The 57,671-nt window shown below is 37.9% G+C and carries 51 protein-coding genes (1 of these 51 running past the window's edge); 6 read left to right on the top strand and 45 right to left on the bottom strand.

What is annotated here, in order from left to right:
* The 6 genes from BCR25_RS18090 to zapA all read right to left on the bottom strand — a co-directional run.
* Positions 1-209: the 5' portion of a PadR family transcriptional regulator gene (locus tag BCR25_RS18090; RefSeq protein ID WP_069665017.1), read on the bottom strand. The gene continues 100 nt to the left of window position 1, outside the view; the window shows 209 of its 309 coding nt (coding positions 1-209); its start codon is at positions 207-209; its stop codon lies beyond the left edge, outside the window.
* Between the two features lie 174 nt (positions 210-383).
* Entirely contained in the window at positions 384-2,171 is a 1,788-nt protein-coding gene (gene uvrC / locus BCR25_RS18085; protein WP_069665016.1) for an excinuclease ABC subunit UvrC, read from the bottom strand.
* Between the two features lie 248 nt (positions 2,172-2,419).
* Positions 2,420-2,734 (bottom strand): thioredoxin, encoded by a 315-nt coding sequence (trxA, locus tag BCR25_RS18080; protein WP_069665015.1) that lies wholly within the window; start codon positions 2,732-2,734, stop codon positions 2,420-2,422.
* A gap of 88 nt (positions 2,735-2,822) precedes the next feature.
* Positions 2,823-5,189: an endonuclease MutS2 gene (locus BCR25_RS18075; RefSeq protein ID WP_069665014.1), complete on the bottom strand. Its 2,367-nt coding sequence runs from the start codon at positions 5,187-5,189 to the stop codon at positions 2,823-2,825.
* A 128-nt stretch (positions 5,190-5,317) separates the two neighbouring features.
* The gene (locus BCR25_RS18070; protein WP_069665013.1) at positions 5,318-5,866 is read right to left on the bottom strand and encodes a CvpA family protein; all 549 of its coding nucleotides are present in this window, start codon (positions 5,864-5,866) and stop codon (positions 5,318-5,320) included.
* A 17-nt stretch (positions 5,867-5,883) separates the two neighbouring features.
* Complete coding sequence (zapA, locus tag BCR25_RS18065; RefSeq protein WP_069665012.1) at positions 5,884-6,324, bottom strand: cell division protein ZapA; 441 nt, start codon at positions 6,322-6,324, stop codon at positions 5,884-5,886.
* 263 nt (positions 6,325-6,587) lie between these two features.
* On the opposite strand from zapA, the gene BCR25_RS18060 reads away from it, so the two are divergent.
* On the top strand, positions 6,588-7,583 hold the full coding sequence (locus BCR25_RS18060) for a D-2-hydroxyacid dehydrogenase (RefSeq protein WP_069665011.1): 996 nt from the start codon (positions 6,588-6,590) through the stop codon (positions 7,581-7,583).
* 113 nt (positions 7,584-7,696) lie between these two features.
* On the opposite strand, the gene BCR25_RS18055 is transcribed toward BCR25_RS18060, so the two are convergent.
* From BCR25_RS18055 to BCR25_RS17985, 15 genes are all read right to left on the bottom strand, one after another.
* Entirely contained in the window at positions 7,697-12,049 is a 4,353-nt protein-coding gene (locus BCR25_RS18055; protein WP_069665010.1) for a PolC-type DNA polymerase III, read from the bottom strand.
* Positions 12,050-12,373: 324 nt separating this feature from the next.
* Positions 12,374-14,086: a proline--tRNA ligase gene (locus BCR25_RS18050; RefSeq protein ID WP_069665009.1), complete on the bottom strand. Its 1,713-nt coding sequence runs from the start codon at positions 14,084-14,086 to the stop codon at positions 12,374-12,376.
* A 72-nt stretch (positions 14,087-14,158) separates the two neighbouring features.
* Positions 14,159-15,427: an RIP metalloprotease RseP gene (gene rseP, locus BCR25_RS18045; RefSeq protein ID WP_069665008.1), complete on the bottom strand. Its 1,269-nt coding sequence runs from the start codon at positions 15,425-15,427 to the stop codon at positions 14,159-14,161.
* A complete protein-coding gene (locus tag BCR25_RS18040; protein WP_069665007.1) occupies positions 15,424-16,584 on the bottom strand; it encodes a 1-deoxy-D-xylulose-5-phosphate reductoisomerase in 1,161 nt (386 codons plus the stop codon). The genes rseP and BCR25_RS18040 overlap by 4 nt, the downstream gene beginning before the upstream one ends.
* A gap of 58 nt (positions 16,585-16,642) precedes the next feature.
* On the bottom strand, positions 16,643-17,443 hold the full coding sequence (locus BCR25_RS18035; RefSeq protein WP_069665006.1) for a phosphatidate cytidylyltransferase: 801 nt from the start codon (positions 17,441-17,443) through the stop codon (positions 16,643-16,645).
* On the bottom strand, positions 17,440-18,243 hold the full coding sequence (gene uppS / locus BCR25_RS18030) for an undecaprenyl pyrophosphate synthase (protein ID WP_069665005.1): 804 nt from the start codon (positions 18,241-18,243) through the stop codon (positions 17,440-17,442). Before uppS ends, BCR25_RS18035 begins: the two co-directional genes overlap by 4 nt.
* Positions 18,244-18,581: 338 nt before the next feature.
* A complete protein-coding gene (locus tag BCR25_RS18025) occupies positions 18,582-20,153 on the bottom strand; it encodes a PASTA domain-containing protein (RefSeq protein WP_083242750.1) in 1,572 nt (523 codons plus the stop codon).
* Positions 20,146-20,820, bottom strand: coding sequence for an ABC transporter ATP-binding protein (locus BCR25_RS18020; RefSeq protein ID WP_069665004.1), 675 nt, complete (start codon positions 20,818-20,820; stop codon positions 20,146-20,148). The genes BCR25_RS18025 and BCR25_RS18020 overlap by 8 nt, the downstream gene beginning before the upstream one ends.
* 12 nt (positions 20,821-20,832) lie before the next feature.
* Complete coding sequence (locus BCR25_RS18015; protein ID WP_069665003.1) at positions 20,833-22,302, bottom strand: ABC transporter permease; 1,470 nt, start codon at positions 22,300-22,302, stop codon at positions 20,833-20,835.
* Between the two features lie 259 nt (positions 22,303-22,561).
* Complete coding sequence (gene frr / locus BCR25_RS18010) at positions 22,562-23,119, bottom strand: ribosome recycling factor (RefSeq protein ID WP_069665002.1); 558 nt, start codon at positions 23,117-23,119, stop codon at positions 22,562-22,564.
* A gap of 3 nt (positions 23,120-23,122) precedes the next feature.
* Positions 23,123-23,845, bottom strand: coding sequence for a UMP kinase (pyrH, locus tag BCR25_RS18005; protein WP_069665001.1), 723 nt, complete (start codon positions 23,843-23,845; stop codon positions 23,123-23,125).
* 123 nt (positions 23,846-23,968) lie between these two features.
* Entirely contained in the window at positions 23,969-24,850 is an 882-nt protein-coding gene (tsf, locus tag BCR25_RS18000; RefSeq protein ID WP_069665000.1) for a translation elongation factor Ts, read from the bottom strand.
* A 593-nt stretch (positions 24,851-25,443) separates the two neighbouring features.
* Positions 25,444-26,232, bottom strand: coding sequence for a 30S ribosomal protein S2 (rpsB, locus tag BCR25_RS17995; protein ID WP_069664999.1), 789 nt, complete (start codon positions 26,230-26,232; stop codon positions 25,444-25,446).
* A 303-nt stretch (positions 26,233-26,535) separates the two neighbouring features.
* Positions 26,536-27,297 carry a carbonic anhydrase gene (locus BCR25_RS17990; protein WP_069664998.1) on the bottom strand — a complete coding sequence of 254 codons (762 nt, stop codon included), beginning with the start codon at positions 27,295-27,297 and terminating at the stop codon, positions 26,536-26,538.
* A gap of 178 nt (positions 27,298-27,475) precedes the next feature.
* Positions 27,476-28,246: a TrmH family RNA methyltransferase gene (locus BCR25_RS17985; RefSeq protein WP_069664997.1), complete on the bottom strand. Its 771-nt coding sequence runs from the start codon at positions 28,244-28,246 to the stop codon at positions 27,476-27,478.
* Positions 28,247-28,368: 122 nt separating this feature from the next.
* Between BCR25_RS17985 and BCR25_RS17980 the strand changes: the two genes are divergently transcribed.
* Together BCR25_RS17980 and yidC are read left to right on the top strand one after the other, a co-directional pair.
* Positions 28,369-28,644 carry an acylphosphatase gene (locus BCR25_RS17980; protein WP_069664996.1) on the top strand — a complete coding sequence of 92 codons (276 nt, stop codon included), beginning with the start codon at positions 28,369-28,371 and terminating at the stop codon, positions 28,642-28,644.
* 119 nt (positions 28,645-28,763) lie between these two features.
* Positions 28,764-29,693 (top strand): membrane protein insertase YidC, encoded by a 930-nt coding sequence (gene yidC / locus BCR25_RS17975; RefSeq protein WP_069664995.1) that lies wholly within the window; start codon positions 28,764-28,766, stop codon positions 29,691-29,693.
* Between the two features lie 19 nt (positions 29,694-29,712).
* Here the strand turns inward: yidC and BCR25_RS17970 are convergent, their stop codons facing one another.
* The 16 genes from BCR25_RS17970 to BCR25_RS17895 form a co-directional block, all read right to left on the bottom strand.
* Entirely contained in the window at positions 29,713-30,303 is a 591-nt protein-coding gene (locus BCR25_RS17970; protein ID WP_069664994.1) for a TetR/AcrR family transcriptional regulator, read from the bottom strand.
* 63 nt (positions 30,304-30,366) lie between these two features.
* Complete coding sequence (locus BCR25_RS17965) at positions 30,367-31,167, bottom strand: tryptophan-rich sensory protein (RefSeq protein WP_211272523.1); 801 nt, start codon at positions 31,165-31,167, stop codon at positions 30,367-30,369.
* 12 nt (positions 31,168-31,179) lie between these two features.
* A complete protein-coding gene (locus tag BCR25_RS17960) occupies positions 31,180-31,953 on the bottom strand; it encodes a DUF1295 domain-containing protein (RefSeq protein ID WP_069664993.1) in 774 nt (257 codons plus the stop codon).
* Positions 31,950-33,776, bottom strand: coding sequence for a DAK2 domain-containing protein (locus tag BCR25_RS17955; RefSeq protein WP_069664992.1), 1,827 nt, complete (start codon positions 33,774-33,776; stop codon positions 31,950-31,952). The genes BCR25_RS17960 and BCR25_RS17955 overlap by 4 nt, the downstream gene beginning before the upstream one ends.
* A gap of 7 nt (positions 33,777-33,783) precedes the next feature.
* Positions 33,784-34,188: a DUF2177 family protein gene (locus BCR25_RS17950; protein WP_069664991.1), complete on the bottom strand. Its 405-nt coding sequence runs from the start codon at positions 34,186-34,188 to the stop codon at positions 33,784-33,786.
* A 150-nt stretch (positions 34,189-34,338) separates the two neighbouring features.
* Positions 34,339-36,411: a glycine--tRNA ligase subunit beta gene (glyS, locus tag BCR25_RS17945; RefSeq protein WP_069664990.1), complete on the bottom strand. Its 2,073-nt coding sequence runs from the start codon at positions 36,409-36,411 to the stop codon at positions 34,339-34,341.
* Position 36,412: 1 nt separating this feature from the next.
* Positions 36,413-37,321, bottom strand: coding sequence for a glycine--tRNA ligase subunit alpha (glyQ, locus tag BCR25_RS17940; RefSeq protein WP_069664989.1), 909 nt, complete (start codon positions 37,319-37,321; stop codon positions 36,413-36,415).
* Between the two features lie 923 nt (positions 37,322-38,244).
* The gene (gene recO, locus BCR25_RS17935) at positions 38,245-39,054 is read right to left on the bottom strand and encodes a DNA repair protein RecO (RefSeq protein ID WP_069664988.1); all 810 of its coding nucleotides are present in this window, start codon (positions 39,052-39,054) and stop codon (positions 38,245-38,247) included.
* Positions 39,055-39,216: 162 nt separating this feature from the next.
* Complete coding sequence (gene era / locus BCR25_RS17930; protein ID WP_069664987.1) at positions 39,217-40,119, bottom strand: GTPase Era; 903 nt, start codon at positions 40,117-40,119, stop codon at positions 39,217-39,219.
* A 12-nt stretch (positions 40,120-40,131) separates the two neighbouring features.
* Positions 40,132-40,533, bottom strand: coding sequence for a diacylglycerol kinase family protein (locus BCR25_RS17925; protein WP_211272525.1), 402 nt, complete (start codon positions 40,531-40,533; stop codon positions 40,132-40,134).
* Positions 40,517-40,993 carry an rRNA maturation RNase YbeY gene (gene ybeY, locus BCR25_RS17920; protein WP_069664985.1) on the bottom strand — a complete coding sequence of 159 codons (477 nt, stop codon included), beginning with the start codon at positions 40,991-40,993 and terminating at the stop codon, positions 40,517-40,519. The genes BCR25_RS17925 and ybeY overlap by 17 nt, the downstream gene beginning before the upstream one ends.
* Entirely contained in the window at positions 40,993-43,191 is a 2,199-nt protein-coding gene (locus BCR25_RS17915; protein WP_069664984.1) for an HD family phosphohydrolase, read from the bottom strand. Before BCR25_RS17915 ends, ybeY begins: the two co-directional genes overlap by 1 nt.
* A gap of 31 nt (positions 43,192-43,222) precedes the next feature.
* Positions 43,223-44,191: a PhoH family protein gene (locus tag BCR25_RS17910; RefSeq protein ID WP_069664983.1), complete on the bottom strand. Its 969-nt coding sequence runs from the start codon at positions 44,189-44,191 to the stop codon at positions 43,223-43,225.
* Positions 44,192-44,325: 134 nt separating this feature from the next.
* On the bottom strand, positions 44,326-44,775 hold the full coding sequence (locus BCR25_RS17905) for a GatB/YqeY domain-containing protein (protein ID WP_069664982.1): 450 nt from the start codon (positions 44,773-44,775) through the stop codon (positions 44,326-44,328).
* Positions 44,776-44,800: 25 nt separating this feature from the next.
* Positions 44,801-44,977, bottom strand: coding sequence for a 30S ribosomal protein S21 (rpsU, locus tag BCR25_RS17900; RefSeq protein WP_002356740.1), 177 nt, complete (start codon positions 44,975-44,977; stop codon positions 44,801-44,803).
* Between the two features lie 206 nt (positions 44,978-45,183).
* Entirely contained in the window at positions 45,184-45,630 is a 447-nt protein-coding gene (locus BCR25_RS17895; RefSeq protein WP_069664981.1) for a Fur family transcriptional regulator, read from the bottom strand.
* Between the two features lie 80 nt (positions 45,631-45,710).
* Between BCR25_RS17895 and BCR25_RS17890 the strand changes: the two genes are divergently transcribed.
* Positions 45,711-46,565, top strand: coding sequence for a pyruvate, water dikinase regulatory protein (locus BCR25_RS17890; protein WP_069664980.1), 855 nt, complete (start codon positions 45,711-45,713; stop codon positions 46,563-46,565).
* Between the two features lie 199 nt (positions 46,566-46,764).
* Here BCR25_RS17890 and thrB read toward each other — a convergent pair whose 3' ends face one another.
* From thrB to BCR25_RS17850, 8 genes are all read right to left on the bottom strand, one after another.
* On the bottom strand, positions 46,765-47,628 hold the full coding sequence (gene thrB / locus BCR25_RS17885; protein ID WP_069664979.1) for a homoserine kinase: 864 nt from the start codon (positions 47,626-47,628) through the stop codon (positions 46,765-46,767).
* Complete coding sequence (gene thrC / locus BCR25_RS17880; protein WP_069664978.1) at positions 47,625-48,683, bottom strand: threonine synthase; 1,059 nt, start codon at positions 48,681-48,683, stop codon at positions 47,625-47,627. Before thrC ends, thrB begins: the two co-directional genes overlap by 4 nt.
* A 3-nt stretch (positions 48,684-48,686) precedes the next feature.
* Positions 48,687-49,976 carry a homoserine dehydrogenase gene (locus BCR25_RS17875; RefSeq protein ID WP_069664977.1) on the bottom strand — a complete coding sequence of 430 codons (1,290 nt, stop codon included), beginning with the start codon at positions 49,974-49,976 and terminating at the stop codon, positions 48,687-48,689.
* A 133-nt stretch (positions 49,977-50,109) separates the two neighbouring features.
* Positions 50,110-50,394, bottom strand: coding sequence for an ArsR/SmtB family transcription factor (locus tag BCR25_RS17870; RefSeq protein ID WP_069664976.1), 285 nt, complete (start codon positions 50,392-50,394; stop codon positions 50,110-50,112).
* 213 nt (positions 50,395-50,607) lie between these two features.
* Complete coding sequence (proC, locus tag BCR25_RS17865; RefSeq protein WP_069664975.1) at positions 50,608-51,384, bottom strand: pyrroline-5-carboxylate reductase; 777 nt, start codon at positions 51,382-51,384, stop codon at positions 50,608-50,610.
* Positions 51,385-51,458: 74 nt separating this feature from the next.
* On the bottom strand, positions 51,459-53,183 hold the full coding sequence (locus BCR25_RS17860; protein ID WP_069664974.1) for a phospho-sugar mutase: 1,725 nt from the start codon (positions 53,181-53,183) through the stop codon (positions 51,459-51,461).
* 93 nt (positions 53,184-53,276) lie between these two features.
* Entirely contained in the window at positions 53,277-54,002 is a 726-nt protein-coding gene (locus BCR25_RS17855) for a nitroreductase family protein (protein WP_069664973.1), read from the bottom strand.
* Positions 54,003-54,031: 29 nt separating this feature from the next.
* Positions 54,032-55,474: an aminotransferase-like domain-containing protein gene (locus BCR25_RS17850; protein WP_069664972.1), complete on the bottom strand. Its 1,443-nt coding sequence runs from the start codon at positions 55,472-55,474 to the stop codon at positions 54,032-54,034.
* 705 nt (positions 55,475-56,179) lie between these two features.
* On the opposite strand from BCR25_RS17850, the gene thiD reads away from it, so the two are divergent.
* Both thiD and BCR25_RS17840 read left to right on the top strand, forming a co-directional pair.
* Complete coding sequence (gene thiD, locus BCR25_RS17845) at positions 56,180-57,004, top strand: bifunctional hydroxymethylpyrimidine kinase/phosphomethylpyrimidine kinase (RefSeq protein ID WP_069664971.1); 825 nt, start codon at positions 56,180-56,182, stop codon at positions 57,002-57,004.
* 16 nt (positions 57,005-57,020) lie between these two features.
* Entirely contained in the window at positions 57,021-57,569 is a 549-nt protein-coding gene (locus BCR25_RS17840) for an ECF transporter S component (RefSeq protein ID WP_069664970.1), read from the top strand.
* Positions 57,570-57,671 lie beyond the last annotated feature (102 nt).

Raw genomic sequence — 57,671 nt, 5'->3', positions numbered from 1 at the left:
AAATATGTTTTCTTTCGCTCATAACTTTCTTCAAGTGTGATAAGTCCATTATTTTGAAGCTTTTTTAAAATCGTGTACATACTGGCTGGTCCAATCTCCACCTGACCATTCGTTAAAATACTTACTTCTTTCATAATAGCATAGCCGTGCTGCGGCTTTAGTAATGCTAATAAAATTAAATATGTGGAGTCCGTCAATACCTCATCCATGATGTCCTACTCCTTTATATCATTTAGCGATATATCATCTAATGATATAGTACCGTGAGTTGATTCTTCTGTCAATCTATTTCGAACGGTGGTTGTCATGATGCTATAATTGCTGATAATAATGAACACATCAAAAAACTTCAGAATCGTAACACTGATCCTGAAGTTTGTGAGTTATTTATCCGGTTCATTTTCGTGCAAATAATCATAAACATTTTTTGCAACATTTTTCGGCAGTCCAGAGGCAGTCAGCTCTTCAATCGTTGCCGCAGTGATATTCTTTAAAGATTTGAATTGCTTTAACAGCTCTTTTTTACGTTTAGGACCTAATCCTTCGATTTCATCTAAACGGGAAGAGAAGCTATTTTTACTCCGTAATTGCCTATGGAAAGTAATGGCAAAACGGTGAACCTCATCTTGGATTCTTTGTAATAAGAAAAATTCCTGAGAGTTTCTTTCTAAAGGAACGATCTCCAACTCTGGTCCAAATAAAAGCTCACTGGTCTTATGCTTGTCGTTTTTCGCTAAACCAGCAATGGGGATATCTAAGCCAAGCTGATTATCCAATACTTCTTTCGCCGCATCCACTTGTCCTTTCCCGCCATCAATAACAATCAGATCAGGAAAAGGTAGTCCTTCTTTCAGTACACGAGAATACCGTCTGTAAATGACTTCTCTCATCGATGCATAATCATCTGGACCTTTTACCGTTTTGATTTTATATTTTCGATATTCTTTTTTATCTGGCCGTCCGTCAACAAATACAACCATTGCTGAAACAGGATCTGTACCCATGATATTCGAGTTATCAAATGCTTCGATTCGGATTGGGGCAGGTATATTCATTGCATTTCCTAATTTTTCAACAGCGCCAATTGTTCGTTCCTGCTTACGCACGATAAGATCAAATTTTTCCTGTAATGCGACGGTTGCATTTTTTCCTGCGAGTCTAACAAGCTTCTTTTTTTCCCCTCGTTGCGGTTGAAGCACTTTTGTCGAAAGCATTGCTTCCACACTTTCGATATCGATGTTATCTGGAATTAGGACTTCTTTTGGAATAAAGTGTTCATTTTCTTGATAGAATTGACCAATAAAGGTCAAGAAATCCTCTTCTTCTTCATTATAAAATGGAAAAATCGATACATCGCGTTCGATCAGCTTTCCTTGTCGGACAAAAAAGACCTGTACACACATCCAGCCTTTATCAACCGCGTAGCCAAAGACATCCCGATCCACTAAATCTGCATTTGTCATTTTCTGGCGTGTCATCACTGTTTCAATCGCTTTGATCTGATCACGATATTCGGCAGCTTTTTCAAACTCCATCTTTTCAGCGGCTGTATCCATCTTTTTTTGTAGTTCATCTTGAATTACCGGATGACCACCATTCAAAAAGCGTTTGATTTCTCCCACCATTTCTCGATAGGTCGATTTAGGAATATCAAAAACGCAAGGAGCTAAACATTGCCCCATATGATAATATAGGCATACTTCTTTTGGCAAAACGCGACATTTACGTAATGGAAACAAACGGTCGAGCAATCGTTTGGTTTCATTAGCAGCTCCTACGTCTGGATATGGTCCAAAATAAAGCGCCTTATCTTTTACTACTTTACGCGTGATCAATAGTCGCGGATATTCTTCATTAGTGATTTTGATAAAAGGATAACTTTTATCATCTTTTAACATAATATTATATTTAGGATCATTTTTATGAATCAAATTGATTTCCAACAAAAGTGCCTCGATATTTGATTCTGTCACTATATATTCAAAGTCTTCGATTTCACTGACAAGTCGTTCTGTTTTTGTGTCGTGGCTGCCTGTAAAATAAGAGCGAACACGGTTTTTTAAGACTTTTGCTTTCCCTACATAAATGATCGTGCCGTTTTTGTCCTTCATTAAGTAACAGCCGGGCTGGTCAGGAAGCAATGCAAGTTTATTTTTGATTCTTTCGTTCATAGTACTTCCTTTCTCATTCATTGATACCATTTATTATACCATTTTCTTGCTTTTTAAGCTGAAAAAAAGCTGAACAGAATATAATTTTCGCTCATTTGTCACATGTATCTAAGACGTCAAAAAATAGCCGGGATATAACTCTATGAGTCATATCTCAGCTACTTACAATCCGGATAATCAGAGGAAACAGAAATAAGTTTTTCTTAGGTGTTAGAGGTAAATACTTCTATCAGCTCTTCCTTAATTTTTTATAAATATTTCTCGATCATCGCACGTAACTGCTCTTTTGAATGAACGCCGACTGCTTTTTCAACAACTTCTCCATCTTTTTTCAAAAGCAATGTTGGAATGCTCATGATGCCAAATGAAGCTGGAGTTGCAGGATTTTCGTCTACATCCATTTTAGCGATTTTTAGTTCACTCTCATCATATTCTTCACTTAATTGTTCTAAAATTGGTGATTGCATACGGCAAGGACCACACCAAGTCGCCCAAAAGTCGATCAAAACTAGACCGTTGTCTGTTTCTGCTGAAAAATCTTTATCTGTAATTACTTGTGTCATCTGTAAAGCCTCCTAGTTTTCTATCTAAAGTGATTATAACACTTGTTTCTTGCTCCGACTAGTTTTCTGCTTACTAAAGGTAAGTACTCTAGTTGAACTTGACAATCGTGGCTCCGTTGCCACCTTGATTACCTGGCGCAAATTCAAAACTGCTTACGCTACGATGATTTTTAAGAAAATCTGTAATCCCAGTACGCAAAGCACCTGTTCCCTTACCGTGTACGATTGTTACTTGGGGATACCCGGCTAAAATCGCTGCATCTAAATATTGATCTACTTCAGCTAATGCTTCTTCATAGCGTTTCCCACGTAAATCTAATTGATTCGGAACATGGCTGCTTTGTGTTGAGCGTACAGCAGTGACTCTTTGTTTAGGTTCTTTTTCTGGTGCTACAGGGGTCATATCGTTTTCATTAACGGACATCTTCAAGATCCCTAATTGGACTTGCCATTCATGATCACTCGTTTTACGAATCAGTGTTCCACGTTGCCCATAGGTATTAACGATAACTTCATCGCCCGTTTTCAATTGTTTTTGTTCTTTCGCTTTTTTCAATACTTTATTTTTCTCTAAGCGAGTTTCTTCTTGATGAAGTTGAGACAGTTTTGTTTTGGCATCGATCAGCTCATGCTCTTTTACTCCGCCTCGGTTACCGCTAGTCAGCTGCATTTTTCGGATATCTGAAATAATTCCAGCAGCTTGTTCTTCTGCTTGAGTGACGATTTCATTCGCCTTTTTACGCGCCTTAACCATTTCTTTTTCTCGTTCATCAAAGAAATAACCATATGCTTCTTTAAGTTCTTTATACAAACGTTCTGATTCATCAACATAATGACGAACTTCTAAGTATTCAGTTTCAGCCATTTTTCGACGGTTTTCTAAATCAGCAATCATTTCGTTCAGATCTTGACTTTCACCATCCATGATCTGTTTCGCTTGATCGATGATCCCATGATCCAACCCAAGTCGTTTAGATATTTCAAAGGCATTACTTCTCCCCGGAACGCCAATCAACAATCGGTAGGTAGGACTTAATGTATCTACATCGAATTCCATGCTGGCATTGATCGTACCCGAGCGATTATATCCATATACCTTCAATTCTGGATAATGGGTTGTAGCCATCACGTAGGCTCCTTTACTGCCCAATGCATCTAGAATCGAAATAGCTAGTGCTGCCCCTTCTTGCGGATCAGTTCCTGCACCAAGCTCGTCAAAAAGTACAAGACTATGCTCATCGACTTTTTCCAAAACGCTGACGATATTAGTCATGTGAGAAGAAAAAGTACTTAAACTTTGTTCGATCGACTGCTCATCACCAATATCAGCAAATACCTCGTCAAAAATTCCCATACGGCTTTCTTCGCCGACAGGTATCGGCAAGCCAGATTGCCCCATTAGCTGTAATAGACCTAACGTTTTTAATGTGATCGTTTTCCCACCTGTATTCGGTCCAGTAATCACGATTGCTTGATACTCTTTCCCAATCATAATGTCATTAGCAACGGCTTTTTCTTGATCCAGAAGTGGATGTCTTGCCTGTTTGAAATAAATGTCATTTGCTTCACTGATTTCCGGCACAACTGCTTTTATATCTTTTCCAAATCGTGCTTTTGCGTTGGTAAAATCCAACTTGCCAATAACATAAGCGTTGTGTAAAATGTCATTCCGATGAGGAACTAACGTTGCGGACAATTCGGCTAAAATACGTTCAATTTCATTTCGCTCAGCAATTTGATGCTGGCGCAGACGATTATTTGACTCAACGATTTGTTTAGGCTCAATAAAAAATGTTTGTCCTGACGAGCTTTGATCGTGAACAACGCCGCCAAAAACGCTCTTGTATTCTTGTTTTACTGGAATAACATAGCGTTCATTTCTCATCGTAACGATCGCGTCACTTAAGTATTTTGCATGTTTGCCTCTCACGATACCATCTAATTGCTCTCTAATCGTCTGTTCACTTCTACGAATATTGTTGCGAATTACTTTTAATTCCGATGATGCTTCGTCCATCACGCGTCCATCTTCGTCGATCGACTCTTTCAGACGGCGGCTTAATTCTGGCAATACGATCAATTGATCGATCCAATCATACAAACGGAATAATTCGATCTCGCTATCTTGTAGATCATTAAAGAAGCGAATAACTTCTGATGTGGTCGAAAGGACTCTGCCAACATGAGCTAGTTCTAAACCATTTAGATCCGCTCCGATTTCGATTCGTTTCATGTGAGGGCGAATATTTTCCAATTTTGGGATCGGTATCCCGCCTCGCAATCGTTGGATCTTCAAGCTGTCTTCTGTTTCTTCAAGCCATCCCTGAATTGTTGTCCTATCATTTACTGGAACTAGATGCTCCACTTCTTCCAAGCCTTGAGCTGTGACAATATATTGCGCTAATTGCTGTTTGACCTTATCAAACCCTAAAGTTGCTAAGATACGTGTATTCATTGATTTTCACCTTCTATTCTTGTTGTGCTTTTGACTGTTTGTTTTTCTGTAAAATGAATCAGGCAAACGATAACTGATTCAGCATTGAAACAAGTTATGTTTACCTTCTTCTCTAGCTATCCAGATGTTTATTTAATCATTTGTTCGATCCACAAATGATAGATTTGTTTTGAAAAAATCGGCGTATCCTTCACGATAAACTGCGACAGTCCGCTATTTTTAAACTGATTTTGAACCGCATCTATTGGGAGCATTGACACAGTGCTTAGAACTAAGAAAATTCCAACGTAAACGACAAGCAGGTTCAACACTCCGCCAGCTATCCCATTTGCTTGTTTTAGAACAGGTAAAAAGGTCAACGCATGAGCAAAAATCGCTAAAAAGCGTACAACAAGCCAGCCAGCAATCATAATAAGTAGAAAAGCCACTGCTCCATAAAAGGCTTGATCTAAATCAAGTGTCAATTTCTGATTAAAAAAGAGCAGCTTGGTTTCTTCCGTTGGGGAAGGATAAGGAATATATAATTCCAAATGAGCGGCCAAACTTTTATAGTAGGATTTTGCGATAAGATACGTACAAAGATAACCGAATGTATACAAAATTTGCAGAATCAATCCGCGTCTAGAACCAGTATAGTAGCCGATAGCTAATATTAGTAAAATGAGTAATGTTAACATCCCGTCATCCTTTCAGGTTATTGTTCTGTACTTTTATTTTGAATTTGCTTTTTACGATTTTCATTAAGGATTTGTTGTGCTTCCATATGATTATGGATTTCAACATCTTCTTGTCCATTTTTCTTCAATACATCTCTAGCTTCTTCTTCGATTGCTTCAATGCGTTTGATTCGATTTTCAAGTTCAGCTAAGCGAATCGTTTTCTTTTTGTACTCTGCCACTTCTTTTTCTAAATTGATCGTCTTTTCTTGTTTTTTCAACTGATCAGAAATAGCGTTGATCGCTAATAAAACTGACGCTTGTTCATCATTTGTTTGTGGTGAGATATGTTTGATTTCAGCTAATTGTTCATTAACTAATTTTGTTACTAAGTCCATATGTTGTTTGCTTTCTTGACCAATAATCGTATACGTATGATCAGCAATCACTGCTTTATATCTTGTTTTTTCTTTGACCATGGTAGTGTTCCCTCCTGTAATGATCCATCAATTATTATTGTACCATGAAAATCGTTCAATAGTATGCTAAATAAATCCTTTCTTATTATATGCTACTAAAGAGAAAAATTAAAGGTCTAGGCGTATTATTACACTTTTCATTAGATTTTTTTCTTAAAACAACTTCTCGCTAGGAAATTTGGGGTAATTTTCATACAATAACAGAAGTAACGATAATTACATTCTATTTAAAACGTTTCGTTTTAAGAAAGGAAGACATACGAATGAAAATTTTTATTTACGGTATCGGTAAAAAAGAGCAGCCTGTTGCTGAGCAGTGGGCAAACGAGCATGGCATTGATATTGCTTTTACCGATCAGGAATTAAATACACAAACCGTTCACTTGGCAAAAGGTGCCGATGGCATCTCATTTCAGCAAATGACTGCTGTTCATGATGAAGAAATCTATCAAGTTATGGCAGAAAACAATATTCACCTACTTTCTACACGATCAGCTGGAATCGATGGATTAAGTATGAACTATCTAAAAAAGTATCACATCAATGCTTGTAATGTGCCTGTATACAGCCCACGAGCGATTGCAGAACATGCACTGACCTTGACGATGATGCTGTTACGCCAAATTCCTCGCCTACTGCAAAGAGAACAGCAGCAAGATTTTACATTAGATGGTTTGATTGGCAGAGAAATCCATGAATTGACTGTTGGTGTGATCGGCACAGGTCACATAGGTTTGGTTACTGCAGAGCTGTTTAAAGCCTTAGGGGCAACCGTGATCGCTTATGATAAGTATCCTAAAAAAGATATCGAATCGATTCTTACGTATCGAGCTTCTTTAGAAGATGTCGCTCAAGAAGCAGATATTTTAACATTACACACACCTTATTTCCCTGAAAATCATCATTTGATCAATGAAGCCATTTTAAAAAAAATGAAACCAGATGCTCTCTTGATCAATACAGCCAGAGGACCTTTAGTAGATACGCAAGCACTGATACAAGCATTGAAAACAGGAGAAATTGCTGGTGCAGGTTTGGATACGTTAGAAGACGAGATGCTTTTTGTTAATAAAACCAGAGCAGAACAAAAGGAATTAAATCCCTATATCGAAGAATTACTGGCGCTTGATACAGTTGTTGTCAGCCCACATATCGCTTTTTATACATTGCAAGCATCAAAAATCTTAATGGAGAGTTCTTTAAATAGTTTATACACGCTCTACACAACAGGAACAAGTGAAGCGTTGATCCAAGTTTAAGAAATAGGCAAAAAATCGTGTAACAGGTAAACGTATAAAATAAGCTGAAACTCACAATGATTTTCGTGAATTTCAGCTTATTTTTCGCGATAAAGTCTATTTACATTGTTCTTTTATAGCATATCAAACAAGGATAATTGATTTTCATCCGGCAAATCTTTTAGTACGCCATTTTCATTCATATACTCGATCAACGTTTTAGAAACTTTTCCTCTTGAAGCTAAATCTTCTTTGGATAAAAATGGCTCTGATCTTGCCTCTACGATCGATTTAGCCACGTTTAACCCCAAACTTGGAACGGCTCTAAATGGGGCGATCAACGTATCTCCATCGATCACAAAGTTTTCTGCGTCTGATTTATACAAATCGATCATTCCAAATTTAAAGCCACGTTCTAACATTTCGTTGGCAAGCTCTAGAACAGTTAATAAATTCTTTTCTTTCGTGGACGCTTCCAGCCCTTTATCTTGAATCTCTTTCATTCGAGCTTTAACTGCTTCTTTTCCTTGAGACATAGCTACTAAATCAAAATCATCTGCACGTACAGAGAAATAGGCACAATAATAAAGAATTGGGAAATACACTTTAAAGTAAGCAACACGCAACGCCATCAAAACATAGGCAGCCGCATGGGCTTTAGGGAACATGTACTTGATTTTTGAACAAGAATCGATATACCAGTCTGGTACATTATTTTCTTTCATCGCAGTCAAGTATTCTTCACGCAATTCATCTGGAATTTTGTTCCACAATCCCTTACGCACTGTTTCCATGATTTTAAAGGCCATGCCACTATCTAAGCCTGCATGAATCAGATAAACCATGATATCATCACGACAGCCGATTACTTCTGCTAAGTTTGCTTCTCCTCTTCGAATCAATTCCTCTGCATTCCCCAACCACACATCGGTACCATGAGACAGACCAGATATTTGTAGTAACTCGGCAAACGTTGATGGATGTGTTTCTTCCAACATGCCTCGTACAAAACGCGTACCAAACTCTGGAATCCCCAAAGTACCCGTTTTAGAATAAATTTGCTCCGGCGTTACACCAAGTACTTCTGGCCCAGCAAAAATCCGCATCATTTCAGAATCATCCGTTGGAATCGTTTTGGGATCAATGCCTGATAAATCCTGCAGCATACGGATAACGGTAGGATCATCGTGTCCAAGTATGTCGAGTTTCAAAATATTATCATGGATCGAATGGAAATCGAAGTGAGTGGTTTTCCATTCAGCATTTTGATCGTCTGCCGGAAATTGAATCGGTGTAAAATCATACACGTCCATATAATCAGGAATAACGATGATCCCGCCCGGATGCTGGCCTGTCGTCCGTTTAACTCCGGTAGACCCTTTGGCCAATCGATCTACTTCTGCTCCTCTAAAATGCAGATTATGATCACGTTCATAGCCTTTCACAAATCCGTAAGCCGTCTTGTCGGCAACCGTACCGATCGTTCCAGCCCGATAAACATATTCTTCACCAAACAAAACTTTTGTATAGTTGTGGGCTTCTGCTTGATAATCTCCTGAAAAGTTCAGATCGATATCGGGAACTTTATCTCCGTGGAACCCTAAGAAGGTTTCAAACGGAATATCATGCCCATCTTTAAACAAGCGCTGACCACAATTCGGACAATTTTTCTCTGGCATATCAAAACCTGAACCATATGAACCGTCCTCGAAAAATTCAGAGTACTGACAATTGACACAATGATAATGCGGTGCCAATGGATTTACTTCTGTGATCCCAGTCATAGTCGCAACAAAACTAGATCCTACTGATCCACGAGAACCCACTAAGTAACCGTCCTCCATACTCTTATGAACTAATTTCTGAGAAATTAGATAAATAACCGAGAAACCATTACCGATAATACTATCCAACTCTTTTTTCAGACGTTTTTCAACAACATCTGGTAATGGATCACCGTATAATTCTTTTGCCCGAGTATAGCTTAGATCTCGAATCTCATCTTCTGACCCGGGAATTTTTGGCGTATATAGATCATCTTTGACTGGTGTGATTTCCTCACACATATCCGCAATCGCATTTGGATTTTCTACAACTAGCTTACGAGCTGTTTCTTCTCCTAAAAATTGGAAAGCTGTCAGCATTTCGTCTGTTGTTCTAAAATGAACATCTGGTAAACTATGACGATTTAATGGGTTTGCTCCACCCATAGAACCAACCAAAATTTTCCGATAAATACTATCTTCTTCATTTAAATAATGGACATTACCTGTTGCAACAACCGGTTTATCTAATTCATCACCGATTTTCACCAAGTTTGCGATGATTTCTTCTAAATCAGCCTCACTTTTGACCAACTCTTGTTCGATTAAAGGAGCATAGACAGCTTTGGGCATGACTTCAATGTAGTCGTAGAATTTTGCTCTATTCTTCGCTTCTTCTACCCCTTTTTGCATCATTGCTTCAAAAATCTCACCACTAGAACAAGCTGACCCAATGATCAACCCTTCCCGCAATTTATTTAGCTGTGAACGCGGGATTCGCGGAATTCTAAAGAAGTAATTGACATTAGACATCGAAATCAGCTTAAAGAGATTTTTTAGACCGGCTTGTGTTGTGGCTAAAATCGTAGCGTGAAACGGACGTGCCCGTTTATAGGAGTCGCCTTCTCCGATATGCATATTCAATTCATCATGGTAATTCATATTATGATTTTCTTTCGCATCTTTCAAAAAGATCCAGCATAGGTGACCTGTTGATTCAGAATCATAGATCGCCCGGTGATGCTGCTCCAAATTGACACCGAATTTTTTGGATAAAGTATTTAAACGATGGCTTTTAAATGTCGGATGCAGATACCGAGATAATTCCAATGTATCGATGACAGGATTTTCTGCTTCTGGAATATCATATTTCCCATAGCTGGTATTTAAGAAGCCCATATCAAATGAGGCATTGTGGGCAACTAAAATCGTATCTTTTGAGAATTCTCTAAATAATCGCAAAACCTCTTCTTCAGATTTTGAACCACGAACCATTTCATCGGTGATCCCTGTCAAATTGATTGTTGTTTGAGATAATGGATGTCCTGGATCAATAAATTGTTCAAAGGTATCGATGATGTTTCCTTTATGCATTTTAACAGCAGCCAACTCGATGATTGTATCATAAACAGCTGACAATCCAGTCGTTTCCACGTCAAAAACCACATAGGTTGCTTCACTTAATTCTATGTGTGCCTCGTTGTATGCAATCGGCACACCATCATCCACAACATTCGCTTCAACGCCATATAGAATTTTTACGCCAGCTTTTTTCCCAGCACTGTGGGCGTCTGGAAAACCCTGAGCGCCTCCATGGTCTGTAATAGCGATCGCTTTATGTCCCCACTTACCAGCTTGTGCAACAAAGTCTGCCACATTGTTCGTCGCATCCATCGTACTCATATTACTGTGTAAATGCAGTTCTACCCTTTTTTCTCCTTCTGGCGCATAGTCCTTACGCGGCGCATGTTTGACTTCCATCAAATCTTGACAGTTCATGACTAAATCCCGCATAAAGGTATCTTCTTGGATACTTCCACGCACTCGGACCCAGCTATTTTTTTGGATTGCATCAAAAATTTGTTCATCTTTTTCACCATTGGAGAATTTTTTAACAATAAATGATGAGGTATAATCTGTGATCTTCAAAATTAGAATTTTACGTTTAGAGCGCAATTCACGGACTTCTTTATCAAAAATAAAGCCTTCGATCGTCACTCGTCGTTCTTCTTCTAAAATATTGCCCATTGGCATAATCGGTTCATCATTTGGAATATTTCTTCCCAAACGAATCGGACCTTCAAGCGCTGGCCCTTGTTGTTGCTGCTGTTTTTTCTTTTGTTCATGTTTGATCAGCGATTCTGCAGCCTGTTGCTGAAAAGCAGCGTCTTGTTCTTGCTTTCTTTCTTCAAAAAGTTCCAACACACGTTTTGCCTGCTGCTCATCCATTTTAGGTTCGATATGAAACTTTGGAAAACCGTAGTCTAGATAAAGATCCTCGATGATCGGCAAATACTGTTGTTTTAGATAAGGAATCACTGCGTCGTTATCTACAGGTAAAATAATTTTTTTATCTTCGATGATCGGCGTCTGTTTTTTAATGACACGCTGAACTAATGGCGTATCACACTGACTATTCAACAATGCTAATTGCCAATAATCTGTTAACTGATCCGCAGTAAACTCATTTTTATTTGTAGCGATCTTTACTTTGACTCCAGCGATTTGCTGAAAAGAAAGCTCCAATTGCTGCATAAATGATTGATACAGCATAACAGGTAGAATCTCTGTAAAGCCCAAATGGAATTCCCATAAACGACTTTGTTGGTGAACAATGACTTTTTCAATTCTTCCTTGCTGAATAAGTGGATGCTGGCGTTCTTGCTCACTTAATTGCATTTGATCGATTAATTTTTCAAATAACTCTTGTGCTTTTTCTGCCACCAAACCAACCTCCTTTAATTTAAAAACTGAACAAGTTTAACTTCTTTTGAACAACAAAAGAGCCGCATATCTGAATGCGAATACGTCAATTCTCTGAACGTTTACACGTAAAATTAACACTAGTTGTTCTCGTTTAAAGCTATGTTCGAAACATCTAACTGATCTTTTAACTGAATTCCCTGATAAGAAAGAGGCCCTTAGACATTTCTGCCAAGTGCCTCGCCATCATTCAGTATACTATTTTTCTTAGTGAAACACAATCGTTAGAAAATGTATAACGTCTATGAAACCGCAGAATAACGTGATTTCATAGACGCTGTTCCTTTATTCTTTTTCTGGATTCAGTAAGATCGTTAATGTGCTTTCAAGTTCTTCTTTGCGGACTTCTATCATTTCACCTGTTCGCTTGATTTTCACTTCTACTACTCCATCAACTGCCTTTTTACCAACAGTAATGCGAATTGGGCAGCCGATCAGATCAGCATCAGCAAATTTTACTCCTGCACGTTCATTTCGATCATCAACTAGCACTTCGTACCCAGATGCAGACATCATTTCTTCTACTTCTTGTGCCAGTTTTGTTTGATATTCATCTTTTACGTTCATCTGTACTACGTGTAAGTCAAATGGAGCGATTCCTGCTGGCCAGTTAATACCATTTTCATCAATGTTTTGTTCAACGATTGCTGATAAAAGACGACTGACACCAATTCCATAACAGCCCATGATCACATGTTTTTCACGACCGTTTTCGTCCAGCACTGTTGCCCCCATCGACTCGCTATAACGAGTACCAAGTTTAAAGATATGACCGATCTCAATTCCCTTAGTGAACTCTAAAACACCATTTCCGTCTGGAGATGGATCGCCTTCTTGAACAAAGCGTAAATCTTCATAGCTGATTGGTGAAAAATCACGCCCTGGATTTACATTTGTTAAATGATAGCCAGTTTCATTCGCACCCACAATAGCGTTAGCTAAATCTTGGACATGCAGGTCTGCATAGACTTTTACTTCTTCTGGTAACTCGACAGGTCCTACTGAACCAAAATCAGCCCCCAAGAATTTAAGAGCATCTTCATCTGTTGCTTCATTCAAAAAGTCTACGCCCAAGAAGTTCTTTAATTTAACGTCGTTGACTTCGTGGTCACCACGAACTAAAACTAATACTGGTTCTTCATCAGCCATGAATAAAACAGACTTGATGATTCGCTGCGGTTCCACCTCAAAGAATGCGGATACTTGCTCGATCGAACTCACATCTGGCGTTGCCACTTTTTCGACGTCTAATTGTGTTTCATGTGATTTTTTAGGTGTATACAGGCTTGTCGCCATTTCTAAGTTTGCCGCGTAATCGCCTTCTGTTGAGAAACAAATCGTGTCTTCACCAATATCAGAAATTGCCATAAACTCCTTAGAGTCTTTTCCACCCATTGCACCGCCATCACCAATGATCGCACGGAAGTTCAATCCACAACGTTCAAAAATAGCCGAATAGGCTTTTTCGTAATCTCGGTATGATTGATCCAAACTTTCTTCATTTGAATGGAATGAGTAGCCATCTTTCATAATAAATTCCCGGCCTCTTAATAGACCAAATCGCGGACGTTTTTCATCACGATATTTTGTTTGGATCTGATACAGATTAAGCGGTAAGCGTTTATATGAGTTGATTTCATTACGAATTAATTCTGTAAATGTTTCTTCATGGGTTGGTCCAAGAATCAAATCACGCTCATTACGATCTTTCAGACGATATAAATTAGGGCCGTATGTCTCGTATCGTCCTGATTCTTCCCATAGTTCAGCTGGCAGTAATGCCGGCATCAGCATTTCAACTGCATCGATTTTATCAAATTCTTCACGCATGATTTTCTTTAATTTTTCTAATACTCGATTTGCTAAAGGAAGATAAGAGTAGATTCCTGCTGATACTTGACGGATATACCCTGCTCTCAATAACATTTGATGACTTAAAACCTCAGCATCGTTTGGAACCTCTCGTAGTGTGGGAATTAGCATTTTTGACTGTTTCATTAGAACTCTCCTTTGTTTAAACGAATCGATCAATCTCCTCAAATGATTCGCTATAAATTACAGTTTATTTAATTAAAAGAAAAAACGTTGTATATCATTCCAGGTTACTAACACCATCAATACCATGATGAACCCAAACCCAATCAATGTCAGTATACCTTCTTTTTCTTGACTCAAAGGCTTGCCTCTAACGCCTTCAATAATATTCAGTACAATTTTACCGCCATCTAAAGCAGGTATCGGTAATAGATTAATGATCCCTAAATTGACAGATAACATAGCCATCAGCCAAATTACTGTATTCAACCCAGCTTTTGACGCTTCTGAAGACATCTGGAACATCATTACAGGTCCGCCTAATTTATCTAAACTAAACCCAGTGAACAATGATTTCAGTGCTTTAAATATTTGCATAGAACTTTCAAGTGTTGTTTGAATACCACCAACCAGTTTGTCTGTAAAGCCTGTTTTCTTTGGTGGCAAGATTCCGATCATACCGATTTTTTGATCACCAGAAGTTTGACTCTTAGGTGTTACATTAACTTCTCTTGTACTTCCATTAGATTCCACTTTTAATGACAATTTCTTTTCTGGATTCTCTTGAATGATCTTAGTAAAGTCTTCCCAAGTTGAAACGGATGTGCCATTGATTGAAAGAATTTTATCATCAGCTTTTAACTCTGCTTTTTCAGCTGGACTATCTGCTTGGACACCTCCGATTAGGTTTGTGTTTGTATACGATACGCCGCCTTGCATAAATACATACAGAGTAAATAATACAAAAGCCAAAATGAAGTTATTCATTGGCCCCGCAAAATTCGTCAACATCCGCTGCCATAATTTTGCTGATTGAAATTGAACATCGATCGGAGCAATTCTCACTTCGGTTCCATCTTGTTCGATGATCGTTGCATCATGATTTACTTTATACGTAATTTCTTTTGATTCATCACCATTGACATAGCCTTTGATGAATAATTCTTTTTCTAAATCAGCCTCCAACAATTCCATTGGAATACTGTTTGTCAGCTGAACTTTTTTGCTTGTATTGATTTTTACGACTTCTTCCTGTTCATTTAATTCTACAGAAAGAGTCATTCCGGGGGCCAGCTCTGTTTCGTCTTCACCCATGCCGGCCATGCGCACATATCCGCCAATCGGCAAAATCCGAATCGTATAGGCCGTTCCGTCTTTTCCTTGATGAGCAAAAATCTTTGGTCCCATTCCAATCGCAAATTCACGTACTAAAATACCTGAGCGTTTTGCGAAGAAAAAATGTCCGAATTCGTGTACAAGGACTAAAATCCCAAAGACAATTATAAATGTAATGATTGTTTTCATAAATAACCTTCTTCCTCGATCCATCTTTCTACGACAGTTCTTGTTTGTTTATCGATTACGATCACTTCTGCTAAAGTGACTTCGTTCGTTTCGTTGTATGCTTCAACTGCACGTTGAACGAATTGTTCAATTTGCAGATATGAAATTTTTCCATCAATGAATGCTGTCGCTGCGATTTCGTTTGCTGCATTATAAACAGTTGGATATGCTCCACCTTTTTTCCCAACTGTAAAGGCTAATGCTAACATGGGAAAACGTTCGAAATCCATTGGTTCAAAGTTTAGCTGACCAATCTGCGTTAAATCAAACTCTTTTTCATTTTTGATCGGCAAACGCTCTGGATACGTTAATGCATATTGGATTGGCTCCCGCATATCGCTAGGGCCTAATTGAGCCAAATACGCACCATCATTTAAAACAATCATTGAATGGACAATACTTTCCTTATGTAAAACAACTTTTATTCTATCATAATCTACACCAAATAACCAATGTGCCTCAATAACTTCTAAGCCTTTGTTCATCATTGTCGAAGAATCGATCGTGATTTTTTTACCCATCGACCAATTTGGGTGTTGTAGTGCTTGTTCCAAAGTCACTGTTTTTAGGTCTTCTCGTGTTAATTCTCTAAAGCTACCACCTGATGCAGTAATCATCAATTCCTTTAAGTTATTTTTCTGCTGTCCTTCCAAACATTGAAAAATAGCTGAATGCTCACTGTCAACAGGCAACAGTTGAACCTTGTGTTTTGCAGCTGCCGCCATGACCCATTTTCCTGCCATAACCAAGGTCTCTTTATTTGCCAATGCAATATCTTTGCCTGCTTCTATCGCAGCCATTGTTGGTATCAGACCTACACTTCCAGTAACGGCTGTCAAAACAACATCTACAGCATCTAACGTTGCAGCTTGAACTAAACCTGTTTCTCCCACACCAAACGTTACTTTAGGAAATCGCTTAGCAAGGACTTCTCTGATTTCTTCTGAACCGACGCCAACATATTGCGGAGACAATCGTTCGATCAATGCAGCGCCTTCCTCTATATTCGAATGAAATGTTAACGATATAATTTGAAATAACTCTGGATACGCGGTCACAACATCTACCGTATTTGAGCCAATTGAACCTGTTGCACCTAATAATGCTATTTTTTTCATAGTAAAAAGAAAAACCCTGACCAATCAGAGTTTTTCACCTTCCCTTCTTGCTTAGAAATTAAAATAATCCGAATAAATGCATGATTGGAAAAACAAAAAGTAAACTGTCGAAACGATCTAAAATTCCGCCGTGTCCAGGCAAAATCGTTCCTGAGTCTTTCACATCATAATGGCGTTTAATTGATGACTCTACTAGATCACCAAATTGGCCAACGATTGAAAACACAACAGTGATCAACAACATGGTCGGCAGTTGATACACAAACAGTTCTTTATTTGGTGTTAACGTTAGGAATAATAGAGCAACAACTACTGCACTAAGAATTCCGCCTAATGAACCTTCTATTGTCTTATTAGGTGAAACTTCTGGCCATAGTTTTCTTTTTCCAAATCGTTTTCCAATAAAATAGGCACCAATATCTGTCGCCCAAACAACAAATAATGCGTAGAGCAATACGACAAAGCCAGTGTCTCTAGCACTAACAAAATTTTGAAATCCAACTCCAACATATAGGCTGGTAATTACAGGAAAGCCCGCTTGAGAGATCGTATACATATTTTTAGAGGCAACCAGACCTCCCAGCAAAATCATAACGGTTAGGTAAAATAAAATGAAATTATCTGCTTTTTCCGGCAAAAAGAAAAACCAACGATCTTTCGGTAAAACTAAAAGGACTGCACCTAAGGCTGAAAGAACGCCTTCAAAACTAGCGATCTCCAATCCCTTCATTCTAAACAACTCATAAACACCGACAACCGCAAGCACTGCTGCAGCCAATTCGATCACAAAACCTCCGTACCAAATAATTGGAATAAATACCATTAATGCTACGGCAGCCGTAATAACGCGCTGTCTCATTTCTTTTCCTCCTCTGTTTCTTTCAGACCGCCAAAACGGCGATTTCTATTCTGGAATGATGCCAGTGATGTTTCTAATAACTCTTCGTTAAAATCTGGCCATAATGCATCTGTAAAAAACAATTCGCTGTATGCGATTTGCCACAATAAAAAGTTACTGATGCGCTCTTCTCCACTTGTTCGGATCAACAACTCTGGATCTCTTAAGTCTTCCGTCAAAAATCCTGTCATCAAATGTTGTGCAATCGTTTCCTCTGTAATAGATTCTGCGTTGATCTCTTTCTTAGCGGCTTGTTCAGCAATTTCTTTGACTGCTGTTACAATTTCCGCTCTGGAACCATAGTTCAGAGCAAAGTTTAACACCATACCTGTATTTTCTTTGGTTTGCTCAATAGCTCTTTCAACAGCGTCTTGAGTATGTTCAGGTAAAAATTCCTTGTAGCCCATCACGTGAACTTTTACGTTCTCCTTAATTAGCTCTGGAACAAACGTATCAAAGAAATCAACTGGCAACTGCATAAGGAAACTCACTTCATCTATTGGCCGTTTCCAGTTCTCCGTAGAAAAAGCGTACAACGTCAGCACCTTCACACCTAATTTACTCGCATGTTTAGTGATTTTTTTTACGGTATTCATTCCTTCTTTGTGACCAGCAATTCTTGGCAATCGACGATTTTGCGCCCAGCGTCCATTCCCATCCATAATAATAGCCACATGTTTGGGAATCACACCTTCATTGTCAAAAACGAAATCGCTCTCCTGTTGTATGTATTTATTCTTTTGCGGAAAAAAACGTAACATATTTTTCCCTCCATTCCAAAATCTGTCTAGACTATTATAGCAATATCTTTCAGAAAAACCTATGCAAATGAAAAATTTTTCGATATTATTTAACAAATTTCAGCGATTTCTCAATAAAATCGCTGAAATTCAAGGCTTTTCCTAAAAAAAACAAGGATTGGACTATAACTCTTCGAGCTATAACCCAATCTCTAAAATTCGAATAAGTGAAGCTAACTCCATTTTGAGTACAACAATTTGCAATACTATTATGTTTCTTACACTTTTCGTGAATCCTTTTTTATTGCTGTAAAACAGAACGAAAGGCATTTGACGCTGCTCATTCATCTTTTTTCGTTTTAGTCAGATGATTCTGTGTCTTTGTTTGCTTCTGGTTTGAGATTTCCTTTACTGATACCAATTTGAATAACAGAATCGATCGGTACAAATTCATTATAGTTACTCATCTTAACGACTGTTCCCTTCGTCACAGTTGAATCCACATAATACACTTGGTATGAGATATTTGCACCTTTGGATTGGTATTCATCATAAAAAATCTTTTGAAGATCGCCTTCTAATGTGCTGTCACGTAAGTCCTTAATATATGGTTTACCACTTGAATAGACCACTTGAATAACTGGCTTATCGTCTTTTTCAGTAAATTTACGACCACTTTCAACTGATTGGCTGATGAAACGTCCGTAAGGTACAGTATTATTGTAGAGTTGTTTTACTTGGACTTGTAATCCCTCGGCTTTGCCTTCAGCTTCTTCTGCAGTAAATTGTGAAAAGTCTGGAACGATCATTGCTTTTCCAGTTGAAACAGTGATTGTCATTGAATCTCTTTTCGCAACTTTCGGATCTTTGCTAACACTTTGAGAAATCACTTTTCCTGCTTCGATTTTATCCGAATCTGCTTCTTCAGTTTTTAAGGTAATCTCATTTTTCTTAGCCCACTCGGTCGCTTCTTCTTTGGTTTTTCCGGCAAAATCCGGCATTGAAATATTCTTTTCAAACACTTCTTTGCCTTTCGAGAAATAAAGTTTTGCTTTATCTTTACGTTTATACTCCTCAGCTTTCACATCTTTGTTAGTGATTTCAAATTTGACGAAATCACCTGCGGCGACCTTATCACTGTACTCTTCAATAATCGCTAGGTTGTCAGCCTTTTTTTCAGTGATCCATTTTTTTGCATCGTTGATTTTCATCTCTTTAAATTCAGGCAAGGTAATTTGTTCTTCCGGATCGGCACCTAAACTAGCATCGACAACTAGCTCTTTGCCTTTTTTAATTTTTTTATTTTTTACCGTTTGATGAATAACCAGATTGGCTTCTTTATCAAAATCATACTTTTGTTCAACCTGTAGTTTCACTCCGTTTTCAGCTGTCCATTCCCGAACCTCTGAAAGCTCTTTGCCTTCAAAATCAGGGACTTTGACATGCGTCAGTTGATAATAGCCAAAAAACAATAACGCGGCGGCAGCTGCGCTACCCAGTCCAATAAAAATAAATTTTCTTCTACGTTTGTTTTTATATGTCGGATCCGTTTCGACAAATTCATCTGGATTCTTTGATACATTCACTGAAGCAGGTTCAGGAGCAGTCTGCTTAGGAGTGGTCTCTTTTTTCGAGTCAAATTTTTTCTTTTTTGTACGCTTTTTCGTATAGATCAGTCCATCCAACTCTTCTGGCTCTCGCTTCTGCTTTTGTGTCTCCTTCACAGGTCTCACTTGTTGAGCGGTTTCTTGCGGAGCTTCTTGCTTGTTTTTAGGACCAAATGGAACTGCAGGACTCATTTTCTTATCGGTTGGAGCCTTTTCTTCATCCATTTCTGCCGGACTTACTTTTTTCTGTTCTTTTTGTTTATGCTTATTCTCTCGGGTTTTTTCATAGTTTTCCCCGCTAAAATTTGATAAAAAATCACTCATATTTTTTTAACACACCTTTTTTTAGGTAATAAGTCTCATCCGATTGTGCTGCTATATCATTGGAATGAGTTACTACAATCACACATTTATTGTGAACTTTAGCTAGATTTTTAAAGATTTCAACAATTTCTTGTTCCATTCCTTCATCCAAGTTTCCTGTCGGCTCATCTGCTAAGATCACATCTACATTCGTTGACAAAGCTCTCGCAATCGCTACTCGCTGCTGCTCCCCACCAGATAACTGATTTACAAGACGGTCAGCTTTTTCACTTGTGATCCCAATATAATCAAGCAGATTATACGCCACTTCTTTTTGATTAGGCGGCAATTCGTTGTCTGTAATCGACATCGCCACTAAAACATTTTCTACAGCCGTCAAATAAGGAACTAAATTGTAACTTTGAAAAATAATACTAATATCGTCTCGTCTATATTTTTCATAGCCGATCGTTTTGATGTCTTTTCCATTCAGCAATACTTGACCTTCTTTGGGCGTATCTAATGCACTGATCAAAGAAAGGAAGGTCGTTTTTCCAGAACCTGACTGACCTAAAATCGTATAGAATTTGCCTTGTTCAAAGGAGACACTGGTGTCTTTTAAAATAAATCGGCGTTGATCGCCATCTTGATAAAAATAACTAAGCTTTTTCGTTTCTAAAATCGCCATTATCCTGACCTCCTACATCATGATTTTCTTTGGATTTAAACGTACGATATATAGCAATGGTAAAATCGCTGATAATAAAACTGTACCTAACCCAACAACAAGATATGTGATGATATAACCAAGAGAAAACTTCACTTCATATGCATTCATAATATCGTCTGCAGTCAAGTCAGTCGTTCCTAAATCATTCATCATAACGAAAGAATCCATTTGATTAGTCGCACTATTCAAGATATCACTATTTAATAAAGAATCAGAAACCATTTTTCCTAAGAAATTACCTGTGATCAATGACAAAATCAATGCGACACCGCTAATCAGCAACATCTCAATAATAATTTGTCCCATAACATGACCGCGCTTATCTCCTAAAGACAAGTAAATTCCTAATTCATGCTTACGATCTCGCATAAATAGTAAAACAACAAGAGAAATGATCAATAATGTAGCAATCACAGCAATCCAAACTACATAGCCAGAGATTTGAGACATTTTTTTCATGCTTCCGCCAATTTGTTCATATTGATCAGTTGAAGCTGATACCGCATAAAGTTTAGGCAATAAAGGCTGTGTTTCTTCTTTGAATGCTTCAACATCGTCTGAGCTTTTCAACACATATATAGGTGTGTAGAACTCTTCTGTTTCTTCACTGTCATCACCTAAATAGGGACTGTCAGGCGCTACTTCTTTAAGCTTATCTATATAATTTTTGTTGATTTCTAAAACTGCTTTATTGGGTAAATACACTGTATTGATTTGCTGCAATGACATATATTGCTGATTCATGTCTTGCTCTGCATTCTTACTCTTATCTTTTTCTTTCATCTCAATGGTTGTTGGTTCAAAAATACCAATGATCTGGATAGGAACGTCTAGCTTGAATAACTCTTTTTCAGCGCCGTCCTCTGTATAATCATAGCCTCTCGAATCCATTACCATTTGGTCACCAACAGATAAACCATTTTCTTCTGCTACTTTTGAAGAAATCAATCCGACATTTTTTCCATTATCAATATCTTCTTGTGTAAACACTTTTCCTTCAACAAGCTTAACTTTATTTTCTTCTATATCTACAACTTTATTATAGTTCACACCTTTTAAAGTTAGACCTTCCATCATACCAAGTTCTTCGGATTCTGATGAAACACTTTTTAAATCTTTTGTTTGAACCATAGACATAGAATTATAATCGTAGTATTTTACATATGGAGAATCGCCAACTTTTTTTATCAACTCTACTTTTAAAGGTTCGATCTCCAGATCTTCTTTCATAAACTCTTCTTGGTTATTTTCATAATCAAGTTGAATCGTTGCCATACCACCTAATTCCTTTTTAACACTTTTTTCAACATTTTGTGTAGACTGCTGAATAGCAATTGCTCCAGCAATGACATTTCCTAAAACAAAAATAACAGCGAATAAAATAAGTGATTTTCCTTTTTTTCTTGTCACACTGCATAATGCACGCTTAATAAAATTCATCTTTTCATCTCCCCCAAAAAAAGTATAACTATAGACATTATTTCATAACACTAGATGTTTCACAAGCAAATTTTGACTTTAGGCATTCAAACTTTGTTTTTTAACAAATTATAAAGTTATATTTTTGAAAATTATTTAATTAAATAACTAATTTTATTAAAAATCAAAAAAACCATCACTCTTAGAGTGATGGTCACTTTTCTCAAACAAGGGGCTAAGGTACATTCATTAGCCCTCATACGTTTTCACCTGTTAAAAATTAAACTTCTAGTAGTTCTTTTTCTTTATCAGCTGTAATAGTGTCAATGTTTTTTACACTGTCATCTGTAAGTTTTTGTGCTTCTTTTTCTAGATTACGTAATTCATCTTCAGTGATTTCATTGTTTTTTTGTTGTTTTTTCAAATCATCAATTGCATCACGACGAATATTACGAACAGCGATTTTTGCGTTTTCTGCAGCTTTTTTTACGTCTTTTGCTAATTCTTTCCGTCTTTCCTCTGTTAATTGTGGAATAACTAGACGAATGACCGTTCCATCATTCGTTGGGCTGATCCCGATGTCACTTGCTTGAATTGCTTTTTCAATATCTTCTAGCGAGTTTTTATCAAATGGTGTGATCATTAAAACACGCGCTTCTGGAATATTGATTCCTGCAAGTTGATTTACTGGTGTTAGTGCTCCGTAATAATCAACTTGAATACGGTCTAATAGGCTTGCATTCGCACGACCGGCACGAATTTGACCAAGCTCACGTTGTAAACTTTGCTCTGCCTTGCCCATTTTTTCTTTTGCTGTCGTTAAAATTGTTCCACTCATTTTTTATTTCCCCCTTACGGTTGTTCCAATGTTTTCGCCTAAGCATGCACGGCGGATATTACCAGTTTCATTTAAGTTGAACACAACTAATGGAATATCATTATCCATACTCAAAGAGCTAGCTGTTGAATCCATTACTTGTAATCCTTTTGAGATGACATCCAAATGAGTCAATTCTTCAAATTTAACTGCATTTGCATCTACTTTTGGATCTGCAGAATAAACACCATCGACATTGTTTTTAGCCATTAAGATGACATCAGCATCAACTTCAGCTGCACGTAAAGCTGCTGTTGTATCTGTTGAAAAATATGGATTTCCTGTTCCACCGGCAAAAATAACGATCCGGCCTTTTTCTAAATGACGTTCTGCACGACGGCGGATATACGGTTCTGCAATTTGACGCATTTCAATTGATGTTTGCACACGTGTGGGAACACCTAAGTTTTCTAAAGTGTCTTGTAATGCTAAAGCATTCATCACTGTTGCTAACATGCCCATGTAATCTGCCTGCGCACGTTCCATACCCATTTGAGCACCGATTTGACCACGCCAAATGTTTCCACCGCCTACAACGATAGCCATCTCGATCCCTAATTCATGAACTTCTTTAATTTCTTCAACAATTTCTTTGATTACAGGAGGCTTAATTCCAAACCCATCTTCTCCGGCTAAAGCTTCGCCGCTTAACTTTAATACAACTCGTTGATACTTAGGTTTTACCATTTTGATTTCCCTCCACCGTTTGTCTATGAATAGTTTACCACATTTCACTTATTATTTCTTTTAATTCCTAAAAAAAGGGAGCGCATTTTCATGCGTTCCCAACTGCCCCAAAATGAAACAGAATTATTTTTTAATTTGGCTCATTACTTCGTCTGCAAAGTTATCTTCACGTTTTTCAATTCCTTCGCCTACTTCGAAACGAGTGAATGATTTAACAGTAGCACCTTTAGAAGCTACATATTTTTCAACTGTCATATCAGGATCTTTAACGAATGGTTGATCCACTAATGAAATTTCAGCTTTAAATTTGTTTAAGCGACCGATAACCATTTTTTCAACGATATTCGCTGGTTTGCCTTCGTTTAATGCTTGCTCAGAAAGAATCGCTTTTTCGTGATCTAATTCTTCTTGAGGAATTTGAGTTTCGTTTACATAACGAGGGTTGATTGCAGCAACGTGCATTGCAACATCTTTTGCAACTTCTTCATCAGTTGTTCCATCTAATACAGTCAATACAGCAATACGTCCGCCCATGTGTAAATAAGCACCAAATGCTGCGTTGTCATCTTTTTCAACTAATTCAAAACGACGGAAGCTGATTTTTTCACCAATAACTGTTGTTGCTTCGATCAATTCAGATTCTAGTGTTCCTTTATCTGTTTTAAGTGCTAATGCTTCTTCCATGTTTGCTGGTTTGTGTGTTGCGATTTCTGTCGCAATTTTTTTAACTAAATCTTGGAACATTTCGTTTTTAGAAACGAAGTCAGTTTCAGAGTTCACTTCAACGATTGCCGCAAAGTTTCCATTTGAAGCAACATTTGCTAAACCTTCAGCTGCTACACGGTCGTTTTTCTTAGCTGCTTTTGCCATACCTTTTTCACGTAGGTAATCAACAGCTGCGTCCATGTTACCTTCTACCTCAACTAAAGCTCTTTTTGCATCCATCATACCGACACCTGTCATGTCGCGTAGTTCTTTAACTAATTTTGCTGAAATATCTGCCATTTTTTGTTCCTCCTAAGTTTTAAAAGCTAAATGAGCTCATTTTGACTCGACTGAAAAATAGGAAAATATGAATGTGATGCTTTTGGTCACAAGAATATTTTATCTTTTTTCCGAGAGTCTAGCTCATGAAGCTAGATAGTTTTAAAAGCGTAGCAGGCTCATTCAGCTCTGAATGAAAAATAGGAAAATATAACTGAGGTGCTTTTTGCCTCATTTATATTTTGTCTTTTTTCCGAAGAGCTAGCCTGCGTAGCTAGATAATTTTAAATGCGTAGTGGGCTCGTCCTGCTTCGACTGAAAAATAGGAAAATATATTTGTGACGCTTTTTGTCACAGGTATATTTTATCTTTTTTCCGAGAAGCTAGCCCACGAAGCTAGATAGTTTTAAAAGCTAAATGAGCTCATTTTGACTCGACTGAAAAATAGGAAAATATGAATGTGACGTTTTTCATCACAAACAGTTTTCGTCTTTTTTTAAAGCTTAGCCTACAAAGCCAAGTACATGCTTGCTGGAATTTGTTTAAAAAAAGCTATCTCAAAGGAGGTAACAGGCTTTTTCGCCTAGCCTTCGAGACAGCTCCATTATTCTATATTATTCTGCTGATTCGTTGCTGCCTTCAACAACATCAACGATTTCTTCGATAGAAGTCGCAGCTTCTGGTGCTTCTTCAGTGAATGTTTCTTCAACGACTTGATCTTCACCTTGGTTTCCTTCGATGAACGCATCAGCCATTTTCGCAGTGATCAATTTAACCGCACGAATCGCATCATCATTTGATGGGATTACTACATCGATTTCATCTGGATCACAGTTTGTATCAACCATCGCTACGATTGGGATGTTCAATTTTTGTGCTTCTTGAACAGCAATACGTTCTTTACGAGGATCAACAATGTACATTACATCTGGAATTCTAGGCATATCAGCGATACCGCCCAAGAATTTTTCTAAACGTTCACGTTGTTTGTTTAAGCCAACAACTTCTTTTTTAGGAAGTACATCGAATGTTCCGTCTTCTTCCATTTTGTTGATGTCTTTCAAACGTTTGATACGTTTTTGGATTGTATCCCAGTTAGTTAGAGTTCCACCCAACCAACGGTGATTAACGTAGAATTGACCTGAACGAATAGCTTCGTCTTTGATCGCTTCTTGTGCTTGTTTTTTAGTTCCTACGAATAATGCAACACCGCCGTCTTCAGCAACGTTTTTCATGTAATCGTAAGCAGCATCTACTAATTTAACTGTTTTTTGTAAGTCAATGATGTAGATTCCGTTTCTTTCTGTGAAGATATATTTCTTCATTTTTGGGTTCCAGCGACGAGTTTGGTGACCAAAATGTACGCCGGCTTCTAGTAATTGTTTCATAGAAATTACTGCCATTTTTTGTTTCCTCCAATTGGTTTTTATTTGTTCCCTCTCCTATTCTCAACTTTGTAAAGAACTACTAATAAAAGCAGCACCGCTTTACAAATCAAACAAGGATGTGGATTTAGTGTTTTCACACCGTTAATTAGTATAACTTAGTCTTCCAGATATTTCAACAATTAAAATCATTTTTTCTAAATTTAATACCGACCTTTTCTAGCGAAACTCATTAGTCAAAAAATGAAAAGGGCTTTAGAACAATCGTATACTGTTCTAAAGCCCTCTTATTATATTCTAATCCTACTATTGTTCTATCCTTTATTCGTCATGCTCAAGTACCGCACGATCATTCAATGGTTGAATTTCACGATTGTTATGATCATAGAATTCTTGGAATTCTTTGATTTGTTCTGCAGAGACTTCAACAGGATTTTTCATTACATACCATTCAACATTTTCAGAAAGCGGTGGTGTAGTTAAAGAACCTAAATAATGATAGTAGCTTTTATTTTCTGGAAACATTGTTTGAATATCTGTGATTTCGTCATCCGCTTGTTTTTTCACATCATCCAATACTTCTTGAAATCCTTTATTTTCCTGACCTATCTCAAAGAAAACGCCAATTACGGCAATTCGTCCATCTTGTGCTTGATTAACAAAATGGGCTTCCATTGGATAATGTTTTCCATCAATTGTATGTTCACTTTCAGCATGAAAATGGAATTGAGTTAATTCAAAGTTCCGCTGATTGATAACAGCAGTACCGGAATCCGTCAATTGGATACTGTGACCATTGTTTTCAGCTTTCGTAATTTTTGAACTATAGTCTATAGTAATGTCGCCTTTATCTGTCATCTCAGTTGCAGCAGATGAGGGAATATCGATTGGCGATTGCATCGTACCAGCGACTTGCTCCCACTCTTCTTGTGCGTCATAATCGAAATGTCCAGCTTCTTTTTTTGTTGAGCTTTCTTGTGTGTGTGAAGAACTTTCACTTGTCTTAGTTTCGGCTTGCTGATTGCAAGCTGTTACTACTAGCAATGATGAAAGCACCATTGACGTAAGTAGCATCTTTTTCATATTGTTTCCTTCTTTCACTCTTATCAGACATCATTTATTCTATTTTATTTCACTAATAAAAAAACATAGCTATGCATTGTTTATTCTTTGCCGGCTATAGTATTATACTGCTTTGTAACCCGTTTTTCAAACAAAAATAACAAGAATTTCTTCCTGTTATTTTATCTTTTTTATTAAATTAAAAAGGCAATAAGTGATACATTAAAACCCCTGCAGCAATCGCTACATTGAGTGATTCTGCCTCTCCAATAATCGGAATATACACAGAGTGATCGACCAAACTCAATAATTCCGCTGACACACCCTGTCCCTCATTGCCCATAATCAACGCATAAGCTTCTTTTTTAGGCAATTCTTGATATGAAACGGCTGCTTTATTCAATTCAGTTCCGTAAACAGGAACATTGTTCTGCTTAAACTGCTCCACTGCTTCTGCTAATGGATGTCGAACAATCGGCAAATGATAATTACTCCCCTGCATTGCACGTAAAACTTTTGTACTATAAATATCAGAACAGCCTTCTCCTAAAATAACCCCAGTCATTCCAACAGCATCAGCCGTCCGAATCATTGTCCCGACATTGCCAGGATCTTGAACGTTGTCTAATAATAACCAGCGACCTGAATAAGACAATGTTTCTTCCGTCTTAGGCATTTTGACGACTGCCAACATCCCTTGAGGCGTGGGTAGATCAGAAAGTGATGTTAAAATTTCTTCAGTGACAAAGATAAATCGGTCATCTTCCTGTTCTGAGATCCATTCAGACCATTCTTCCAACCCGCGCTGGCTAAGCAGCACCCATTCGACCTCAGCATTTGCCTGAATAGCTTCTTCAATTAGATGAAAGCCCTCTATCAAATATCGTTCTTGTGCTTCCCGATGTTTTTTTATTCTTAACTTTTTAATTTCTTTAACCATTGTATTTTTCATAGATATAATTTCTTTCATTTTTACACCTCACTCAAGTATTATACCATGACTTTTTATCATCAAACAATTGCTACTTTCACTTGCCAGAAACCAAAAAAAACGCTATCATTGATTTAATTTAAAAGTGAGGTGTACGAATGATGAGAAAAGTACGCATGAATGTTCAAGGGAGAGTTCAAGGTGTGGGCTTTCGATATATGACAAAGATGGCTGCAGATGATTTAGAGGTGACTGGTACTGTTCGTAATGAAGATGACGGCTCTGTTTCTATAGAAGCTTTCGGCACAGAAGAAAACATCGATCAGTTCATTCAAAAAGTCAAAGATTCTCCAAGCCCTGCCGGACGTGTAACCTATGTTGATATCCAGGATGATCCTCTACTTGAAGAGTATACAACTTTTAGAGTCACAAATTGAGTCCATAAAAGAAGAATTCCCCTCAGACTTGAGATGTATTCTTCTTTTTTTTATTGAAAAAAAACGCTTTTTCAAGTATAGTTAAACATGTGCAAATTTCTAGAAAAGGATAGAGTGACATGCGAAAATTAAATAAGTGGCTTCTAAGTTCCGGGCTTTTCACCCTGGTATTAATATTGTCAGGTTGTGTTAAAACAGGTCCTGATCATCAACCAACAGGTGAAGGCATCGTCTACAACCTGTTAGTGAAACCAATGAGCAGCGCCATTACATATCTTGTTGATAATTTCAATTGGAATTATGGCTGGGCCATCATCTTCATCACGATCATTGTACGATTGGTCATTATGCCATTAGGATTGAATCAATCGAAAAAAAGTATGATCCAAACTGAAAAAATGCAGGCAATCAAACCTCAAGTCGATGTTGCACAAGCAAAATTAAAGGCAGCAACCACTCGTGAAGAACAAATGCAGGCACAAGCTGAATTACAACAAGTCTACAAAGAAAACAATATGAGTATGATGGGCGGCATCGGATGTCTACCGTTATTGATCCAAATGCCGATTTTCTCAGCCTTATTCTTTGCTGCAAGATACACTAAAGGTATCAACGAAGCTAGCTTCTTCGGCGTTAATCTAGGACAGCCTAGCATGATCTTCGTCGTCTTAGCAGGTGTTGCTTACTTGCTGCAAGGCTACCTTTCAACAATCGGTATTCCCGAGGAGCAAAAGAAAACGATGAAATCTATGTTGATCGTTTCTCCTTTAATGATCGTCTTCATGTCGATCAGCTCGCCGGCCGGTGTTACACTTTACTGGGTAGTCGGTGGTATTTTCACTTGTATCCAAACTTTTATTACAAACATATTATTAAAACCAAGAATCAAAGCACAAGTAGCTGAAGAGTTGAAAAAAAATCCGCCTAAACAAGTCGTGACACCAATAAAAGATGTCACGCCAGCTGATTTGAAACCTTCTCAAAAAGCACCTACGAAAAAAAATGCGTCCGGTCAAGGTAGAAATGCTGGAAAACAAAACAGAAACTAAAAGAAAAGAATCGACACAGTCAACGTGTTGATTCTTTTCTTTTACTCTTTACTGAAACCCCATTTAAAAACAAATCCACAACTTGCGGAATCGATAATGTAGAGGTTCGCTGTTCTACCTTGATATACGGAGATAAGGTATTTAAAAAGTGAGTAGTTGCTATTTCAGGAGTGATACCAGAACGAATCGGAAAATCACTTGTTTTAAAAATGCGTAATAAAGGTGCCTTGTAAGACTGATTCCATAATGCAAACAATTGACGCTGCGTCTCTTCTGTCAATTTCGTTGTAAAGTCATGCATCATCAAATCAAAGTCAAATGGATGTTTCACTTTCAAGCATTCCGCAAATTTTTGCAGTTTACTCACGGTATCCAACCTTTGGTCCTCAACAATGATGAGTAATTCTTCATTCACATCATTCAGTAAAGTCTCAATGACACCGATATATACTTCTTCCTTATTTTTAAAATGATGATACAAGTTAGGCTGCGTGACTTCTGCCAGCTGTGCGATCTGTCTTGTGGAAGTATCCAAGTAACCATTATCCATAAATAATCGAGTTGCTACTTGAATGATTTTCTCTCTTGTATTCCCTATCTTTTTCTCCATTTACATTGCCACCTATAATTGATTTGCTTTCTATTTTAACAGAAATACTTATAGAAAGACATATCAGCTTGATTTCTTTTTGAAACGAAGAAATAGATCATACAAACAAACCAATGCAATAACAGCTAAACAAATCATAACCGTTGTGATGATCATTGGATAAGCGTCATTCCAGCCATCTTGTGCTTGATGCTTATTCAATATACCATAATAGGCCCAAATCGTTGCCAGACCATAGGCGAAGTCTCTATTTCTAATAATTGTCGCACTTATTATTAAAACCCCTACGATTAAAATAATGACAGTCCATATAGGCTGATTATCCTGAAGAAAATCAATCTTCTTATCAACTAAAAATGCAGTAATGTTCGCAATCGTAGCAATCGTGATCCAGCCAAAATACACACTAAACGGTAAGCGAACCAAGAAATAATCCATTGTATTCAAGTTCGCTTTAGCTAACAATCGATTACAATAGATCAATGTCGCCAATAGCCCAAGCATAATAACAACTGATGTGTTGATATATAAATATTGCCAAGCCACGAGCCACACACTATTTAAAATAGATGAAATCAAAAATACCCAACGGATCTTTTGTGCACTCGTTTTGTCAGCTAAAATTGATGTACTTTTTGGTTGTCTCCATTGATAAATAACAAATCCTGCTAATAACAAATAAATGACTGACCATATAGAAAAAGTTAAGCCTGCTGGAGCAAATAAATTCGGATAGCTATCTGAAACTTCTTGCGTTGTCATTCCATTTAGCGGCAACAAAACAGCTGCGGCGTTAACTGCGATCATAATGACATAAATAATCGGAATCAACCATTTGCTCATGTTCGTTTTCATCTCATTCATCTTCCTTCCTCTTTATAATCCTTTTTTCCCGATAAACGGAACAAACTTTGGTGTTTTTGCAGCATAAGCTAAAAAGTCTGGACGGTCTTTATATTTTTTTTCCAATAATGGAACACCAGAAACGAAAAGTAACAGCAAGGTAATCGTTAAAGGACCAATGAATCCCCAAATATTTCGAGTTTGATTCAAACTAATCAGGAAAATTCCCCACCAGCTAAGTGCTTCACCAAAATAATTTGGATGTCTCGTTAATGACCAGACACCTGTTGTCAAAAGTTTGCCTTTGTTGTTTTTGTTTCGTTTGAATTTCGTTAGCTCATAATCGCCTACCACTTCAAATCCAAACCCAATCAGCCAAACCACGATCCCGAGACCATTCCACCAATTGAATTTATCAGAAGAACCTGTAACAACTAAAAGAATCGGTAAAGATACCACGAGCAATAAGACACCTTGCAAAACAAATACATTCAAATACGCCTTCAATTTCGCAAAATGAGTTCCCCAGCGTTTTCTCATATTCACATAGCGATAATCTTCCGGCTTGCCGATATTTCTTTTAGCAAGATGGATAAACAGCCGAACACCCCAGATCGTAACTAAGAGAACGATTATCGTACTTACTCTAGTTTTAGCAGGCATGATTAGATAGCCAGTCCATCCGACAATCACAAATCCAATTCCCCATGCTAAATCCACAATAGAATTATTTTTCAAATATTGTGCCCAGAAAAACAATAACGTGAAATACACAAATACTACACTACAAATAATTCCAATCGTCATGCTTCATCTCCTCCTTCATTCTCTAACTCAACCGCTACTGCGACACTTCCTTGTCCAGCACTTAAGGCAACTACAGTGGATATATCCATTAGGTAGCTGGAAGCTATTCCTAGCTGCTCCTCTAATTTACGGCTCCAAGACTGCGCACGTTTTTCTGCATCAGCATGGATTACAGCATATCGTTTGATCGTATGTTCTTTATTTAATTTTTTCAATAAACGTATAATTTTTTTCTCATTTCCATTTAGGCTAAACGCAAAATCACTTAATTTCCCTTCGCCTACCTCATTTAAACTGACAATTGGTTTTAAGTTGATTTTCTTTACAAATCGACCTGCTATTTGCGGAATTCTTCCTGAATCGATCATTGGATCTAGATCATCTACACTTACGAGAATTTTTATTTTTCCCCTTTTATTCTTGATTCGTTCCACAACTTCTTCAAAGGAAAAACCTTTTTTGATCCATTCATTCGCCTTCATGACCAACAATCCTTCAGCTGCAGAATTAAGTTTTGAATCAATTACTTCAATTCGCATTTTTGTTTCTTTCTTTTTCACGACTTGTCTGACCGCTTGGTAGGTACCACTTAATTTATCTGCTACGGTAATAACGATAATCGAATCATATTTATTTTCCAAAAATGAAAAAAGATTTTCTACCGTTTTTATATTTGGCTGTGCACTCGTTGCCCGCTGTTGCTTGTTTTCCACAAGTGTAAACAAACGATTGTTTTGGATCGTCACCTTATCGATATAACTAGCATCCCCAATCAAAATATTCATCGGCAATACGTGAATTTGCTCATTCAGTATATAGTCTGCTGGTAAATCAGCAATCGAATCTGTTACAAGTGCAATAGATTGGCTTTTATTTTGATTGACCCGATACTGCAACAACATATCGTCTGCCTTTTGCTGAAGGACTGTGCCCAGTTCACTTAAGCATTCTAAAACTTTATCCGGATGATTCGAATGAATATGGATTCTTGCTTTACCACGATTGACAGCAACGATCAATGAATCACCAAGTGGTTTAATTTTCTCCTGGATCTCTTGTTTGGACAATGCTACGTTATCCAATAAAATTTCCGTACAGTAACGATAGGTTGGCTCTGACGTATCCGGGTGTGCATCGTGAGAATACGTCGACGGTAAAATTTCATTGTCATGTAAAAAGTTTTGAACAGAACCCGTTTTTGTTATAAATCCTTGCGTAAACCCTTCAATAAATAGATAAAATCCTTTAGCACCTGCATCCACCACTTGATTTTTTTTCAAGATTTTTAACTGCTCTGTGGTATTATCTAAAGCACTTTTTGCCGCTAACAAGGCACTAGATAATTTCTTTTCCAGTGGTGAGCGTTGTTCTCCTTCACTCAAGGCTTCTGCCCAAGAGCGTATCACAGTAATGATCGTTCCTTCTACGGGATTTTCGATCGCTTGATATGCTTCAACAATGGCTAATTTAACACTTTGCACGAAGCTTCTGACAGAATTTTTTTCGTCTAAATGCAACAGGTTATTATAAATACCATTAAAATATTGAGCAAAAATAATACCTGAGTTTCCTCTCGCACCAATCAGTGAAGCATCAGCAATTCGTTCAAACACATCGACAACCGAATCTGCTTCTCCAGCGGTGGCTTCTAATATTGATTGCATCAAGGACGCTAAATTACTTCCAGTATCTCCATCGGAAACAGGGAACACATTGATTTTATTTAATTCTTGCTTTTGATTGATCAGCTGGATAGCTCCTTGTTGAAAGGCAAATAACAATTCTTTAGAATCGATCACTTGATCAGATGTGTCATTTTTCATGAGTTGCTTACCTCCAGTTAAAATGCTGTGCAACAAAAACAACGATTCCACTGGTTGCTCCTGTTACAAACATGCCCCAAATCAAATCAATAATAGTGATAAAATAAGGCCAATTTTTTATTGTCGCTAAATTGGTTAGATCATAGGTTCCATAACAAACTAAACCGAACAACGCTCCTGCACCAAGTGCATAAAGCAAGCTGTCTTTTTCAACCGCTGGATGTATCACAAAAAACAAAACTGCAATGACATAAATAAAGTAGAAAACGACTGCTGGAAAAATTTTGGTTTCACCCATTAAATCTCCTAAATAGTTTTGATAGATTTTTTTAGAGATCAAAAATAACCAAATAAGATCAAGTGCTAAAAATACTAATGCTGTACTACCAAATAGTTTAAATGAAAGGTTCATCATTATTCCCTCCTAAAAAAATAATACGATCAACTTATCGATTGATAAGGTAATCGTATCATGCTAAAAAGAATTATAAAACTATTTTGCTTATAAAACAAAAAATAGACGTACTTCCTAGAGCACATCTATTCCTTTTTTACTATTTTACTATTTGACGATCAATAGATCCAAACTAGCTAAAGATAGCGCCATTTTAGCGATACGGTTTAGTTCGTTTAGGCGATTTTGTTTCACTCGTTCATCGTCAACCATCACCATTGTTTTATCAAAATACTGCTCGATTAGCGGACGTAAGTCGACCAACGCTTGATAGTTTTCCGACATTGTTTTGTCTTTAAAGCCTGCTTCAACTGAATTAATAGCATCATGCAACGCTTTTTCTGCTTCATTTTCAAATAAAGTTGAATCCACTTCTGTTGATTCACACTGCCCTTTTTTAGCCAAATTAATGACCCGTGTCAATGCTTCCATAGAAGGCTTGAACTCTTTATCAAACAAATGATTTTTGATGATTGCCGCAGATGAAAAAAGTTTTGCCAAATCATTTTGTTCTGCTGAAATAACCGCATCGATCACATCATGGCGAACTTCTTTGGTCAATAACAGCTGGCGTAAACGTGCTTTTACAAATTCAATAACCTCTGCTTGTCCAGTAGTTAATTGAATGCCATATTTCGAGCTATCTGCATTAACTGCATCATCAATATCCATTTGTAATTGAACCAGCGGAAATCTCCAGCCTTTGTTTTCGATGATCCGAATAACACCATATGTTTGACGACGCAGTGCATACGGGTCATTAGAACCACTAGGGATCATTCCTACAGCAAAGAATGAAAAGACGCTGTCTAATTTATCTGCAATAGCTAATACTGCACCAATATCTGATACTGGCAAATCCCCTTCGCTTGATGTAGGCAGATAGTGTTCACGGATCGCTTGCGCCACTTCTTTTGACTCCCCTTGAAGCAATGCATATTTTTCACCCATGATTCCTTGTAACTCTGGAAATTCACCAACCATATTCGTAACTAAGTCAAATTTATAAATTTCAGATGCACGTTTTAAATCACTTAGCTCAGCTTCTGAAAGACCTACTTCTTTACCAATAATTTGGCCAATAAGTCCAACGCGTTGCATTTTTTCATAAATCGTACCGATTTTTTCATGGAACGTTACATGTTTTAGTTTATTGACACAATCGTCAATCGTCAATTTCTTATCTTCACTATAGAAAAATTCAGCATCTTCCAAACGAGCGATCAGTACTTTTTCGTTTCCTTTGATGACATTTTCAAGATGCACATCATTTCCGTTTCTCACAGAAATAAAATACGGTAACAGCATGCCTGCGTCATTTCTCACATCAAAATAGCGTTGATGCTCTTTCATCGAAGTAACCAAAACCTCATCTGGTACTGAAAGATATTTTTCATCAAAGCCGCCAACAAACGCTGTTGGGTATTCGACTAAATTAGTAACCTCTTCTAACAGCTTTTCATCTAATACCAATGTCCAATTATTTTTCTTAGCCAATTGCTCTGCTTGCGAAACAATCATTTCTTGTCTTTCAGTTGGGTCAACGATCACGTATTGCTCTTTCAATTTCTCTTCATATTCTGCCGAATGATCAAAGGTCACATTATCGCCCAAGAAACGATGGCCGCGAGAATGATTACTGGTTTCCACATCTAAAATAGAAAATGGAACCACTTCATCGCCCAGTAAAGCGACCAGCCAATGGATCGGACGAATATATTCAAAATCATAATTTGCCCAATGCATAGTGACAGGGAAAGTCAAGCTTGTGATAACATCTTTTAAACCAGTTAATACATCAATTGTTTTTTGACCATGATTATGCTTTGTTACATATACATATTCAGTACCGTTTAATTCCTTAAAGGTAATTGCTTCAGTTGTTAGACCTTGTCCTCTAACAAACCCTTCTGCTGCTTTACTCCAATTGCCTTGATCATCTTGTGCAATTTTTTTAGCAGGACCTTTAACTTCTTCTTGTGTATCTTCTTGTTGGTCCGGTAATTGAGTAACACGAACGGCCAAACGGCGAGGAGTAGAAAAGCTTTGAACCGTTTCATAGGTCAAATTATGTTCATCTAAGAACTTTATCACTTTTTGCTCTAATTGTATGCGACTTGGCGTAACAATATGAGCGGGCATTTCTTCCAATCCGATTTCAAGTAATAGATCTTTTGCCATATTATTTTGCCTCCTTAGTCGTTTGTTCTTCTTTATTCAATAGTGGGAATCCTAATTTTTCACGCTCTGCAACGAAAATTTTCGCCACTGCACGAGCCATATTTCTGATTCGAGCTAAATAGCCTGCGCGTTCAGTCACTGAAACCGCTCCTCGTGCATCTAATAGATTAAAGGTATGACTGCATTTTAAAATGTAGTCGTAGGCAGGATGCACAAGATTTTCATCGATGCATCGTTTGGCTTCATTTTCAAACTTATCAAAATTTTCCAGTAACATTTCTTGATCACTGATTTCAAATGAATATTTTGAATGTTCATATTCGGGTTGATTAAAGATTTCACCATATTTAACCCCATTTGTCCATTCCAGATCATAGACACTTTCAACTTCTTGGATATATGAAGCTAAACGTTCGATTCCGTATGTGATCTCTGATGTAACAGGATGACAAGCGAGTCCGCCAACTTGCTGGAAGTAAGTAAATTGAGTGATTTCCATCCCATCAAGCCAAACTTCCCAGCCTAAACCAGCACATCCCATTGATGGGTTTTCCCAGTTATCTTCTACAAAGCGAATATCATGTGCTAATGGATCGATGCCAAGTAGTTCTAAGCTTTCTAAATATAGTTCCTGAATATTTTCAGGCGATGGTTTCATTACAACTTGAAACTGATGATGTTGATATAATCTGTTCGGATTTTCTCCATATCGTCCATCAGCAGGACGACGAGACGGTTCTACATAAGCCGCATTCCAAGGCTCAGGGCCAATCGCACGTAAAAACGTATACGGGCTCATCGTTCCAGCCCCTTTTTCTGTATCATACGACTGCATCAACATACACCCATTTGACGACCAAAAATTTTGCAATGTTAAAATCATTTCTTGTACAGTAAGTTTCTTCTCCATTGAGATCCTCCTTAATATAAAAGCGGAACAAATCGTCTAATCCTGTAGAAAATTAGGAAATTGGCTGGGAGACGCTTTTCGTCTCACTGACAATTTATCTATTTTCCTAAGGATTGATTTGTGCAGCTAGATAATGCAAATGATCAACACTTTCTTACGAAAGTCTTGTACTGTTCAACATCAGCTCAAAGCATTTCGCTGTGTTTCTCAGCAAAAGCGGAACAAATCGCATAATCCTGTAGAAAATTAGGAAATTGACCGGGAGACGCTTTTCGTCTCACTGACAATTTATCTATTTTCCTAAAGATTGATTTGTGCAGCTGGATAACAACTAATAGCGGAACAGGCTCGTCCAGCTCTGACAGAAAAATAGGAAATGGTGGTTGAGGTGCTCTTGACCTCACTCAACATTTATCTTTTTTCCGAAGAGCTAGCCTGTGCAGCTGGATAACGAATAATAGCGGAACGAGCTCATCCAACTCCGAATGGAAAATAGGAAAACATGATTGAGGCGCTTTTGGCCTCACTTAAGTTTTATCTTTTTCCCGAGGAGTTAGCTCGTGCAACTGGATAATGCAAATGATCAACACTTTTTTACGAAAGTCTTGTACTGTTCAACATCAGCTCATTTTTCCCGCTGTGTTTTTCCAAAAGACAAAAAGTCCCTATGCCTCTAAGAGACATAGGGACGAATAATCGCGGTTCCACCCTACTTCCGGCATTTGCCGGCAGCTTCGTTCAATCATACTCGAAAGCGCCCTTCAAAAGTGGCAGATATCCGGCTCTCACTCTCCCAGACTCGCTAAAAAATACCGATCTTTTTACTCTTCTTTGTCCTCGTATGGATTTAATTACTCTTTATGATAATCTTTGCAGCGCAAGTTGTCAAATGATTTTAGAATATTCCTTAGAATAGACTATTTTCACAGATTGGATTCACTATCTGTTTGATTCTTTGTTTCTCGTTTGGGTATACGTAATGTCTCTTCCCATGTTTTCATTTGATCGATAAATTTTTTACTTTTCAAATGGATGCCCACATACTCATCATACAGTTCATCGATCAATTGTCTAATTGCTACTTTTGTTTCAGGTTTTACATTGATATCTTGAACTTTATCATATGAAATTGCAGAAAATAACCGAGCAAAATGAACTGCTCTAGGATCCGCGTGATACCGATGTTCATCTAAGGACCAATGACGTTCACAAAGAACACCACTGTATTTAGAAGAATAATCAAACTTTCCTCTCGTTTCTTGACAAACCGTACAATGTGTCCATTCTGGAGTAATCCCAAAGCGGTTCAACAACTGAATTTCAAAAATATTCGTAATGATTTCCGCATCTTTCTCCTCATTCAATAATGTCAATGCTTGATACGTAAAATGATAAAGATTAGGATCATACGTACGATCTTCGATAGCGGCATCAACCAAATTCAATATATAAGTAGCGTAGGCGTTGATAAAAATATCTTCTTGAATCTTGCGAAACGCCATAACTTCCTTACTCCCGTTTAAAAAAGATAAACCATCCTCTCTAAAATCACCAATATAAACAGCTTCTGTAAATGGTAAAATTGCAGGACCGATCGGATTGTTCTTACGATGGGCACCTTTGACAAAAAACATCAATTTACCAAAAGATTCTGTGAAAATCTTGACGAGCTTATCTTTTTCCTTGTAGTCTTTTGTAAATAAAATGAGTCCTTTGGTTTCACCTAACGTCATCTTAAGACCTCCGATCTTCTTTATTTGGTAAAAAAAGTAAAATCAAACGTTTTTACTCTGAATTGTTCCTTATGTAATAATGTTCTTCACTATCAATTTAAATTCAGGGTGCGAAGCAAACTTGATTTCCATTTGCACCGCACCCTAAACTATCATTATCTATTAATAATCATCTTTACGATAACCAAAGTCCTGTAAATAAACTTTTTTATCGCGCCAATCTTTTTGAACTTTTACCCAAAGCTCCAGATAAACTTTATCATCTAATAAATGTTCGATATCTTGACGTGCTTTTGTACCGATTTGTTTGAGCATTTTACCGCCTTTTCCTATGATGATTCCTTTTTGACTATCTCTTTCAACGATGATCGTTGCTTGGATACGGACTTTATCGTTTTCGTCTCGTTTCATTGAATCCACAACCACGGCAACAGAGTGAGGAATTTCATCACGAGTAAGCAATAAGACTTTTTCACGTACTAATTCAGAAACAATGAAGTATTCCGGATGGTCTGTTATTTGATCATCTGGGAAATATTGCGGTCCTTCTGGCATTTGTTCTACAAGGACTGACATTAAGCGATCCACATTATTTCCTTCTGTTGCAGAAATTGGTACAACTTCTGCAAATGACATCTGATTCATGTAGTCTTCAATAATTCCCAATAGCTGATCTGGATGAACCGTATCGATTTTATTGATAACAAGATACACGGGGCTGTTCATCGCTTTAAGACGCTCGATGATAAAGTCATCCCCTTTGCCTCGTTTTTGATCAGCACTGATCATAAATAAAGTAGCATCTACTTCACGTAATGCACTGTAGGCAGTTTCCACCATAAAATCACCCAGACGATGCTTAGGCTTGTGGATACCAGGCGTATCGATAAAAACAATTTGTGCTTCTGGAACCGTGTAAATTCCCTGGATTTTATTTCTCGTTGTTTGTGCTTTATCACTCATAATCGCAATCTTTTGTCCGACAATGCGGTTCAATAAAGTAGATTTCCCAACATTTGGTCTTCCTACGATTGCCACGAATCCGGATTTATGTGTTTCTGTCATCGTTTCTCTCCTCTATAAAAAGTCTTTTATTAGCTGCCAAATTTTAGGAACAAACAAGAGCAGTCCCACAACAACAGCAAAACCGCTAGTCAAAAGAACTGCGCCAGCTGCCATATCTTTTATCTTTTTTCCAATTGGATGAAAATGAAAATCAGTAAACATATCTACCACATTTTCAAAAACAGTGTTGATGATCTCGACCACCAATACAAGAAAAATGGCCAACAGCAACCATAACCATTCAGCTATCGTCAATCGAAAAACAAAGCCCAGCACAATAGCTAAGAACCCCATAACCACATGTGTCCGCATATTGCGCTCTTCTTTAAAAACTGTTCGAATTCCTTGCAGAGCAAATTCTAACGAAGCAATAAAGTGTTTGTTTTTTCCTGTTTGCTTATCTTTTGAGTCCATAGGCATCTAAAATCTCTTTCTGTAAACCAAACATTTCCTTCTCATCTTCTGGTTCCATATGATCATAGCCATTCAAATGTAAAAAACCATGCACAGCTAAGAAACCTAATTCTCTTTCAAATGTATGACCATATTCTTCTGCCTGTTCTGCCGCTCGTTCAGTCGATATCATGAGATCTCCTAAATTTCTAGGAAATATTTCTTCATCCTCATCAAAAATGATTGGAAGCTCATCTTCTCCTTCTTCTTCCAGCGCAAAACTGATCACATCCGTCGGCACATCTTTTCCTCTATAGTCTCTGTTGATCACTTGGATCCCAGCATTGTCCATAAAGGTCACCGAAAGCTCCGTATCTTCTGATATCTTCAGAAAATCTGCTGCAAACTGCAGCAAATTTTCGACTTCCTTTAAATTATCTGCGGATAGTTTAGTCGTCTCATCAATGAATGTTATATCCATTAGTCATCTCTCTTTTCTTGTTCGTCTTTCATTTTCTCAGCTTCTGATTTCATTTTTGGGTATTTGATTCTTGAATGGAAGGTGCTGCATAGACCATTCACTAAAGATTTTTCAACCATTCTGATTTCCTTCATCGTTAAGCCGCAATCATCTAATTGACCATCAGAAATTCTATCTTGAATCACATTATGCACAAACTCTTGAATTTTATCATTTGTTGGATGATCCATCGCACGTACAGCTGCTTCACACGTATCTGCAATACTCACAATGCCAGCTTCTCTTGTTTGCGGTTTAGGGCCAGGATATCTGAAATCACGTTCTTCGATCTCTGGATTACGTTCTTTAGCTTTGACATAGAAAAATTTCATCAACGTAGTTCCATGATGCTGACGACAAATATCGATCACCATTTCCGGCATATGATACTCTTCTAAAATCTTTGCCCCATCAATAACATGGCCAAAAATAATCTGCTTGCTGTCTTCCGGCAATAGAAAATTATGCGGATTTTCTGCACCAGCGGGTAAATTCTCTACGAAGAAATTTGCATGTTTAACTTTACCAATATCATGATAGTAACAAGCCACACGCGTCAGTAAAGATCGACCGCCGATTTCAGCAACCGCATTTGCACTTAAACTCGCAACCATCATGCTATGATGATAGGTGCCAGGTGCTTCTTCCAATAAACGTTTCAACAAGGGATGATTCGGATTGCTCAGTTCATTCAAGATGATCATACTATCATCAGTGACAAGTAGTTCGATATACGGATGCAGCCCCATTGTTGCAAGAAATGACAAGACTGTTCCAGCAAGGGCACAAATCATCATTGTCCATGATTTTCCATCAAATAAACTCATCCCTTGATACACGATTAAAACAACATCTAAACAGATTGGAAAAATAATTACCCAGAAAACGGCAGTCATTCCCTGTTCACTGATTCGTGTTCGTTTAACCACTGTTGCAAGCAATCCAGAAAACAGATAACTGACAAGAATGATCGTCAATGAGTTGGTACCTATAGAATGATAGAAAACAAACAAAGCAAAGATAACTTGGAAAACCGCTGCAAGGATTCCAGCTCTGCGATTAACAAAATAGTTCAATACCAACGGCGTAAAAGCTGCTGGGAAAAACAATGACACATACGCCAATTGTTCTGTTTGAAAAATTTGGAAAAACTTCATAAGGAGGACACTTAAAGACATGGCTCCCACGTAAAATAAAATAAAGTGCCGACGTTTCCCTTCTTCTGTTACTTGCTTTGTAAAAAAGATCAATACAAGAACTTGTAAAACAATCGCTAGAGCTAAAGCAACCATTGGGAAAACAGAAGTACTCTGATTCGTCATGCCTAAAAGCTCCAACTTTTCCATCGCTTTACTATCGATTTGAGTGCCTTCACGAACAATGATCTCACCTTGGTAGATCATTGAAGGCGGAATAGCATCCATCGCATTTTGGCGCAGCTCTTTCGTTTTCTTGTCATTGGCAAAATCATTCGCTACGATACCTTCATTAACAAGATAACGGATTTCTTGCTGCATCACACCTGTCACATCAAGAAACTGAATTTTTTCTATTGCGTTTTGGCGAACACTATCTAAGTCGGCCTCTCGAACATGATCTTTCATTTTATCATCAATTATCTTTAAACTCTCCGTTTTTACTTGCTGGATTTGAGCTGGCTCCAGAGAGAAAATGTTTTGGTAAAACACATTCGGAAATTTCTGATAAAAAGCGACTTCATCTTGATCTAGCTGCTCAAACTGAGCCTTCAGATTGGCAACTCTTTCTTCCACTGTCGGCTTAGGAATACTTTCATCTTTTTTGGCTTTCGCCTTTTTATCTTGGTACTCTTTTTCAGTTTTTTCATTTGCAGTGGTAATCAGCTTGAATAGTTTTTCAATTCGTTTATGCTGAACATCCGCCGTTTCCTCTTGGTATATATATTCAGGAGTCACAGCCTCTGCAGCTAATTTTTTCTTTTGTTCTGTTTCATAAGTATTTTCTACGTTTTTATTTGCACGAATCGTATTTTCAGCAAGCTGTCCTTCTTTGATTTCTACTTTTTTCTGATGAACACTGCCAAACATAATCACAAATAAAAAACAAGAAAAAACCAGCAATAAGATCGGTATAAACGCTTTGCCTAATCTATCGCGTAATTTTAATAATGAATACTTCAACGGAATTCTCACTCCTTTCCGCAGGTTAAATCTAATTTTTGCTTTCTTTTTCATAAGCTCGAATGATCTGAGCTACGACAGGATGTCTGACAACATCTCCTGCATCAAAATGAACAAATGAAATTTTTTCAATTGAACGTAGTGTTTTTTCTGCATTGACCAATCCGCTAGTTACACCTTTAGGTAAGTCAATCTGACTAGTATCGCCATTCACGATCATTCGCGAATTGAAGCCTAATCTAGTTAAAAACATCTTCATTTGAGCCACAGTTGTATTTTGTGCTTCATCTAAAATGACGAACGCATCATCTAACGTCCGACCTCTCATATAGGCTAAAGGTGCGATTTCAATCACGCCGCGCTCCATCAAACGATTCGTATGATCCATGCCAAAAACTTGATACAAAGCATCATACACGGGACGTAAATAAGGATCAACTTTTTCCTTTAAGTCTCCTGGTAAAAAGCCTAGACTTTCGCCAGCCTCAACCGCTGGACGTGTTAAAATAATTTTTTGAACTTCGCCTTTTTTTAATGCAGATATAGCCATTACTACTGCTAAAAAAGTTTTGCCGGTACCTGCTGGTCCAATTCCAAAAATAATGTCGTACTTTCTGATCGCGTCGACATAGTTTTTTTGTCCAACATTCTTGATACGAATAGCACGACCATGATGATCTTTAAGAATCTCTTCTTCGTACATCGCAACAAAAGTATCTAGTTCTCCACTTCTAGCCATTTTTAAAGCAGAAACGACATCCGGCGTACTGATCTTGATTCCTCGTTGAATCAAAACTTGTAATGTACGTAAAACAGAAGCAATCAATTGCACTTCTGCTTCTTCACCAATCAGCTGGATCGTTTCTCCTCGAGTATTAATCGTTGTTGTTGAATTGTCTTCTAAATATTTTATATGTTTATCATGGGTTCCTAAAAGCATACTCACATCATCAGAATCATTTAATTTTATTTCTAATGATATCGACTGATTTTCTGTCAAAAAACGCCCATCTCCTTTATTTTGTCATTCTTTACAATCATACCACACAATTTATTTATTAAAAAGAAGTCATCACTTTGATATGTACATTAGGACAAAAAAACCAACGGAGATCCGCTGGTTTTTTATCTCTACTATTTCTCTTGTAGTAATTCTTTTACAATTGCATTGACTTGATTGCCGTCTGCCTTGCCTTTTACTGCTGGCATCACAGCTGCCATTACTTTACCAAATTCCTTTGGTGAAGTAGCTCCAGTCTGATCAATTGCCGTAGTGACAATTTGACGAATCTCTTCGTCAGAAAGCTGCTTCGGCATATATTTTTCAACAATTGCGATTTCGATTTTTACTTTGTCAGCAAGATCAACACGTCCCGCTTTTTCAAACTCTGACAAAGAGTCTCTTCGTTGTTTCATCTCACGAGATAAAACAGTCAACTCTTCTTCTCCGTCCAAATCACGGTTCGCCTTAATCTGCTCGTTTTGAATGGCTGCTTTCAACATGCGTAGCACAGATAAAGTATCTTTATCTTTAGACTTCATCGCTGTTTTGATATCGTCATTCAATGTTGTTAGTAATGACATACAACCAACTCCAATTCATCGAAAACTAGAATTTTTTACGTTTTCTAGCTGCTTCAGATTTTTTCTTACGCTTTACACTTGGTTTTTCGTAGAATTCACGTTTACGTGATTCTTGTAAAGTACCCGCTTTTGAAACGGAACGTTTGAAGCGACGAAGAGCATCGTCAAGAGATTCGTTTTTACGAACGACAGTTTTTGACATGTTAATTCCCTCCCTCCGAGCTTAAAAAGTAACCGTTTTTTATTTTTATGAGTGTTTAATACATAAATAAAAATACCGTTCTTTCTATATTATAGCTAAAGGTTATTTTAACGTCAACCTTTCTACAAAAAAAATATATGAAAAAGTAGCAAAATGATTATTTTTTTAAACACGACAGTATTATTTAAGGAATTTACTGAAAAAAATCACCGACACTCTTCACAACGACCAAAGATTTCAAATCGATGTCCTTCAATTTCACACCCACTTAATTGTTCTTTGAAAAAATCCATTGGACACATATGAATTTCCTTTGTCTTTCCACATACTGTACAAATAAAATGATGATGATGCCCTACTTCCTGACAACAATGAAAACGGAATTTTTTTTCACCGTTTAAGTCTGTAGCTTCTAATAAATCCAGCATTTCAAAATCATGTAGGTTTCGATAGATCGTGTCATAGCTGACCCCTTTGTATTCTTTATTCATAAACTCATAGACTTCTCTGGCCGTTATATATCGATTTCGTCGAATCAAGTAAGTGATGATTGCTTCTCGTTTTTTCGTGTATTTCAACCCGTGTTTTTTCATCACCGTCAAAGATTGTTCAACTTTTGAATTTGATTGTGACACAACATTCCCTCCAATCATTAAATCAGAATCATTACGAATAAGATTTATGTAGGTATGGTATAATAAAATCATCAAAAAAGCAAGAAAGGAATTCTACTATGACTAATGACGAACAGAAACAATGTGTAACTATTTTTGTAATCTCTGATTCTGCTGGAGAAACAGCTTCAAAGCTTGCGGCAGCTTCGATGGCGCAATATCCAACAGTCGATTTTTCACTTTTTAGACGTACTTTTGCTAAAGAAGAAGAAAAGTTGAAGAAAGCTTTAGAGGATGCTAAACGTGAAAATGCAATGGTCTTACATACAATCGTAAATGATCGTTTAGTAAAAATTGCGAATGATTTTTTTGAAGAACATGATATGTACCATTTTGATATACTGACACCTCCAGTTGCCGAAATCGAACGATTGACCGGAGTCGCTCCTACACGAGAACCAGGTGCCTTACATCATTTGAACGAAAACTACTTCAAACGAATCGAAGCAATGGAGTTTGCTGTTAAATATGACGATGGAAAAGACCCACGCGGCTTTTTAGAAGCGGATGTTCTTTTGTTAGGGGTGTCCAGAACTTCAAAAACACCGCTTAGTCTTTTCTTAGCAAATAAAAATCTAAAAGTTGCTAACTTGCCGTTAATTCCAGAAGCCCATCTACCAAAACAGCTATGGGAAACAAATCCGAAAAAAATCGTAGGTCTAACGAATGATCCTGATATTTTGAATGGCATCAGAAAAGAACGAATGAGAACCTATGGATTGCCGGCTGATACTTCTTATTCAGATATTGAGAAAATCAGAAAAGAGCTTGAGTTTGCAAATGACCTCTATCAAAAAATAGGCTGTGAAGTGATTAATGTCGCTTCCCTATCCATTGAAGAAACAGCATCGATGATTCTAAATGCCTTAAATTTAGAAGATCATAGTTATTACGCAACTGAGACACCTGAATAATTCAACAGATTCAGTGACTGAGAAATAACGCTATGAGTTACAACTACGTCACTTAGAATCCGAATGAGAGGTGGAAGCAGAAACAATCCCTTCGGAAATAAGCACTTCTGCCCCATCCTTGGACTCTAAATGCAAATAAACAACGAGCCAAAAGCAATTCCAAAAAGGAGTTGATTTTGGCTCGTCTTCTTTTTGCTGATTAAAATACTTGTGTGCCTTCTTGATCGATCGATAGAACGTTGATAGTTGCCGATTTAGGCATTTTTTCGAGTGCTTTGACCATCTGACTGGTATTTTCCTCTGGAGTTAATATCAGTACGGTTGGTCCTGCACCGCTTAAAAAAGCACCATAAATTCCGATTTTTTGCCCTAGCTCACGGATTTGATCTAAATGAGGAACCAATTTTCTTCGGTAGGCTTCATGCCAGCGATCTTCTTCCATCATCAATCCAGCTAAAGGTAAATTACCATTCAGTATTGCGGCAATCATTACATTTGCGATAGAGCTCGCTTTGACTGCATCTTTGTACGGCATGGTGTTTGGCAGAACACTACGGCTCTCTGTAGTCAGCAAGTGCTCATCTGGTACATAGGCGATCACATCACACATCGGAAAATGATGTTTCACGTAATGAACATCACCATCCACGTAGCTAGCTACGACAAAGTCTCCACAAATCGCTGGTGCAACATTATCTGGGTGACCTTCGATCTCTGTTGCAATTCTCAATTTTTCTTTTTGAGATAAATTCAGATTCCCTAAACGATTCGCCAGTTCAATTCCTGCAACAATGACACTAGAACTGCTGCCTAATCCTCTAGCTAATGGAATATCCGAAGTCATTTTTAAAACTTTTGGAGCAAGATTCGGCGCTAATTTTAGTGCAGTCTGCAGCAACAGATTGGTTTTATCTGATGGAATATCTGCGCCTAAAGAGTGAATGATTTTCCATTCCTCTGCATTTTCCAACACCTCAATACTAAGATATTGAGATAAGGCAATACCGCAGGAGTCAAATCCAGGCCCCAGATTCGCACTTGTAGCGGGAACTCTTATTTTCATAGTTCAGACACTCCGTTACGCAAATGCATACGCATTTCTTCTAAGTCACTCATTTTAGAAATTTTGACATCTGTAGCATTGATCGCAGTGTCTGGATCTTTAAGTCCATTTCCTGTGAAGACCGCTACGACTGTTTCGCCAGGCTTGATTTTACCACTTTTCACGTGTTGGATCACTCCCGCTAACGAAGCGGCAGATCCAGGTTCGACAAACACACCATCTTGTGCAGCAACTTTGCGGTACGCATTTAGAATTTCTTCATCTGTGACTGCATCGATATGTCCGTTCGACTCATCTCTTGCTGCTTCTGCTAGTGTCCAGCTGGCTGGATTTCCGATCCGAATTGCTGTTGCAATCGTTTCTGGTTGATCGATAGCCTCACCTTTAACAATCGCTGCAGCACCTTCTGCTTCAAAGCCGTGCATTCTCGGTAAGCTTGTTCCTTTTAAATCATGCCATTCTTTAAATCCTTTCCAATAGGCAGAAATATTCCCAGCGTTTCCAACTGGAATAGCCAATACGTCTGGTGCTTGGCCAAGTTGTTCGCAGACTTCAAAGGCTGCTGTTTTTTGTCCTTCCAAACGATAAGGGTTTACTGAATTCACTAAAGCAACAGCTTCTGTTTTAGCGATATCACGAACCGCCTTCAACGCTTCGTCAAAGTTTCCAGGAATCGAAATAATATCCGCTCCGTAAATAATGGCCTGTGCCAATTTGCCCATCGCGATTTTTCCATCCGGGATCACAACATATGCTTTAACTCCGGCTCTTGTGGCGTAAGCAGCAGCGGCAGCACTAGTATTACCTGTAGAGGCACAAACAATTGCTTTCGCCCCTTCTTCTACTGCTTTGGCAACTGCCATAACCATACCACGGTCTTTAAATGAGCCAGTTGGATTCAAGCCTTCATATTTTCCGTATAAATTGATTCCTAATTCCTTTGACAAGCTATGTAAAGGGATTAGCGGTGTATTCCCTTCTGCCAAGGAGATCATTGGTGTGTTTTCAGTAATCGGTAAATATTCCTTATATTGTTTTAATAATCCTTCATACATTTTCTAGTCCTCCAATACTTTAAATGAGTTTAATAGTTCGAAATCATCGGCTGCTTCAATTTCTTTTATGACTTCTTTCATTTGGGCTTTTGTGATCGTATGTGTGATCGCAACGATCCTAGCTCTAGTGCCGTCTGATTTTTGCTGAACTAATTGGTCAAAGCTAACATTTGCCTCTGTCATGATTTGAGTCAATTTCAAAATTTGACCTTGTCTGTCAGGTACACCGATTGAAAAATAATAGTTGCCAGATGTATCTTGATCGTCCGCTAACTTCGTATCATGCTGATACGCATTAAACATGTGACCTGTCGTGCCTAGACGAATATTTTTAGCAATCGTGATGATGTCACTGACCACACTTGTTGCTGTCGGCTTTGCACCAGCACCTGGTCCATAATACATCGACTCACCAACACCCGAGCTTTCAATAAAGACGGCATTAAATTCATTTCTAACAGAAGCGATTGGATGAGACTTTGCAACCAACATCGGTCCTACTTCTACAGCAATGCTCCCTAAACGGTTTTCAGAAGAACCAATCAGCTTTACTTCATAACCCAGCTGATCTGCCATTTCAACATCATCTAGCGACAGACCACGAATCCCCCGCGTGTCTACTTGATCTAAATGAATATTCATGCCAAACGCAAATTGACTTAAAATGACCATTTTGTAAGCAGCATCAATACCGTCTACATCATTTGTAGGATCTGATTCGGCAAAACCAAGCTCTTGTGCCTCTTTGAGTGCCTGATCATACGATTTTTTTTCTGTGACCATTTGTGTCAGCATATAATTGGTCGTTCCGTTGACGATGCCTAAAACTTTTTGAATATTGTCTGCTGCTAAGCTATTTGCGATAGTCCGCAAAATAGGAATGCCACCAGCAACACTTGCTTCATAATATAAATCGCACTGATTCTTTTGAGCCAAGGCAACAAGTTCACTGCCATGCTGCGCTAAAAGATCTTTATTGGCTGTAACGATATGTTTGCCGTTTTCCAGCGCTTTAGTAATGAAGGTTTTTGCAGGTTCAACTTTTCCGATCAACTCAACAACGATTTGAATGTCATCGTCATTAAGAATGTCATCTATATTTGTGGTCAGTTGAATATCAAATTTCTCAGCCTGTCGTCTTTTTTCTTCTTCGTCACGTACAAGTGCTTTAGAAATAGAGATTTCCATGCCTGTCACCTGAGAAATTTTTTCTTGATGTTCTTGTAAAATCGTCGGTACACCAGAGCCAACTGTCCCCAATCCAAGTAAACCGATGTTCAATTTTTCCTTCATTTTTCTTCCTCCAGCTGTAAAATTAGAAACGTTTCATTGTTTTCTAATAAAATATGTTTCTAGTATAACGAACTGCCGCAAAAAAAACTAGCCTTTTCTTTGAATTTCCCAAAGGGATTCTAGAAAAGGTAAGTTATTGGTGTTTAACGTGTTCAAATGTTTGATTCAAAATATCGATCACATGATGATCATCTAATCTGTAATAAATCGTTTTTCCTTGTCGGCGCGACCTTACTACATGTGTATCACGTAATAACCGTAATTGATGAGACACAGCAGATTGTTCCATTGAAAGCTGCTCTCCTATCGAAGTGACGTTCAATTCTCCTTGCTTTAATAACAATAAAATACGTAAGCGAGTTGGATCACTCAACACTTTGTAGAGCTGGCTGACTTTTTTTATTTCTTCTTCTTTCATCGTTGCGTCTCCTTTCAGGTTTTATTCCTGCTTATTATAACAAATTTCTTTTCAAAAGAGGAACGTTTTTTTTTATCGATGAAAAGGACCAAGACGCAACTCTTCTAGTTACCCCTCAGTCCTTTAAACAACGAGTATGTACCAATAAAAAAGTTACTACTTCGTTTTTTTAGCTAAATGCCTTGATTACAACTTTTTTGCACATTTCTTCACTTAATGATTGGCTTGTTTAATCGCATCAATGACAGCATATCTAAAACCATTTTTCTCTAAAGCAGCTACTCCTCTAATCGTACTGCCGCCAGGAGAGGTCACACCATCTTTCAGTTCACCCGGATGTTTTTTCGTTTCGATCGCCAATTTTGCTGAACCTAGCAACATTTGAGCAACTACTTCGTAGGCAAGTGATCTGGACATCCCTTCCATTACAGCTCCATCAGCCAACGCCTCCATAAATACATCAACAAATGCTGGACTGCAGCCAGCCACTGTTCCAAATGTTCCTAAAAGTGCTTCGCTAACTTCCTCAACTTTTCCTAAAGACTCCAATACTTGAAGCGCTTGTGCTTTGATAGAACTTGGCATTTCAGCAGCAAAAACAGCGCCAATCATTCCTTCATTCACACTGACAGGCGTATTAGGAATCGCATGTACAACATGAATCTTATTTCCAAGAACCGCTTGTGCTTCTTCCACTGTATGTCCTGTAGCAACAGAAATCAGAATCGTATTTTCTGCCATGAAAGGAGCTGCTTGCTTCAAAATTTCTAAAACAATTTTTGCACCCGTTGCAATAAATATAATTTGACACTCTTTAAAGTCCTCATAATCATTGATTAATTGAAATCCTAGTTTTTGCTGAAGAGCTTCTGCTGTCCCGCTCGAACCGCCTTTAACAAATAACTGTTCAGGTGTTACTGCTTTAGCATTTAAAAGTCCTTCGATCATTGCACTGCCCATTTGACCAGCGCCAATAAATCCAATAGCCATAATAGCCACTCCTTTGTCTTTTCAAAAAAGGACTGAAATAAACTTTTATCCAGTTTTTTCAGTCCAAATCATTTTTATTCGGTTAATGCATTCACTGCTGATTCAAAGTCAAGAATTTTTTGATCCGCTTCTGCTTGTGAAGAAGCTTTTGTTGCTAAATAAAACTTGATCTTCGGCTCTGTCCCAGAAGGTCGAATGGCAATCCAGCTGCCATCTTCCAAGAAATATTTTAGCACATCAGATGGTGGAGTTGTTAATGCTTCGCTTTGACCATCAGCAAATGTGCGCGTCAATGCTTTGAAATCTTCTGTTTGACTAACATTGATACCGGCGAAAGACGTTGGTGCTTCGTCTCGGAATTTTTTCATTAATGATTTGATTTTTTCGCTGCCTTCAATACCGCTTAATGTAACAGAGATCGTTTTTTCTTCAAAATAGCCATATTCTTTGAAGATATCTTGCAAGCCATCGTAAAGTGTCTTGCCTTGTTTTTTATAAAACGCTGCAACTTCTGCCAATAAAACAAGTGCCTGAATAGCATCTTTATCACGTACAAAAGATTTTACTAAATAGCCATAGCTCTCTTCAAAGCCAAACATAAATGTTTGAGAATGATCTGCTTCATACTGCTCGATTTTTTCTGCAATAAACTTGAAGCCAGTCAGAACATCAACCATTTTGGTATTGTATTTAGCAGCAACAGCAGTTGCCAGTTCACTAGAGACGATTGACTTCAATACAACCGCATTCTCAGGTAGTGTTCCTGCTTGCTGGTGTGCTTCTAAAATATACTGGATCATGATCGATCCTAATTGGTTGCCTGTCAAAACTTGATATGTTCCATTCGGTAAACGAACAGCAGCACCTAAACGATCGGCATCAGGATCCGTTGCAATCAATAAGTCTGCATCTTCTTTTTCACCTAAACGGATCGCGTATTCAAATGCAGAATGCTCTTCAGGATTAGGTGATTTAACGGTTGTGAAATCTGGATCAGCAACTGCTTGTTCAGGTACTAAAACAAATTTTTCGAAGCCGGCCTGTTTCAAGGCTTTTTCACCAAGCATTTTCCCTGTGCCGTGCAGTGGTGTATAAACGAGTTTTAGTTCTTTTCCCATTTCATTGACAAGATCTTGATTGATCGTCACTGCTTTTATTTCTTTTAAGTATGCATTATCTACTTCTTCGCCAATAATCGTGATCAAATCACTTGTTTGAGCTTCGTCGTCTGATAAAACCTCAACTTTCAGCGGATTTTCAATCTCACGAACGTATCTTGTTAATGCATCTGCATCTGCAGGAGGCATTTGTCCACCGTCTTCTCCATAAACCTTGTAGCCATTGTATGCTGCAGGATTGTGAGAAGCTGTGATCATGATCCCAGTAAATGCGTTTAAATGACGAACAGCAAAAGATAATTCCGGTGTCGGACGTAAACTTTCAAAAACAAAAGCAGGAATATCATGTTTCGCTAATGTTTTAGCCGCCTCCATCGCAAATTCCGGTGACATATGACGAGAATCATAAGCAATCGCAACCCCACGGTGTTTTGTATTCCCCCCTTGCGCGTCCATAAAACGAGCTAATCCTTCTGTTGCTTGACGAATCGTAAAAATATTCATACGATTGATGCCGGCTCCCAAAATACCGCGCATCCCAGCTGTTCCGAATTCCAACGGCGCATAAAAAGCATCTTCACACTTTTCAGGGTCATTTTTTAAATCCTTCAAATCATTTTTTAGGTTTTCTGGTAGGTTTTCTTCATTTATCCACTGTTTATAGACTTGTTCCCAAGACATGTTTAGCACCTCATTTATCATTTGTAATCTTCTCCACTTGTAAGTATACCATTGCATTGTTTTATAAGAAAGTAATGCCTACAAAAAAGAACACTATTTCAGGAATCGCTGCATCTTCAAAAGTTGGTCTGTAACCATGGTCGGTTCAGCAGCAAAGTAATCAGCGAACTTCTGACTCCAGCGTTTTTTTTCTCTGGCTTCCCCGAAGTCTTCCATCGTTTGATCATACTGTTCAATTAAATCGTACACATAAGGTCGATAACTTTCAAAATGAACAACAGCCGCTTCCGGTAAACGAGGTTTGACTCTCATTTCTACGGTTGGTTTACCAATACTCAGACCAAATAAAGGCATCGTTTTTTCTGGCAAGTTCAATAGCTGGCAGATTTCTTGCCCATGTTTACGAATACTGCCAACAACAACAGAACCTAGACCTAAGCTTTCAACAGCAATTACAGCATTTTCCAAAGCCAACGCGGCATCAGTTGTTGCAATCAGTAACGGTTCGACAGTGTCTTCGATTTGGTAGGCAGTCTCTTTAGCAGTACTTACTCTGTCCGTTCTATAAAGATCAGCCACAAAAATTAAAAAAGCAGAGCTTTTAAGCATATGTGGATTGCCTGGATTCCATTCAACAAGCTGCTTTCTTAAGTCTTCATCTTGTAGAACGATAATGCTGTAAAATTGACCATTCATCCAACTTGGGGCTTGGCGAGCTGCGTCTAAGATTGCTTGTAGATCAGCTTGAGGCAAGACGTAGTTTTCATCAAAATCCCGATAACTACGACGATTTTTCAATAATTTTAACGTTTCATTCATAGTACATCCCTCCATTTTTCTTTATTTTATCACAGAGAGGAATTATCTAATGAAATTTTTTCTGTGATCCGTTCGAGTTTTTCCTTAAACTCAACGATATTATGACTGCTGACTCTAGAAAAATTGATACGAATACTGTCACGTGACTCGCTAAAAAAGAAACTAGGAGCGAGCAATAAGCCTTCCTGTAAAAAAAGTGCCCAATCTTTCTGGCGTAAGTCTCCATTCTTCCATTTTGCCCACAAATAATAGCCACCCTTTGGTCTTGCCACTTCCCATTCCTCCATTTTTGACATTAGATCAAAAACGGCTTGTCCTCGTGCTTCAACTTCTTGCCGCAATTCAGTAATTTTTTTGGAAAAATTATTGTCGGTCAACGCAAGATTCGCTAATACTTGAGGGAAAATACTCAATGAAAAATCCATCATTTTTCGCGCTTCAGCTAATTGCTGATTAACAGAAGCGGGTGCACTCAACCAGCCAATTTTTGTCGTTGAACCTAGAATTTTAGAGAGCGAGCCGATATACAAAACGTTTTCTGGGTCTAGCTTTTTCAACGGCTGCACTTGCTCTGTTGAGACAAAATTCAGCTTGGCAAATACGTCATCCTCAAGAATCGGAATTTGATAGTTTTGACAAAGCTCGATCAACTGCTTTCGTCGTTTCATGGACATTGTTTTTCCTGTAGGATTTTGAAAAGACGGGTTGACCATCACCATCTTAATCCGATGCTGCCTGATCGTTTTCTCTAAAGAATCGATACAAATCCCCTCTTGATCCATTTTTACGCCATACAAACGGATTCCAGCTGCTTGAAAAATCGGTAAAGCGTAGAGAAATGACGGATCTTCAATCGCTACACTATCTCCAGGCTGCAATAACACTTGTAAAATCAAAAACAACGCTTGCTGAGCACCGGAAGTAATCAAAAAACTTTCTGGCGGCAGTGTAAAATCATATTCCTTTTGCATATCTTGACTAAGCGACTCTCTCAACGGTAAATAACCTAAATCATCCTGCTGTTCTTCTTCTAAAAAATGCTTCCAAGTTAACGGCGGAAAAGCAAAACTTGGAATTAAATCTAAAGGCAATTCTCCTGTGTATACATCTAGCAGGTCGTCGGCAGATGAGTGAATCAGCTGTTCAATCTGCTCGAGATAGGGATCGACTTTGGCAAAAGCATTTTGCTCTAAATAATGACGCCAATCTGTTCGAGGTACCGTCGTGATTCCCCACTTACCTTCATTTACGATCGTGCCGCTTCCTTGTTTTCTAATGATCCAGCCTAAAGCCACTAGCTCATCTAACGCATGAACCACGGTCGAGCGATTGACATTGAAAAATTCTGCTAGTTTTCGTTCAGAAGGCAAACGTTCTCCTGGAAGTAGTTCACCACTTTTTATATAAGAAAGAATCAACTCGATGATGCTGATATAAATAGGCACACCTTTTTCTTTTTTTAATGACCACATCTTTTTCTTCTCTCCTTTTATGAAATCGACTAATTGAATTGATTTATCTTGTGCAACTAAAAAAAAGATAACTTTTCTTTTGACCGTGAAAATTTGCTTGTCATAATTCTCAGCTTTTTTATTTTATGCTACTTTATATTTAATAACTCCATGGTTTGTGTTTCTTATAAAGGACACAACTCTCTCTTCAGTCATCTTGTACTGCTCAACATCAATTCACTTCGTTCTTTGTGTTTCCTACGAAAGGAACAACTCTCCTTTTGGTCGTCTTGTACTGCTCAACATCAATTCACTTCGTTCTTTGTGTTTCCTACGAAGGACACAACTCTCCCCTCGGTCGTCTTGTACTGCTCAACATCAATTCACTCCGTTCTTTGTGTTTCCTACGAAGGGAACAACTCTCCCTTCGGTCGTCTTGTACTGCTCAACATCAATTCACTCCGTTCTTTGTGTTTCCTACGAAGGACACAACTCTCCCTTCGGTCGTCTTGTACTGCTCAACATCAATTCACTTCGTTCTTTGTGTTTCCTACGAAGGGCACAACTCTCCCTTCGGTCGTCTTGTACTGCTCAACATCAATTCACTCCGTTCTTTGTGTTTCGCAGTAATTGGATGACCTGAAAATAACCCAATTGGCTGTTTTTGTCAAGTTGAGTTTGTTTTACAATACATATATTAAAATATTAGCGAATAGAGGTTGAGCAATGATAAAAAAAGTTTTGACAGTCGCTGGTTCTGATTCCAGCGGTGGTGCAGGGATTCAAGCAGATTTAAAGACATTTGAAGAATATGGAACATTTGGATTTTCGTCTTTAACGAGTATTGTAACGATGGATCCTGATGAAGGTTGGAGTCATACAGTAACGCCAATCGAGCCTGATTTAGTAGAAAAACAATTAAAGACTATTTTTGCAGGTGCCCCTCTCGATGCGATGAAAACCGGCATGCTTGGCACAATCGAAGCCATCGAAATCACTCGTAAATACATCGATACTTTTTCTATGGAAAATATTGTTATCGATCCAGTAATGGCATGTAAAGGTACAAGCGAGCTATTACAGCCCGAAAATGTAGCCGCTATGACTCGTTTGTTACTGCCAAAAGCAACGATTACTACACCCAACTTAGTTGAAGCTGGCATTTTATCGGAAATGGGTGATTTAACCTCTGTCGATCAAATGAAAGAAGCCGCAAAAAAAATCCTTCACTTAGGACCGAAAAATGTGGTGATCAAAGGCGGACATCGTTTAAAAACAGACAAGGCAATTGATCTTTTTTATGATGGTACGAATTTCACTATTTTTGAAGAAGAGCTGTTTGCTACTGATTTTAATCATGGCGCAGGTTGTACCTTTGCGGCTGCGGTAACTGCTGGTTTAGCTAAGGGATATCCTGTAGAAAAATCGGTGGCTTTGGCGAAAAAATTTGTAGCTGCCGCAATCAAAAATGGACAAAAAATCAATCCTTTTCTTGGTCATGTTTGGCATGGTGCATACAATCACGCCGAAGATCGCATGACAGAAAAGTAGCAACAGGAGGAGTTCAATGACAAAGCAACATTCTACAAGTTCCATTGTTTTCATAGGATTATTTACAGCCTTGACAATTTTAGGCACGATGCTTAAAATTCCTTTGCCGACAGGAGCATTTGTTCATTTAGGTAATGCTGTTTTGCTGTTGGCGGTGTTATTGATCGGCTATAAGCGAGGCGCGCTAGCTGGAGGGTTAGGCTTTGCGATTTTTGATTTAGTAAATGGTTTTGCTGCTGAAGCGCCGTATTTTATTTTAGAAAGTTTTATTGTCGGCGGCGCTGCGGCATTAACTATTTTATTCTTCAAACGAACGATCGATACTTTTTGGAAAGTTATTCTTGTTGCAAGTGTCACTGGTGTTGCCAAAATACTGATGACTCAACTAAAAAATACTGTGATGGGATTGATGGCCGGCGCTGATTTTAATGTAGCTTTTGCAAGTGCGTTATCTAAATTGCCAGCAACCTTGATCAATGTTGCAACAACGATCATTATTGTAACGCTGGTTTATTTTCCATTAAAAAAAGCAATGACAGCTATTTTTGCAAAACAAACATTTTAACATATAAAACATACTAAGATTAGAGGGTAAAGTCATCGACGGATGACTTTACCTTCTATTTTCCTTTTTTAGGACTATAGTAAAGGGTGAAAGGAAGATCGA

Source organism: Enterococcus termitis (assembly GCF_001730305.1).
Lineage (GTDB): Bacteria > Bacillota > Bacilli > Lactobacillales > Enterococcaceae > Enterococcus_L > Enterococcus_L termitis.
Note: the sequence above shows the minus strand (reverse complement) of the source record. Positions and strands in the feature narration are given on the sequence as shown.

Coding starts and splice junctions, on each gene's coding strand:
- uvrC (WP_069665016.1), bottom strand. CDS start 2,171: ATGAACGAAAGAATCAAAAATAAACTTGCATTGCTTCCTGACCAGCCC.
- trxA (WP_069665015.1), bottom strand. CDS start 2,734: ATGACACAAGTAATTACAGATAAAGATTTTTCAGCAGAAACAGACAAC.
- BCR25_RS18075 (WP_069665014.1), bottom strand. CDS start 5,189: ATGAATACACGTATCTTAGCAACTTTAGGGTTTGATAAGGTCAAACAG.
- BCR25_RS18070 (WP_069665013.1), bottom strand. CDS start 5,866: ATGTTAACATTACTCATTTTACTAATATTAGCTATCGGCTACTATACT.
- zapA (WP_069665012.1), bottom strand. CDS start 6,324: ATGGTCAAAGAAAAAACAAGATATAAAGCAGTGATTGCTGATCATACG.
- BCR25_RS18060 (WP_069665011.1), top strand. CDS start 6,588: ATGAAAATTTTTATTTACGGTATCGGTAAAAAAGAGCAGCCTGTTGCT.
- BCR25_RS18050 (WP_069665009.1), bottom strand. CDS start 14,086: ATGAAACAGTCAAAAATGCTAATTCCCACACTACGAGAGGTTCCAAAC.
- rseP (WP_069665008.1), bottom strand. CDS start 15,427: ATGAAAACAATCATTACATTTATAATTGTCTTTGGGATTTTAGTCCTT.
- BCR25_RS18040 (WP_069665007.1), bottom strand. CDS start 16,584: ATGAAAAAAATAGCATTATTAGGTGCAACAGGTTCAATTGGCTCAAAT.
- BCR25_RS18035 (WP_069665006.1), bottom strand. CDS start 17,443: ATGAGACAGCGCGTTATTACGGCTGCCGTAGCATTAATGGTATTTATT.
- uppS (WP_069665005.1), bottom strand. CDS start 18,243: ATGTTACGTTTTTTTCCGCAAAAGAATAAATACATACAACAGGAGAGC.
- BCR25_RS18025 (WP_083242750.1), bottom strand. CDS start 20,153: ATGAGTGATTTTTTATCAAATTTTAGCGGGGAAAACTATGAAAAAACC.
- BCR25_RS18020 (WP_069665004.1), bottom strand. CDS start 20,820: ATGGCGATTTTAGAAACGAAAAAGCTTAGTTATTTTTATCAAGATGGC.
- BCR25_RS18015 (WP_069665003.1), bottom strand. CDS start 22,302: ATGAATTTTATTAAGCGTGCATTATGCAGTGTGACAAGAAAAAAAGGA.
- frr (WP_069665002.1), bottom strand. CDS start 23,119: ATGAGTGGAACAATTTTAACGACAGCAAAAGAAAAAATGGGCAAGGCA.
- pyrH (WP_069665001.1), bottom strand. CDS start 23,845: ATGGTAAAACCTAAGTATCAACGAGTTGTATTAAAGTTAAGCGGCGAA.
- tsf (WP_069665000.1), bottom strand. CDS start 24,850: ATGGCAGATATTTCAGCAAAATTAGTTAAAGAACTACGCGACATGACA.
- rpsB (WP_069664999.1), bottom strand. CDS start 26,232: ATGGCAGTAATTTCTATGAAACAATTACTAGAAGCCGGCGTACATTTT.
- BCR25_RS17990 (WP_069664998.1), bottom strand. CDS start 27,297: ATGAAAAAGATGCTACTTACGTCAATGGTGCTTTCATCATTGCTAGTA.
- BCR25_RS17985 (WP_069664997.1), bottom strand. CDS start 28,246: ATGAAAGAAATTATATCTATGAAAAATACAATGGTTAAAGAAATTAAA.
- BCR25_RS17980 (WP_069664996.1), top strand. CDS start 28,369: ATGAGAAAAGTACGCATGAATGTTCAAGGGAGAGTTCAAGGTGTGGGC.
- yidC (WP_069664995.1), top strand. CDS start 28,764: ATGCGAAAATTAAATAAGTGGCTTCTAAGTTCCGGGCTTTTCACCCTG.
- BCR25_RS17970 (WP_069664994.1), bottom strand. CDS start 30,303: ATGGAGAAAAAGATAGGGAATACAAGAGAGAAAATCATTCAAGTAGCA.
- BCR25_RS17965 (WP_211272523.1), bottom strand. CDS start 31,167: ATGAATGAGATGAAAACGAACATGAGCAAATGGTTGATTCCGATTATT.
- BCR25_RS17960 (WP_069664993.1), bottom strand. CDS start 31,953: ATGACGATTGGAATTATTTGTAGTGTAGTATTTGTGTATTTCACGTTA.
- BCR25_RS17955 (WP_069664992.1), bottom strand. CDS start 33,776: ATGAAAAATGACACATCTGATCAAGTGATCGATTCTAAAGAATTGTTA.
- BCR25_RS17950 (WP_069664991.1), bottom strand. CDS start 34,188: ATGAACCTTTCATTTAAACTATTTGGTAGTACAGCATTAGTATTTTTA.
- glyS (WP_069664990.1), bottom strand. CDS start 36,411: ATGGCAAAAGATCTATTACTTGAAATCGGATTGGAAGAAATGCCCGCT.
- glyQ (WP_069664989.1), bottom strand. CDS start 37,321: ATGGAGAAGAAACTTACTGTACAAGAAATGATTTTAACATTGCAAAAT.
- recO (WP_069664988.1), bottom strand. CDS start 39,054: ATGACGTTAGGTGAAACCAAAGGACTCATTTTATTTACAAAAGACTAC.
- era (WP_069664987.1), bottom strand. CDS start 40,119: ATGACAGAAACACATAAATCCGGATTCGTGGCAATCGTAGGAAGACCA.
- BCR25_RS17925 (WP_211272525.1), bottom strand. CDS start 40,533: ATGGACTCAAAAGATAAGCAAACAGGAAAAAACAAACACTTTATTGCT.
- ybeY (WP_069664985.1), bottom strand. CDS start 40,993: ATGGATATAACATTCATTGATGAGACGACTAAACTATCCGCAGATAAT.
- BCR25_RS17905 (WP_069664982.1), bottom strand. CDS start 44,775: ATGTCATTACTAACAACATTGAATGACGATATCAAAACAGCGATGAAG.
- rpsU (WP_002356740.1), bottom strand. CDS start 44,977: ATGTCAAAAACTGTCGTTCGTAAAAACGAATCTCTTGACGATGCTCTT.
- BCR25_RS17895 (WP_069664981.1), bottom strand. CDS start 45,630: ATGATTGGAGGGAATGTTGTGTCACAATCAAATTCAAAAGTTGAACAA.
- BCR25_RS17890 (WP_069664980.1), top strand. CDS start 45,711: ATGACTAATGACGAACAGAAACAATGTGTAACTATTTTTGTAATCTCT.
- thrB (WP_069664979.1), bottom strand. CDS start 47,628: ATGAAAATAAGAGTTCCCGCTACAAGTGCGAATCTGGGGCCTGGATTT.
- thrC (WP_069664978.1), bottom strand. CDS start 48,683: ATGTATGAAGGATTATTAAAACAATATAAGGAATATTTACCGATTACT.
- BCR25_RS17875 (WP_069664977.1), bottom strand. CDS start 49,976: ATGAAGGAAAAATTGAACATCGGTTTACTTGGATTGGGGACAGTTGGC.
- BCR25_RS17870 (WP_069664976.1), bottom strand. CDS start 50,394: ATGAAAGAAGAAGAAATAAAAAAAGTCAGCCAGCTCTACAAAGTGTTG.
- proC (WP_069664975.1), bottom strand. CDS start 51,384: ATGGCTATTGGATTTATTGGCGCTGGTCAAATGGGCAGTGCAATGATC.
- BCR25_RS17860 (WP_069664974.1), bottom strand. CDS start 53,183: ATGTCTTGGGAACAAGTCTATAAACAGTGGATAAATGAAGAAAACCTA.
- BCR25_RS17855 (WP_069664973.1), bottom strand. CDS start 54,002: ATGAATGAAACGTTAAAATTATTGAAAAATCGTCGTAGTTATCGGGAT.
- BCR25_RS17850 (WP_069664972.1), bottom strand. CDS start 55,474: ATGTGGTCATTAAAAAAAGAAAAAGGTGTGCCTATTTATATCAGCATC.
- thiD (WP_069664971.1), top strand. CDS start 56,180: ATGATAAAAAAAGTTTTGACAGTCGCTGGTTCTGATTCCAGCGGTGGT.
- BCR25_RS17840 (WP_069664970.1), top strand. CDS start 57,021: ATGACAAAGCAACATTCTACAAGTTCCATTGTTTTCATAGGATTATTT.